Annotated in this window: 51 protein-coding genes, 18 tRNA genes and 2 rRNA genes (1 of these 71 running past the window's edge); 12 read left to right on the top strand and 59 right to left on the bottom strand. The window is 42.4% G+C overall.

Annotated features, from left to right (window positions below):
* Positions 1–583, top strand: partial view of a sigma-70 family RNA polymerase sigma factor gene (locus tag ACP8HI_RS00355; RefSeq protein WP_438349187.1) — the 3' portion only. 107 nt of this gene lie to the left of the window's left edge; only the last 583 of its 690 coding nucleotides appear in the window; its start codon lies beyond the left edge, outside the window; its stop codon occupies positions 581–583.
* Between the two features lie 94 nt (positions 584–677).
* Positions 678–1,262, top strand: a complete 585-nt coding sequence (gene clpP, locus ACP8HI_RS00350; RefSeq protein ID WP_438349186.1) for an ATP-dependent Clp endopeptidase proteolytic subunit ClpP — start codon at positions 678–680, stop codon at positions 1,260–1,262.
* Positions 1,263–1,745: 483 nt separating this feature from the next.
* Here the strand turns inward: clpP and bcp are convergent, their stop codons facing one another.
* Positions 1,746–2,213 carry a thioredoxin-dependent thiol peroxidase gene (gene bcp / locus ACP8HI_RS00345; protein WP_438349185.1) on the bottom strand — a complete coding sequence of 156 codons (468 nt, stop codon included), beginning with the start codon at positions 2,211–2,213 and terminating at the stop codon, positions 1,746–1,748.
* 141 nt (positions 2,214–2,354) lie between these two features.
* Between bcp and ACP8HI_RS00340 the strand changes: the two genes are divergently transcribed.
* Positions 2,355–3,365, top strand: coding sequence for an LCP family protein (locus ACP8HI_RS00340; RefSeq protein WP_438349184.1), 1,011 nt, complete (start codon positions 2,355–2,357; stop codon positions 3,363–3,365).
* 18 nt (positions 3,366–3,383) lie between these two features.
* Positions 3,384–4,688, top strand: coding sequence for a glutamate-1-semialdehyde 2,1-aminomutase (locus ACP8HI_RS00335; RefSeq protein ID WP_438351657.1), 1,305 nt, complete (start codon positions 3,384–3,386; stop codon positions 4,686–4,688).
* A 108-nt stretch (positions 4,689–4,796) separates the two neighbouring features.
* Here ACP8HI_RS00335 and ACP8HI_RS00330 read toward each other — a convergent pair whose 3' ends face one another.
* The 14 genes from ACP8HI_RS00330 to ACP8HI_RS00265 form a co-directional block, all read right to left on the bottom strand.
* Entirely contained in the window at positions 4,797–5,192 is a 396-nt protein-coding gene (locus tag ACP8HI_RS00330) for a sensory rhodopsin transducer (RefSeq protein WP_438349183.1), read from the bottom strand.
* A 15-nt stretch (positions 5,193–5,207) separates the two neighbouring features.
* The gene (locus ACP8HI_RS00325; protein ID WP_438349182.1) at positions 5,208–6,242 is read right to left on the bottom strand and encodes a glycoside hydrolase family 88/105 protein; all 1,035 of its coding nucleotides are present in this window, start codon (positions 6,240–6,242) and stop codon (positions 5,208–5,210) included.
* Between the two features lie 44 nt (positions 6,243–6,286).
* A complete protein-coding gene (locus tag ACP8HI_RS00320) occupies positions 6,287–7,423 on the bottom strand; it encodes a rhamnogalacturonan acetylesterase (RefSeq protein WP_438349181.1) in 1,137 nt (378 codons plus the stop codon).
* A gap of 21 nt (positions 7,424–7,444) precedes the next feature.
* On the bottom strand, positions 7,445–8,281 hold the full coding sequence (locus tag ACP8HI_RS00315; protein WP_438349180.1) for a carbohydrate ABC transporter permease: 837 nt from the start codon (positions 8,279–8,281) through the stop codon (positions 7,445–7,447).
* Between the two features lie 5 nt (positions 8,282–8,286).
* Complete coding sequence (locus tag ACP8HI_RS00310; protein ID WP_438349179.1) at positions 8,287–9,189, bottom strand: carbohydrate ABC transporter permease; 903 nt, start codon at positions 9,187–9,189, stop codon at positions 8,287–8,289.
* 141 nt (positions 9,190–9,330) lie between these two features.
* Positions 9,331–10,653, bottom strand: a complete 1,323-nt coding sequence (locus tag ACP8HI_RS00305; RefSeq protein ID WP_438351656.1) for an ABC transporter substrate-binding protein — start codon at positions 10,651–10,653, stop codon at positions 9,331–9,333.
* A gap of 166 nt (positions 10,654–10,819) precedes the next feature.
* Positions 10,820–12,379: a response regulator transcription factor gene (locus ACP8HI_RS00300; RefSeq protein WP_438349178.1), complete on the bottom strand. Its 1,560-nt coding sequence runs from the start codon at positions 12,377–12,379 to the stop codon at positions 10,820–10,822.
* Positions 12,372–14,138, bottom strand: coding sequence for a cache domain-containing sensor histidine kinase (locus ACP8HI_RS00295; RefSeq protein ID WP_438349177.1), 1,767 nt, complete (start codon positions 14,136–14,138; stop codon positions 12,372–12,374). Before ACP8HI_RS00295 ends, ACP8HI_RS00300 begins: the two co-directional genes overlap by 8 nt.
* A gap of 119 nt (positions 14,139–14,257) precedes the next feature.
* Complete coding sequence (locus tag ACP8HI_RS00290) at positions 14,258–15,520, bottom strand: stalk domain-containing protein (protein ID WP_438349176.1); 1,263 nt, start codon at positions 15,518–15,520, stop codon at positions 14,258–14,260.
* 167 nt (positions 15,521–15,687) lie between these two features.
* Positions 15,688–16,569: an inositol monophosphatase family protein gene (locus tag ACP8HI_RS00285; RefSeq protein WP_438349175.1), complete on the bottom strand. Its 882-nt coding sequence runs from the start codon at positions 16,567–16,569 to the stop codon at positions 15,688–15,690.
* 158 nt (positions 16,570–16,727) lie between these two features.
* On the bottom strand, positions 16,728–17,729 hold the full coding sequence (gene uvsE, locus ACP8HI_RS00280; protein WP_438349174.1) for a UV DNA damage repair endonuclease UvsE: 1,002 nt from the start codon (positions 17,727–17,729) through the stop codon (positions 16,728–16,730).
* Positions 17,726–18,046 carry a hypothetical protein gene (locus ACP8HI_RS00275; protein WP_438349173.1) on the bottom strand — a complete coding sequence of 107 codons (321 nt, stop codon included), beginning with the start codon at positions 18,044–18,046 and terminating at the stop codon, positions 17,726–17,728. Before ACP8HI_RS00275 ends, uvsE begins: the two co-directional genes overlap by 4 nt.
* Before the next feature lie 39 nt (positions 18,047–18,085).
* Positions 18,086–19,180, bottom strand: a complete 1,095-nt coding sequence (locus tag ACP8HI_RS00270; RefSeq protein WP_438349172.1) for a D-alanine--D-alanine ligase — start codon at positions 19,178–19,180, stop codon at positions 18,086–18,088.
* 87 nt (positions 19,181–19,267) lie between these two features.
* Positions 19,268–20,272 carry an amidase domain-containing protein gene (locus ACP8HI_RS00265; RefSeq protein ID WP_438349171.1) on the bottom strand — a complete coding sequence of 335 codons (1,005 nt, stop codon included), beginning with the start codon at positions 20,270–20,272 and terminating at the stop codon, positions 19,268–19,270.
* Between the two features lie 260 nt (positions 20,273–20,532).
* On the opposite strand from ACP8HI_RS00265, the gene acnA reads away from it, so the two are divergent.
* On the top strand, positions 20,533–23,247 hold the full coding sequence (gene acnA / locus ACP8HI_RS00260) for an aconitate hydratase AcnA (protein ID WP_438349170.1): 2,715 nt from the start codon (positions 20,533–20,535) through the stop codon (positions 23,245–23,247).
* Positions 23,248–23,396: 149 nt separating this feature from the next.
* Here the strand turns inward: acnA and ACP8HI_RS00255 are convergent, their stop codons facing one another.
* Together ACP8HI_RS00255 and ACP8HI_RS00250 are read right to left on the bottom strand one after the other, a co-directional pair.
* Positions 23,397–23,804: an O-methyltransferase gene (locus tag ACP8HI_RS00255; RefSeq protein WP_438349169.1), complete on the bottom strand. Its 408-nt coding sequence runs from the start codon at positions 23,802–23,804 to the stop codon at positions 23,397–23,399.
* A 254-nt stretch (positions 23,805–24,058) separates the two neighbouring features.
* Positions 24,059–25,858: a M3 family oligoendopeptidase gene (locus tag ACP8HI_RS00250; RefSeq protein WP_438349168.1), complete on the bottom strand. Its 1,800-nt coding sequence runs from the start codon at positions 25,856–25,858 to the stop codon at positions 24,059–24,061.
* 120 nt (positions 25,859–25,978) lie between these two features.
* Between ACP8HI_RS00250 and ACP8HI_RS00245 the strand changes: the two genes are divergently transcribed.
* Positions 25,979–26,146 carry a YycC family protein gene (locus ACP8HI_RS00245; RefSeq protein WP_438349167.1) on the top strand — a complete coding sequence of 56 codons (168 nt, stop codon included), beginning with the start codon at positions 25,979–25,981 and terminating at the stop codon, positions 26,144–26,146.
* On the top strand, positions 26,143–26,373 hold the full coding sequence (locus tag ACP8HI_RS00240; protein WP_438349166.1) for a hypothetical protein: 231 nt from the start codon (positions 26,143–26,145) through the stop codon (positions 26,371–26,373). Before ACP8HI_RS00245 ends, ACP8HI_RS00240 begins: the two co-directional genes overlap by 4 nt.
* Positions 26,374–26,460: 87 nt before the next feature.
* Here the strand turns inward: ACP8HI_RS00240 and ACP8HI_RS00235 are convergent, their stop codons facing one another.
* Positions 26,461–27,168 carry a DUF2225 domain-containing protein gene (locus tag ACP8HI_RS00235; protein ID WP_438349165.1) on the bottom strand — a complete coding sequence of 236 codons (708 nt, stop codon included), beginning with the start codon at positions 27,166–27,168 and terminating at the stop codon, positions 26,461–26,463.
* 46 nt (positions 27,169–27,214) lie between these two features.
* Entirely contained in the window at positions 27,215–27,595 is a 381-nt protein-coding gene (locus tag ACP8HI_RS00230; RefSeq protein ID WP_438349164.1) for a globin, read from the bottom strand.
* A 404-nt stretch (positions 27,596–27,999) separates the two neighbouring features.
* Here ACP8HI_RS00230 and ylbJ point away from each other — a divergent pair, with 404 nt between their 5' ends.
* Positions 28,000–29,262, top strand: coding sequence for a sporulation integral membrane protein YlbJ (gene ylbJ, locus ACP8HI_RS00225; RefSeq protein ID WP_438349163.1), 1,263 nt, complete (start codon positions 28,000–28,002; stop codon positions 29,260–29,262).
* Between the two features lie 67 nt (positions 29,263–29,329).
* Complete coding sequence (locus ACP8HI_RS00220; RefSeq protein ID WP_438349162.1) at positions 29,330–30,133, top strand: NAD kinase; 804 nt, start codon at positions 29,330–29,332, stop codon at positions 30,131–30,133.
* A gap of 37 nt (positions 30,134–30,170) precedes the next feature.
* On the opposite strand, the gene ACP8HI_RS00215 is transcribed toward ACP8HI_RS00220, so the two are convergent.
* Positions 30,171–30,473 carry a YutD family protein gene (locus tag ACP8HI_RS00215; protein WP_438349161.1) on the bottom strand — a complete coding sequence of 101 codons (303 nt, stop codon included), beginning with the start codon at positions 30,471–30,473 and terminating at the stop codon, positions 30,171–30,173.
* Between the two features lie 38 nt (positions 30,474–30,511).
* A complete protein-coding gene (gene lipA, locus ACP8HI_RS00210) occupies positions 30,512–31,393 on the bottom strand; it encodes a lipoyl synthase (protein WP_438349160.1) in 882 nt (293 codons plus the stop codon).
* Positions 31,394–31,595: 202 nt separating this feature from the next.
* Here lipA and ACP8HI_RS00205 point away from each other — a divergent pair, with 202 nt between their 5' ends.
* Complete coding sequence (locus ACP8HI_RS00205; protein WP_438349159.1) at positions 31,596–32,684, top strand: M23 family metallopeptidase; 1,089 nt, start codon at positions 31,596–31,598, stop codon at positions 32,682–32,684.
* A gap of 210 nt (positions 32,685–32,894) precedes the next feature.
* On the opposite strand, the gene yunB is transcribed toward ACP8HI_RS00205, so the two are convergent.
* The 5 genes from yunB to ACP8HI_RS00180 all read right to left on the bottom strand — a co-directional run bounded on the left by yunB (position 32,895) and on the right by ACP8HI_RS00180 (position 37,682).
* Positions 32,895–33,689 (bottom strand): sporulation protein YunB, encoded by a 795-nt coding sequence (gene yunB / locus ACP8HI_RS00200; RefSeq protein WP_438349158.1) that lies wholly within the window; start codon positions 33,687–33,689, stop codon positions 32,895–32,897.
* 339 nt (positions 33,690–34,028) lie between these two features.
* Positions 34,029–34,652, bottom strand: a complete 624-nt coding sequence (locus ACP8HI_RS00195; RefSeq protein WP_438349157.1) for a sugar O-acetyltransferase — start codon at positions 34,650–34,652, stop codon at positions 34,029–34,031.
* Between the two features lie 106 nt (positions 34,653–34,758).
* Complete coding sequence (locus ACP8HI_RS00190) at positions 34,759–35,526, bottom strand: sugar phosphate isomerase/epimerase family protein (protein ID WP_438349156.1); 768 nt, start codon at positions 35,524–35,526, stop codon at positions 34,759–34,761.
* A gap of 33 nt (positions 35,527–35,559) precedes the next feature.
* Complete coding sequence (locus ACP8HI_RS00185; RefSeq protein WP_438349155.1) at positions 35,560–36,189, bottom strand: sugar O-acetyltransferase; 630 nt, start codon at positions 36,187–36,189, stop codon at positions 35,560–35,562.
* Positions 36,190–36,287: 98 nt separating this feature from the next.
* Positions 36,288–37,682 carry an MATE family efflux transporter gene (locus ACP8HI_RS00180; protein ID WP_438349154.1) on the bottom strand — a complete coding sequence of 465 codons (1,395 nt, stop codon included), beginning with the start codon at positions 37,680–37,682 and terminating at the stop codon, positions 36,288–36,290.
* Positions 37,683–37,812: 130 nt separating this feature from the next.
* On the opposite strand from ACP8HI_RS00180, the gene ACP8HI_RS00175 reads away from it, so the two are divergent.
* On the top strand, positions 37,813–38,703 hold the full coding sequence (locus tag ACP8HI_RS00175; protein WP_438349153.1) for an AraC family transcriptional regulator: 891 nt from the start codon (positions 37,813–37,815) through the stop codon (positions 38,701–38,703).
* Between the two features lie 527 nt (positions 38,704–39,230).
* On the opposite strand, the gene ACP8HI_RS00170 is transcribed toward ACP8HI_RS00175, so the two are convergent.
* From ACP8HI_RS00170 to ACP8HI_RS00160, 3 genes are all read right to left on the bottom strand, one after another.
* Positions 39,231–39,422, bottom strand: coding sequence for a hypothetical protein (locus tag ACP8HI_RS00170; RefSeq protein ID WP_438349152.1), 192 nt, complete (start codon positions 39,420–39,422; stop codon positions 39,231–39,233).
* 130 nt (positions 39,423–39,552) lie between these two features.
* Positions 39,553–40,341 (bottom strand): TrmH family RNA methyltransferase, encoded by a 789-nt coding sequence (locus tag ACP8HI_RS00165; RefSeq protein ID WP_438349151.1) that lies wholly within the window; start codon positions 40,339–40,341, stop codon positions 39,553–39,555.
* A gap of 30 nt (positions 40,342–40,371) precedes the next feature.
* Positions 40,372–41,034 carry a potassium channel family protein gene (locus ACP8HI_RS00160; RefSeq protein WP_438349150.1) on the bottom strand — a complete coding sequence of 221 codons (663 nt, stop codon included), beginning with the start codon at positions 41,032–41,034 and terminating at the stop codon, positions 40,372–40,374.
* 123 nt (positions 41,035–41,157) lie between these two features.
* Between ACP8HI_RS00160 and ACP8HI_RS00155 the strand changes: the two genes are divergently transcribed.
* Positions 41,158–41,391 (top strand): small acid-soluble spore protein SspI, encoded by a 234-nt coding sequence (locus ACP8HI_RS00155; RefSeq protein ID WP_438349149.1) that lies wholly within the window; start codon positions 41,158–41,160, stop codon positions 41,389–41,391.
* A 91-nt stretch (positions 41,392–41,482) separates the two neighbouring features.
* Here ACP8HI_RS00155 and ACP8HI_RS00150 read toward each other — a convergent pair whose 3' ends face one another.
* From ACP8HI_RS00150 to ACP8HI_RS00005, 30 genes are all read right to left on the bottom strand, one after another.
* The gene (locus ACP8HI_RS00150) at positions 41,483–43,066 is read right to left on the bottom strand and encodes a peptide chain release factor 3 (RefSeq protein WP_438349148.1); all 1,584 of its coding nucleotides are present in this window, start codon (positions 43,064–43,066) and stop codon (positions 41,483–41,485) included.
* 106 nt (positions 43,067–43,172) lie between these two features.
* Positions 43,173–44,723 carry a glucose-6-phosphate dehydrogenase gene (zwf, locus tag ACP8HI_RS00145; protein WP_438349147.1) on the bottom strand — a complete coding sequence of 517 codons (1,551 nt, stop codon included), beginning with the start codon at positions 44,721–44,723 and terminating at the stop codon, positions 43,173–43,175.
* Positions 44,724–44,894: 171 nt separating this feature from the next.
* Positions 44,895–45,653 (bottom strand): YwmB family TATA-box binding protein, encoded by a 759-nt coding sequence (locus ACP8HI_RS00140; protein WP_438349146.1) that lies wholly within the window; start codon positions 45,651–45,653, stop codon positions 44,895–44,897.
* Between the two features lie 153 nt (positions 45,654–45,806).
* Entirely contained in the window at positions 45,807–46,454 is a 648-nt protein-coding gene (locus tag ACP8HI_RS00135) for a response regulator (RefSeq protein WP_438349145.1), read from the bottom strand.
* Complete coding sequence (locus ACP8HI_RS00130) at positions 46,432–47,508, bottom strand: histidine kinase (RefSeq protein WP_438349144.1); 1,077 nt, start codon at positions 47,506–47,508, stop codon at positions 46,432–46,434. The genes ACP8HI_RS00135 and ACP8HI_RS00130 overlap by 23 nt, the downstream gene beginning before the upstream one ends.
* Before the next feature lie 20 nt (positions 47,509–47,528).
* Entirely contained in the window at positions 47,529–48,176 is a 648-nt protein-coding gene (gene liaF / locus ACP8HI_RS00125) for a cell wall-active antibiotics response protein LiaF (protein ID WP_438349143.1), read from the bottom strand.
* Between the two features lie 130 nt (positions 48,177–48,306).
* Positions 48,307–49,005, bottom strand: coding sequence for a PspA/IM30 family protein (locus tag ACP8HI_RS00120; RefSeq protein ID WP_438349142.1), 699 nt, complete (start codon positions 49,003–49,005; stop codon positions 48,307–48,309).
* A 3-nt stretch (positions 49,006–49,008) separates the two neighbouring features.
* Positions 49,009–49,470 (bottom strand): PspC domain-containing protein, encoded by a 462-nt coding sequence (locus ACP8HI_RS00115; RefSeq protein WP_438349141.1) that lies wholly within the window; start codon positions 49,468–49,470, stop codon positions 49,009–49,011.
* A 4-nt stretch (positions 49,471–49,474) separates the two neighbouring features.
* Positions 49,475–50,149, bottom strand: coding sequence for a PspA/IM30 family protein (locus ACP8HI_RS00110; protein WP_438349140.1), 675 nt, complete (start codon positions 50,147–50,149; stop codon positions 49,475–49,477).
* Positions 50,150–50,195: 46 nt separating this feature from the next.
* The gene (locus ACP8HI_RS00105; protein ID WP_438349139.1) at positions 50,196–50,495 is read right to left on the bottom strand and encodes a LiaF transmembrane domain-containing protein; all 300 of its coding nucleotides are present in this window, start codon (positions 50,493–50,495) and stop codon (positions 50,196–50,198) included.
* A 244-nt stretch (positions 50,496–50,739) separates the two neighbouring features.
* Positions 50,740–50,821 (bottom strand) — tRNA-Leu (locus ACP8HI_RS00100).
* Between the two features lie 20 nt (positions 50,822–50,841).
* A tRNA-Arg gene (locus ACP8HI_RS00095) sits at positions 50,842–50,918 on the bottom strand.
* A gap of 18 nt (positions 50,919–50,936) precedes the next feature.
* Positions 50,937–51,025, bottom strand: a tRNA-Leu gene (locus ACP8HI_RS00090).
* 8 nt (positions 51,026–51,033) lie between these two features.
* Positions 51,034–51,107 (bottom strand) — tRNA-Cys (locus tag ACP8HI_RS00085).
* A gap of 11 nt (positions 51,108–51,118) precedes the next feature.
* A tRNA-Gly gene (locus ACP8HI_RS00080) sits at positions 51,119–51,193 on the bottom strand.
* Positions 51,194–51,200: 7 nt separating this feature from the next.
* Positions 51,201–51,275, bottom strand: a tRNA-Gln gene (locus tag ACP8HI_RS00075).
* A gap of 22 nt (positions 51,276–51,297) precedes the next feature.
* A tRNA-His gene (locus tag ACP8HI_RS00070) sits at positions 51,298–51,370 on the bottom strand.
* Positions 51,371–51,423: 53 nt separating this feature from the next.
* A tRNA-His gene (locus tag ACP8HI_RS00065) sits at positions 51,424–51,499 on the bottom strand.
* Positions 51,500–51,524: 25 nt separating this feature from the next.
* Positions 51,525–51,598, bottom strand: a tRNA-Trp gene (locus ACP8HI_RS00060).
* A gap of 11 nt (positions 51,599–51,609) precedes the next feature.
* A tRNA-Tyr gene (locus ACP8HI_RS00055) sits at positions 51,610–51,694 on the bottom strand.
* 4 nt (positions 51,695–51,698) lie between these two features.
* A tRNA-Thr gene (locus tag ACP8HI_RS00050) sits at positions 51,699–51,774 on the bottom strand.
* 31 nt (positions 51,775–51,805) lie between these two features.
* Positions 51,806–51,881 (bottom strand) — tRNA-Phe (locus ACP8HI_RS00045).
* A 15-nt stretch (positions 51,882–51,896) separates the two neighbouring features.
* Positions 51,897–51,974 (bottom strand) — tRNA-Asp (locus tag ACP8HI_RS00040).
* Between the two features lie 13 nt (positions 51,975–51,987).
* A tRNA-Met gene (locus ACP8HI_RS00035) sits at positions 51,988–52,064 on the bottom strand.
* Between the two features lie 19 nt (positions 52,065–52,083).
* Positions 52,084–52,159, bottom strand: a tRNA-Val gene (locus ACP8HI_RS00030).
* A gap of 73 nt (positions 52,160–52,232) precedes the next feature.
* Positions 52,233–52,307, bottom strand: a tRNA-Glu gene (locus ACP8HI_RS00025).
* An 11-nt stretch (positions 52,308–52,318) separates the two neighbouring features.
* Positions 52,319–52,410, bottom strand: a tRNA-Ser gene (locus ACP8HI_RS00020).
* Between the two features lie 4 nt (positions 52,411–52,414).
* Positions 52,415–52,490, bottom strand: a tRNA-Asn gene (locus tag ACP8HI_RS00015).
* Between the two features lie 98 nt (positions 52,491–52,588).
* Positions 52,589–55,519, bottom strand: a 23S ribosomal RNA gene (locus ACP8HI_RS00010).
* 401 nt (positions 55,520–55,920) lie between these two features.
* Positions 55,921–57,478 (bottom strand): 16S ribosomal RNA (locus tag ACP8HI_RS00005).
* The 16S and 23S rRNA genes sit together here with 18 tRNA genes alongside, the layout of an rRNA operon.
* Between the last annotated feature and the right edge of the window lie 193 nt (positions 57,479–57,671).

Genomic DNA, 57,671 nt, shown 5'->3' with positions numbered 1-57,671 from the left:
GGACGCTGACGATTTAACACAAGAGACCCTCGCTAAGACATTATCCTTCTATGCGTCTAAATGCGAACCCAATATCACCATGCCCCTACTGCGTACCATTGCGCGAAATTCATGGATTGACGAGTTGCGCAAAAAGTCTAAGTTACAGCTAGGGCCAATAGATGAATGTGGCCATGAAGATCAGAGCTCAGAAGATCTTCAAGAAGGGTTGGAACAGCTAATGGAGAGGTTAACTCCCAAGCAACTGTTAGCGTTCGTTATGAAGGAAGGCTTCATGTATTCATTGTCTGAGATCGCAAATAGACTACAGATCAAGGAAACAGCAGTCAAAGCACTCCTGTATCGGGCTCGCCAGAAATCCCAAGACCATCCCGGAGACTTTAGTCACCACTGGCTCAACATTTCTCGAGATTGGTTTAAAAACCGGCTGCTCCAAGCTGTTAAATATGAGAGTCCTACCGTTCTAGAAGAACTGATTATTGCCATTAGTGAACCAACCATACAGAAACGTGTAAACAAAGAATCCCGTTCACCGGTCTGCATAAAGTTTCAATCATTATCGCCAATCCAAATGGCAGCCTAAACTTTTGCTTACGATGTTAGTTTTTCTTCAAAAAACTTTAACACCCATGCTTTCGAAGTATTTTTGCTACGCAAAAATTTTAGGAGGGTCCAAAATGAGTATTATACCTTATGTTGTTGAGCAGACCTCTCACGGAGAGAGATCTTATGATATTTATTCTCGTCTACTGAAAGATCGCATTGTATTTCTAGGATCGGAGATTAACGACACTACGGCTAACAACATTGTTGCACAGCTTCTTTTTCTAGCAGCAGATGATCCTTACAAAGATATTTCTCTGTACATTAACAGTCCTGGTGGTTCCGTTACAGCTGCTTTCGCAGTATATGACACGATGCAATTTATCAAACCTGAAGTCAGAACTATATGCACAGGACTTGCTGCTTCCGCTGCATCATTACTGCTCTTAGCTGGACATAAAGGTAAACGACTTGCATTACAGCACAGCGAAATTATGATTCATCAACCTTTGGGCGGAGCACAAGGTCAAGCAACAGACATTGAAATAACCGCACGACGTATTCTAAAAATAAAGGATCAACTGAATTATTTATATGCTGAAAAGACTGGTCAATCCCTAGAGAAGATAAGAATGGATATGGAACGAGACTATTACTTATCTGCTGAAGAAGCTAAATCCTATGGGATTGTGGATGAAGTGGTGTGTTCCCCCTTGTAACATAAAAGATCAAAAAGCCAGCATCTTAAATCCCTAAGATGCTGGCTTTTTTTTAAATAAAAAGACCGAAAGATAAACACCTTATTTTCTTCAAAGTGTAAATCTCTCGGATTGCCCGTTCATCTATTACTCCCAGCTACTCTAGTCTCAATTAATGGAAATGCTTAAGCACACCCTTCATTTGTTTCACTTCATCCTGTGATATTTCTAATGCGGGTTTCGTTTTTTTGATGAAGAATGCTAAGAATAGAGCAACTACTGCTAACCCCGTGGCAATCATAAATGCTTCATTTTATATTCTCTAAATGTGAATTGTGACTATCACTCATGATTTACCTTTTTTATCCATGTAAATATAATCATATGGAAAAAAATTCATACGGCATTTCAAGGAAATTTCATAAGCAGATACACAAATTAGCTGAGCAGTGCTGCCATATAGGCATGTCAGCTGATCTGCTATCATACATTTGATATTAGTTATTACTCGGATTGTAGTGCTGCTAATACTTCTTCTGTATGTCCAGCTACTTTAACCTTACGCCATTCTCTCACAAGGATTCCTTTTTCATTAATAAGAAAAGTAGAGCGTACTATACCCATATACTCTTTCCCAAACAATTTCTTGAGCTGCCACACACCATAACTTTCGCTTACAGCGTGTTCCGTATCCGACAATAAAAGAAATGAGAGTTGATTACGTTCTACAAACTTCTGATGCGACTTTAATTCATCTGGGCTGATTCCAAGAATGACCGCACCCAAGTCTTCAATTGCTGAATTCGCATCTCGAAAGTTACAAGCCTCCTGCGTACAAGTGGGCGTCATATTCTTCGGATAAAAGTATAGCACAACCCTACGTCCGCGAAAGTCGCTAAGCGACACTGTTTCCCCATTTGAAGCCACAAGTGTAAATTCTGGCGCAACGCAGCCTAATTCCAATGATTCCATTTATAATCTTCCCCTTCATATGTCATTATTCTACACATTAAATTGATTGTATCAGCTAAAAAAATTATAATATAATAGATTGATTCCTTTGATGTCGAAAATTGTACTTATTACTTGAAGTTATTGAAAGGAAGAAGCTTCGTGACTAAGAAAACGAAAAGAACCATTTGGTGGGTTCTTGCTATTCTCATACTTGCAGCGATCAGTTACCCTGTATATTATTTCACATCTATTTACAATGGTCTAGAAGGATTGCAAAAGGAGGGAGATGTTTCTCCATTTAATCAATTGCAACAGGTTGAGGCCGCGGCACCAGAACCTCCCAAATGGGAAGGGACGGAACTCGTCAGTATTCTGATCATGGGTGTGGATGGTCGAGGCGTTTCGGATGGTGAGGTCCCCCGCTCAGACAGTATGATGGTCGCAACATTAGACCCTGTGCAGAAAAGCATCCATCTCTTTTCCATTTTGAGAGATACTTATGTCGAGATCCCTGATCACCAAAGTGACCGAATTAATTCAGCTATCACGCATGGTCCTAATACAGCTATGAAAGCCGTTAGCAATCTTCTGGGTATTCCCGTGCAGTATTATGTTTATACCGATTTTCAGGGATTTATTAAACTGGTCGATTCCATAGGCGGTGTTGATTTCTATGTGGAAAAGAATATGAAATATAGCAGTAAAGCTGATAAACACGAATATGATATCGACCTCAAAGAGGGTCAACAGCATCTCGATGGAGATATGGCGTTACAGTATGTCCGTTTCCGTCACGATGCCTTATCTGACTTCACTCGCACAGGGCGACAACGTGATTTCCTGAAGGCAGTCGCTGATAAAATGAAAAGTACAACTTCGATAATGAAGCTTCCATCCATTCTAGAACAGGTTAGTCCATTTGTTGACACTAACCTGGATATCAGTGATATGTGGAAACTAGCGAACATCGGATATCAGAGCAAGATGTCGGGCAGCGAACAAATTCCTCCAATGAATATGCTCGGTGAAGAAACCATTGGTGGTGCGTCTGTTATTACCGTGAAAAATTTAGAGAAGTTACAGCAATATGTACAAGACATTGTAAATCCGCCTGTTGTAGAAGTAGAGACTGTAACTGATAAAGAACAAGTTGGATCGATTACTGATTGAAAGGAAGTTTAGCAGATGATGAAACGTACACAATCCGAACAATTATATAACGAGGCTTTGAAGCATATTGTGGGTGGCGTTAATAGCCCATCCCGCTCTTTCAAAGCTGTCGGAGGAGGAGCGCCTGTCTTTATGAAACGGGCTAAGGGAGCTCATTTCTGGGATGCTGATGACAATAAATATATTGATTACCTTGCAGCATACGGACCGATTATTACTGGACATGCTCATCCCCATATTACCGCTGCGATAACTAAAGCAGCAGAGAATGGTGTACTGTATGGAGCTCCTACAGAATGGGAAATTCAACTCGCAATCATGTTGAAGGACGCTATCCCTTCTATGGATAAGGTTCGGTTCGTGAATTCTGGCACGGAAGCGGTTATGACAACCATTCGTGTTGCACGAGCTTACACGAAACGTAACAAAATCATTAAATTTGCTGGCTGTTACCACGGCCATTCAGACCTAGTCCTTGTAGCCGCAGGATCGGGGCCTTCCACATTAGGCATTCCAGACAGTGCTGGTATTCCACCAAGTATCGCTCAAGAAGTCATAACAGTGCCTTTTAACGACTTAGACGGACTTAAATCTGCCCTCGAACGTTGGGGCGATGATGTTGCAGCTGTTATGGTCGAGCCGATTGTAGGTAACTTTGGAATGGTTATGCCTCACGATGGCTTTCTAGAGGGGCTCTGCAAGATGACACATGATAATGGATCTCTCGTCATCTATGACGAAGTCATCACGGCTTTCCGCTTCCACTATGGATCAGCTCAGACCTTCGCAGATTTACACAATCATGATGCCATCGCACCCGATCTTACAGCTTTAGGTAAAATCATTGGTGGTGGTTTACCGATTGGTGCATACGGCGGTAGGAAGCATGTTATGGAACAAGTTGCTCCACTTGGACCTGCATATCAAGCCGGAACGATGGCAGGCAACCCTGCTTCAATTCTTTCAGGTATTGCTTGCTTGGAAGTTCTACATGCTGAGGGCGTATACGAAGAGATGAATCGTCTTGCAGTGAAGCTAACTAATGGTCTGCAGGCTTCGGCAGATCGTCATGGTATTCCACTCACTATTAACCAAATTCGTGGTTCCTTCTCTACCCATTTCTGTAATCATCCGATTACGAATTATGAAGAGGCTCAGAATACAGATGGAGAAATCTTCGCTTCATTCTTCCGCCATATGCTGAATCATGGCATCAATTTAGCTCCGTCTAAATACGAAGCATGGTTCCTTACCATAGCTCATACAGATGAAGATATCGAGCTGACCATAGATGCAGCGGAGAAGTCTTTCCGACTCATGTAACTGGCTCACGCTACTTGAACATTTGATACTCTAATGAAGCTGTTACTTTCATATATTTAAATAAGGCACTCCAAGTTTGTATTCTTGGAGTGCCTTTAACTTTTGATTTCACGATATAGGATGTGCCATCACACTCATCAGTGCTAACTCTGCTTGCGTTGAATCTAGCCGACTGTACTGCACGATAATCGGAATAGAACTCTTCACAAGAATGGCATAGGGCACACCTACAGGAATATGCTCTCCTACACTCTGTAATGAAGCTGTCCGAATATGCTTAGTACGGCGCGCTTCAACGATCTCAGTAATATTCTCAAGCGGTTCCCGATCTTCAAAATAAATCGTAATCTGGAGTTCCGCTGCCTCGTTCCCGGAATTCAGTACACAAATGCTCTCATGACTCTGTAATATCCCTTGACTTACCTCCGGAATGTACCCATCAGGTATGACCCAATGCTTACTTCCATGTCCTTCAGTATGTAACCCGCTTAATCGATTCATCATAAACACTCCTTGTTCTCAGCCGTATAAATTGTCCTTCGTCCGTAATAGTTCAGCAAGAAAAGATAACATTAATCCTTGACCCCAGCCCTGAATACGATTATATGGCACCTCACGATAACCTTGAATATCGTTCATGACTGCCGTACCTGCGGATACCTCGGTGACCGTTCCATCTTCCCTAATCCGTGCTAATAAACCATCGATCGCCTTCTGCGTGTATTTGTTATACAAGCGCCCTCTCATTAGAATGGCTGTTGCAATCCCTGCTGATCCTGACACTTCAAGATAAGAAGAGTCATCATCAAGAACGGTATGCCATAATCCTTCAGGAGACTGTAATCTAACAAGTGCACTCAATTGATCCCGAAGTGAGCCATCAATCATCATATAGGAAGGATGCGTTACTTCAACTAACTTCAAGGCCTTGGACATGGTCAGTGCTGCCCATGAATTCCCTCTTGCCCAGTACATGCCTGACATATGATTCTGGTCAAGATGATCCCATCCATGATAATACAGGTTCGTACCTGGGTCCTGAAGATATTTCTCATGTCCATGGTACTGCTTCAATCCATCTTCTATATAAGCCCTATTTCCTGTTAAATATCCGATGCGAAGCAGGTAATAGCCTGCCATGAACATCGTATCCACCCAAGCCTGCTCAGGGAATACATCATGGACTGAATTAACTGTATGTTGAAAGATCCCTTCGCCGAATCGTTCCGCTGTATGCATCAGAAACTCAGCCATTTCAATAGCGATATCTAGATATTTCTGCTCTTGAGTCGCTTCATACAGAGTTAGCATGGAATGTCCCACGGATACCCCGTTGACTGATAACTTCGGTAATCCATCTTCAATATTCTCATCCGCCCAACTCTTTAGACGTTCTAGGTATTCTACCTTGCCTGTTGCCTGATAGGCTTCACATATACCGTAGAATGCCACCCCTCCAGGCCAGTCCCAGTGGAAATCCATATTAAATGTTCGATCCACTACACGATCTATCACCTTAGCAATTTCCTGTTCATCAAATACTAATGCAGCCATGTTCTTTCCCCTCTTTCTCACCTTTTGAACTTCCTCTTACCTATTTAGCGTAAATACATCCGTAGGGGTTGCAAATCTAACTTACGGATCTGATCTATCACCTGTTCCGCTAGACGTAACGCTCCCCATTCTTGGAAGTGTGTGTTATCCTCTACACCCCCGGGATGATTCAAATATTCACCGGGATATGTCCACATGAAGTATTGTTTACTTCCCTCTATTCCCGCTTCCTCAAATATAATCTTACTATCTGCCGCCAAATCGATCAGCGGTACACCCTCTTCAACTGCCAGTTCCTTCATCGCTGTTATATACTCACCATGCGTGTCCGTAAGTACCCCGTCATTATTAAAATAACGCCTATGGACAGGAGTAATTAATACGGGACGAGCTTGCTTCTCCTTAGCAGCATCTATGTACACTTTCAGATGTTGCTTATACGTCGTAAAAGCTTCTGTTCCTCGATCGGGGTCACTTTTCTCATCATTATGGCCGAATTGAATGAAGAGGAAATCCCCTGCCCTCATTTTCTCCACAATAACGTCCAGTCTCCCCTCTTCAATAAAGCTACGCGAGCTACGCCCAGATTTCGCGTGGTTATCCACGAGCACATCATGCTTGAATAGTGCCGGAAGCATTTGTCCCCAACCTGCATATGGATAGCCCGTTGCCGGTTGATCCGTCACTGTCGAATCCCCAGCTAGAAATAATGTTAGCGTTTCTTCTGTTGGAGATATGGTCACAACATTGATACGTGGAGCTGCACCTGAGAATCTAAGTACTAACCTTCCATCATGAACAGCGACGGTGAACAACGCCACCTTGAACTGCCCTCGAATAGTCGAGATATATGGCAGTACCGATTTACTTTCACCTGCCTTAATGATGGTCAACGTATCTGCAAGCGCATCTCCAATCTCTACTGTAACGCGATATATTCCATCAGGAACCTTTACCACAAAGTTCATCCCCATAGGAATACAGAAGCTCTGTCGCAGATGTTCCCACCCTGAAGATTCCTCCTGTTGATCCATTCGATTTCGACCAAATACTTGACCATTGCCTTCGAATCCATATCCAGTTTCATCATCATATCGAGTATCAGGTGATACACCAATATAGGCTTCTGTTGGCATCCCAGGTCCGAAATCAAACGCCCATTCTTGATTGAGCCTACTCATTTGTTACGTACATCTCCCTTCTTATCCCTTCAGACCACTACTAGTCATACCCTCAACAATCTGTTTCTGAAAAACAAAGAATACAGCGATAACTGGAATTAAACTAACAACAGACATCGCAAACATCGCACCCCAATTCGATGCAGACTCACTATCAAGGAACATTTTAAGCGCCATCGATACGGTATATTTCTCCGGGGAGTTGAGATAAAGTACGGGACCGAGCAAATCCTCCCACCGCCAATAGAATGAGAATATAGCCGCTGTAGCCAGTGATGATTTAAGTAGTGGCATAATGATTTGCAAATACAATCGAAACTTCCCACATCCGTCAATAGCTGCCGCATCATCCAATTCGCCAGGAATTGTTCTTATAAACTGGACCATTAGAAATATAAAGAAGGGCATCCCGAAAAACGAAGGAACGACAAGTGGTAGAATCGTATTCAGCCAACCTAACTTCGTAAAAATAATGTACTGTGGAACAAGTACTACATCACTTGGTAGCATCAAAGTTACCATCATAAGTGCAAACCAAAACTTCTGTCCTACAAATTTAAGACGTGCAAATCCAAATGCAATCAGCGAAGACGAGATAACTGCGCCAATCGTCGCTATAACAACGATCACCGAGGTGTTCATCATATATTTACTGAAAGGATATAAAGTTCCTTTCCACCCTACAGAATAATTACTCCAAATCCATTTGTCAGGAAACAGTGTATCTGCTGTTAGAAATATGATCCGACTCTCTTTAAACGAACTGAATAACATCCATAGAACGGGATAGAGCATAACAATTGCGAGTGCTGCTACTATAATATGATATACAGGCCATTTGAATCTTCTCCATGCCATATCGCTCAACGGCCTCCTTCCGATTCGTAAAAGACCCAAAACTTAGAAGTCATAAACAGGAGTCCTGTCATGATTCCGATAAGAATGAGCATAATCCAAGCCATTGCTGAAGCGTACCCCATATTGTTAAACATAAAGGCTTGACGGAACAAGTATAGAGAATACAGCATCGTCCCCCCCATTGGACCACCCTCACCCTTAGAAATAACGTATGCAGGTACAAATGTCATGAATGCACTAATCGTTTGCATAATCATATTAAATAACACAATGGGGCTTAACAAAGGGAGTGTAATGTTGAAAAATTTACGGATCGGTTTTGCTCCATCTACTCCTGCCGCTTCGTACATTTCAGGTGAAATATTTTTAAGCCCTGCGAGAAATATGAGCATAGAAGATCCAAATTGCCATACAGATAGGGAGATCAGCATAACCAAGGATGCGTTAGGATTTCCGAACCACTGTACTGAGCCTATTCCGAACCAACCTATGACACTATTCACAATTCCATGATCACTAAAAATATTACGCCACATGATGGATACCGCTACACTTCCGCCAATAATGGAAGGTAGATAATACATCGTACGATACGCTCCAACCATACGAGACTTTGTATTTAGAATCATGGCAATAAACAAAGCAAATATAAGTCGGAGAGGGACTCCTAGAAACACGTAGATTAATGTGACTTTTACGGAATTCCAATAGTTCGGATCATTAGAGAACATCTTTTCATAATTATCAAAACCAACCCATTTAGGCGAAGCGAATAAATTATAATTCGTAAAGGATAAATACAATGAAATAAACATCGGTATAAGTGTAAAGGCTAGAAAGCCTATAATAAACGGACTAATGAAAGCATATCCGGTCAAATTCGATTTCAGCACACCATTCCGCCGCACAATACCAGGCCTCCCTATTGATCTGATGCACCCACAACCCATACATTATCTATTGAATTCGGAGATGGATAACCCCCACCTCCGATCTCAATAGGCATCGTTCGGGCAAGTAGACATCATATTCAATTCTACTTGTTGCTTCTACTTGTTATTGGCTAGGATGGCATTCGCAGCTTCTCTAAATTTAGGTGCAACTTCTGCTGCTGTTTTCTGTCCAAAGTTGATCTCTTCTGCGTAATCCGTCAACATAGCAATGATTTCCGGTGATCCTACAGGAGGAGGTGAACTCATTGGCGAAGCCTTTGGTTCCATAGCTGCTACGAATTCAAATACTTGTTTCGTCTGATCACTCAGATCTGATGCCAATGACTCTTTGATTTTGCTAGAAATTGGAACTCCACGATCTCCCTTGATCAATTGATTGGCTTCCTCATCATTAATCCAAAAATCAATAAATTTCGCAGCTTCTTCTTTCGCTTTCGAGTTAGAAGTTACCGCCCAGTACATACTTGGCTGCATATACAGACCTTTATCCATATCTGGACCTACCATTGGGGCGAAATCCATTGGACGATTTACAACCGTCTGTAATCCAGTAAATTGGTTAGACCATTGCCAAATTCCTACACCCTTTTCTTTTACAATATCCGATTCTTCTACAATTCCCTTTGATTGATTGACCACACCTGGATCAGGTGCAGAACCTGATTTCACCATACGAGCAAGTCGATCGAAATAATCTACAAACAAAGCATCATCTTCATAGCCAAGCGCTGTACCTTCAGGATTATACAGAGTCAAGCCTTTCGTACGAAGATAGTAGTTAAAGAATATGTCCGGTGCCATACCGTTATCAATGTAAAGTTTATTCGAAGCCGCCGTTAGTCCTAACTCTTCATATTTATCCCAGTCCCAGTCCGCTGGAATAGAATCAATACCGGCCTTCTTCAGGAGCGCTGGATCATATTGGTATCCAAGCACATTGACACCTGTAGGAATACCATATTGCTTCCCTTCTATGATTCCTGTGCTCAGAACATTCTCACTAACATCTGCTAATTGAATCTGATTATTCAAGTAAGGACTGAGATCCTCTAATCGTCCATTCTTGGCATATTGGCTAATATAAGAGACATCCATCTGAACAATATCTGGCAGCTGATTAGCTGCTGCTTGAGGGGCTAATTTTTTCCAATAATCATCGAAGGAAGCATACTCGAAGTCGATTTTGACATGCGGATTTTTAGCTTTGTACATATCAATGACTTTCTGAGTATACTCATGACGTGTGTCTGATCCCCACCAAGCAATCCGTAAAGTTACGTTCTTCTTAGCGGTTTCAGTACTCTTGCTGTCTCCTCCAGTAGTGGCAGCTTGCGTTTCTTTCGTGTTCGCTGCGTTTCCACATGCCGTTACAAACAGAAGCATCAATACCGTCAACAACATTGTCGCTCTTTTCTTCAATTCTTCTCGCCCCTTTTCAAGTATGATCATTTGTACTCTTATCATGTTGACAACGCTTTCATGCTTGTGGGTTTATTCTCCCAAATTGGGGCTATGAATTGAATACACAAATCAGAGCTCTTGGTTAAAAAAACAGAGTTTCCATTTCATATGCTATATGAGCAACCTATTCGCATGACTTTTTAAATTCAGTTGGAGTCATGCCCACACATTTCTTAAATACTTGGCTGAAATACTGCGAATTTCCTGAGAATCCAAATCGGTCTGCCAGCTCAAACACCCGCACATCTTCACCACAACGAATATATTCGCAAGCCCTTTGAATACGATATTGATTCACATAAAGAGAGAAATTACTCCCTGTGACCTTTTTAAATATCTTCCCTAAATAATCAGGATTCATATATAAAATTTGATTGGCTACGCCATTTAAGGATAATTCATCATCCCCATAGTTATTCTCGATAATAGAGATCATCTTATCTACCGTTGAAGACTGACGATTCATATTGTTGTTAAAGTATCCTGCAGTTAATTGATTTGCTGCTTCAAATACATATGACTTCAATCCAGACAATGTCTCCATTTCAGTAAGCACGGTCATACCTTTGGTGAAGGAGTTTGTTTCTTCTGGCGGACAAATACGTATCATAGCTGCATAGAGTTGCAGAACATATGAACGAGTCACGGCAATTTCTAATCTCATTTCATCTAAGTTGCTAAATAGTCGTTCAACTTCTTGAGATACCTCTTGCAAGTTTCCCGATTTGACGAGCAAGCAGAACTTCTCTTCGTCTACGATATAATTGAGGTCAAGCGCAACGTCTCGATCCTGAAGTGCTAAATCGTGCATCATAATCAAACTTCCTTCACCAATATAGAATCGGTGATTCATGCATTGAAGCATTTCACGATATAATTTACGAGAATTCACCATTCGATCTGCCTCACTAAGAGCAATTGTGATGTCTAACTTATAAAATTTATAAAATGTTGTTCGCACCATTTCAATATCCTGAATGAGTGTCTCGACGCATTCAGCTTCTGGAAGCAGAATCAATAGATGGCCCTCGATCGTCGTGCTAAGCAGGACACTTTGAAGGATATCCTCTGCTATATTTTTCAAAGCAAATATATGCTCATATTCATGAGTATCATCCAGTTGAAATAGAATCATTCTCACCGATTGACTGTTTAATGGTAGTTCGAATAAGTCTTGATAATACTCCACATCGGTAGTGCCATATGTTTTATTCGTAATAAACTCCTTCAGGAACTGCTCTTTAACATGAGGTAGCACCTTCTTGAGACCCTGCTTCATACGGTTCACGAAGTCATCCCGTTCATTCTGCTCTTCCCGTTCTTTGAGCAACTCACGGATAGCTTCAATGATTTGAATCTCATTACAAGGCTTAAGTAAATAATGCTTCACTCCGTACTGCATAGCACGTCTTGCATAATCGAAATCCTTGTATCCAGACAGCATAATAAATTGTATTCTTGGGAAGTTCAACCACGTCTTCTCCACTAGACCAAGTCCATCAAGCCCCGGCATACAAATGTCGCTAATCACAATATCCGGCTGATTCAATCTAATCTTCTCATAAGCTTCAATACCGTTCCTAGCCGTGTCTATAAGCTCAGTGCCAGAACTTCTCCAATCTACCACTTGTGATATTCCATCAAGAATCATACGCTCATCATCCACTAGCATCACTTTATACATCTAGATCATCTCCTCTTACATAGGGAATTGTTATTTGTACGGAAGTCTGTATGTTAGGCTCACTTTGGATATCGATCCCCCACTCATTCCCAAAGGTCAATTTAATGCGCTCCTCAATATTGGACAAGCCGATCCCTTTACCAGATGTCTGAACTTTACCTTCTAATAGTTTCTTAATAAATTTCGAATCCATACCTGGTCCATTATCCTGCACAGAAATGGTTACGACTCCATTCTTCTCTATCACCATAATCCGAATACGGCACGGTTCAATATTAGGCTCTAAAGCATAATGGATGGCATTCTCGACAAGCGGCTGAAGCGTCAGCTTCGGAATAAGAGCATTCTCAAGATGCGATTCTATCTCCACAATGAAATCAAGACGCTCTTCAAATCGTACCTTTTGAATGGTCACATAACTCATGACAATATCTAATTCACTTCTGAGAGGAATCAATTGCTCACTAAAGTTTATTGAATTCCGCAGTAAAAACCCCAGAGATTCTACCATCTTAGAAATCTGATCTTGTTTGTTCACTTTGGCTAACCAATTGATAGATTCAAGAGTATTGTATAGAAAATGTGGGTTAATCTGTGCCTGAAGCGCCTTTAGCTCAGTCTCACGAATCAGTAGTTGCTTTGTATAATTTTCGTTAATCAATTCACGGATACGTTGAATCATCATTTTGAAGGTGCGATGGAGTAGCCCTACCTCAGATTGTGGCGATGAAGGTACTGCTCCTAATGCTAGTTCTTCCAAACTATCGAGATCACCCTTCTCGATGTCTCTCATTTTTTTGATAAGTCGATCAATAGGTCTCGTAATACTAAGTGCTAGCTTCGTACCGAATAGAATTGCTACCACAAAGATCAATATAAAGATAACGGTTACAAAATTCTTGATGAACGTAATCCGCTCAAACATGCGATGAAAGGGAGTAATATGGAAATAGGTCCAATCCGTATAAGATGAACGAAACTTCGCTGTAAAATATCTACCATGTTCGTAAGATTCTATACTGTATGGTTTGTCATTATTCATCTCAACCATTATTTCTGATTCTGTTAATAATGGTTCCTCTGGATAGAGGATATCCTTCCCATCCGTAATGATTAATTGTCCTTCATTACCTGCATCCTGAACTTGGTCGTCAACAATGCGATCGATTCGCACCCGAAAGACAAGTGTACCGAGGTTCTCTAATGTGAATGTCGCATTCGTGAATGATTTAATCTCTCGAACTCCAAGTAATGAGAACCCTCTCCCCCCCATCATCCAGGCGTTCGATCCATCGTATTCTTCAGCTAGCGAGACAAGCTCATTCTGAAGCGATTCTGGAATGCCCTCACGATTACCAGCCACCATGACGTTCCTCTCTTTATCTATAACCATCATGGAATATACGTATTTCTCTGATCCCGCGAAGGCAATAATCCGATCCGTAATCTTTTTATGTAATACTAGTTTCTCATAGGCAGAACTATTACTCTTAAGCTTCGTTAGATAGCTTTGGATTTGTTCATCCGATACTACTTTAAATGAAAGCTCCTCCATTTCCTTAAGCTGACTCTCAATTCCAACGGAGGACATCGTCAAGACTTGTGATGACTTCTCATAAATTTGTTCATCGTATATACTGAATACACTTTTCAGAACCGTTATGTAGACTGCAAAACTTACTAACATTAACAATGATATAAGACCTATCATCTTGTAATGAATCCCCATATTATTGAAAGCGCTCTTATACTTTCGCATTAGAATGGTTCCCTCCGCCCTTCTATATACAGTCCTGTTAGCTTTATCCTTATCAATTCTACAACACCATATAACAAAAAGTCGCCCCTTTTTATAGGAGCGACTTTTCAAACTACCTCTTAAAGATTAATAAAGGCTGTTCTTAACGAGGAGATATACTGCACATCAAACCCTAGGCCCGTTGCCAATACGGCTAAAGGAACGTAAGTCTTGCTCTCGTTCCCAACCTTGTTAAGAAATGCTGGTGAATCTACAGCGATGGATTCTCCATTCACAATAACACTGGATGAACCTATCGTAATAACAACAGTTCGATCTCCATATGTAATTGTGGCACTTGAAGAAGCGCTATCCCATACCGAGGTTGCACCGACAGCATCGACGATATCCTTGATCGCGACGAAGTTCTGGTTACTGCGTAGAACTGGCTGATAAGGAGTCTTCAGTTCCTGTCCTTTCACAACGATCGTCATAGGTAAATTTTTATCGACTATCGTTGGCTTACGATGCTCTCCCCAGATTTCTCCTGCGAACACTTGAGCCATAGCAGCATATCCTGGTTGATTAGGGTGAATATCCCGATCCTTCATGATATGAGTCATCGTCCCCTCACGACCCTCAAATTCTTTGGCTATATGAGCAACCTTCACATTGATACCTTGACTCTGTGAATCCGCTGCAAGTTTCTCCACGACACCTGTGAATAAATTTGATGCTTCAATCAATTTAGGATACATTGCCCGATTCGCAACTGCAGGAACAGGCTGATATTGATCAGCTATTACGATAAGTGCATCCTTGTTCAATTCATGCAAATCAGCAATCACTGTCGTCATCGTCGACTTATAAGAAGTTAATAATTGCTCTATTTTTAAAGTAAGCTCATTGCTTCCCAAGGTTGATGCTTCCGTAATAATGATCGCTAGATCATTCCCACCAATGGTAATGGTGATGAGATCCGCTGATTCAAGATCAGATTTCAATTGAACCGCAGAAGCGCCCAGCTGCTCAGCTCTTGGATCAACAAGTCCAGGTTGAATCGCATCTGACGTAATCGCTTTACCCAACTTTGCTGCTTCTACGTAATGCTCTAACCCTATTCCTTTTAATCCCAATATGCCATGGTTTAACGTCTCCGTCCTACCATGGAACAGTCCCTGTTCCTGTAGCCTATCTACGAAACCATAAGGTATACTGTTCAGGTCCATACCAGGCTGATATCCGACGGTCAGGGAATCACCAAGTGCAACAATGCGATAAGTTTCCTGTTCAACCTTCTGCGCCTGTACTAACGTTGACATACTAACATTGCTCATTAGTATTATAGACAGCATCAACGTAATACTTACAGCTGAAATCCTCTTTCTCCATACATGTAGCAAATCTTCAACTCCTCTTTTATCACTCGTTACCCGATTATGATTATTCAGGGCTCGGTATGTTTATATTACCATTACATGTATAGATAACAAAAGAGAAAATCCCCTTATTTTTGAAGGGAATTTGCTCTTTCAATCGTTCTAACCCATGTTGCTTAGTCTCGCATGTGTTAACCTTTTTCAATTGATAGTCCTGTCGCTTTCGCCTGTTTCAATGATTCAACCAGTTCATTATGAATGTGACCGTTACTAGCCACGACATGTCTAACTCCTAAATCGTAAGGACGTCCCAACGTATCGGTGACTTCCCCACCTGATTCCTTCACCAACAAAACTCCAGCAGCTAAATCCCATGAATTCAGCCCGATTTCCCAGAACCCGCTAAGTCTTCCTGCCGCAACATACGCCATATGCAAGGCTGCTGAACCCCCTGCCCGGATACTACGAGCTTGAGGTGCTATATGCTGTAAACCTGCCATATTTATTGGAAAGGCGAAATTCTGATCTGGCGGAAACCCTGTTGCAAGAAGGCTTGTTCCTAGCGACATTTCCTGAGAGACCTTGGTAGGGCTTCCATGAACATACGCACCTTTACCCTTTTCGGCAACAAATAATTCATCTCTGGAGGGATCATAAATAACACCCACTATGACCTCTCCTTTATAAGCAAGAGCTATAGATACAGCAAAGAATGGAAAACCATGCACATAATTCGTAGTACCATCCACAGGGTCAATAATCCATAAATAATCCGAGTTCGCATCTAAAGAGCCCTGTAATGCTTGTGTCGACGCTTCTGGACCAGGCTCTACACCCTCTTCGCCGAGAATCTCATGATCCGGAAAATGAGTCAGAATAAGTTTGCGGATCATTTGCTCTGCACCTTTATCTACTTCCGTCACTAGATCTTGAGATGAATACTTGGTATTCAATTCTTTCACCGTACCGAGTTTACTCCTAATCCATTCTCCAGCTTTTGCTGCTGCATTAATAGCAACAGCCGTATGACCCTTGCTTGTCACAACATAAGGAACTTTATCCTTTTGATTCAAAGCACTCAACTACTTTCTATTTAAAGATTCGGACGAATAACGCTATCATCTAATATGATTCGTCTTTTTCCGAGTCTCATTGTATTCATATTTAAAAGTACCTTATTTTACCTCATGTTTCAAGGGCTACTATCACTGCACCTCAACTTTCATGATGTTTACGGAAGAATTTCGATACTTGCTCCATCCAGAATAGTTATCCCTTCAGTTGTGAACTGCTCCAAGTCCTGCATAAGTTCAAATAGCGCAACATCTTTACTTTTAGCTTCAATCATAACATCGAGATACGGCGTATCCCTAGCAATGTTCCTCAGAAATTCTAATAACGCGGATACTTCCACACCATCTGCGTGACTTCTAATATTCGTCGCACTCCGAGGACTGGACACATGAATCTTGGGTGCCAGTGGTTTATCTACTTGTACGTCGGTTTGCGCCAGTTCACTCTGCCATGTCTTAAGAATGTCTGGCCATAAATCCCAAGGTTTCTCTCCTTCATTGTTCACCCATTGATGATGAATATCCATAACCATCGGTAGCCCTAAGTTCAAGCATACATCCAAAGTCTCCACAGCATTAAATGTCTTATCGTCGTTCTCAAGCGTTAACCTCTCTTGAATTTCCCGACTCAGTTGTAAGAAGTGATCTTCAAACCGACCCGCCGCAGAAAGCTTGTCCCCATATGCTCCGCCTATATGAATGTTGTTCTTAGCTGTAGCATTAAGTCCCATTGCATTCAGCATGATCACATGATGATGCAGATCATGTACAGAGTTAATTAACACCTCTTTACGTGGTGTGCTTAATACAGTGAAATGGTCTGGATGAAACGACACTCTCATCTCATGACTCTTTACATACTCTCCTACTTCAGCAAATGAATCTCGCAGCGCTGGCATGGGGTCCCAATCTTCAAGATCTGTATGTGTTGCTAATGGAATTAACTTGGATGAAAAGCGATACACCTTAATGTCATGAGCGACACTATGTTTCAAAAGCCGAAGTGTATTATGCAAATTAATCTGTGCAATTTGTTCTAGCTTCTGAAGAGCCGCTTCTCGATCTGCTAGCTTATTAAAGTTCGTCATCGTCATCGTCTTGGAAGGAGATGCATTGTGCAAGACCTTAGACATTGCTACATATCCTAAACGGACAATCATTCCTGCTGTTCGCGGAAGAACATCTCGTATGCTAGATCGGTCTGAATACGAGATTCTTCATCGTTCAGCTTACGAATAAATTCCATCTCCACTTCAGTGACTTCTTCTCCCTGAAAGTTAATCTCAGCGATGTATCCAACAATCTTAACGATGGCAATCGCTAGATTATCGGGCGTATACGCAATGACCTTTTGCCCTGTTGGAAAGACGCGAAAGCCTTTCTTCACCATTTTACCACGGCCATACTCCATTAATTCATAGAGTTCCTGTTCATTCTTGAATTTACATACTGAATTGAATTCTGTCTGAAATCCCATAAGTGATTCCCCTTTTCTATTCAAGTTAGGGCGACATGATTACAGATCGTTATTATAATCTAGTGCCTGTTTACTCGCGTACCGTTCTAGTGCCAATTCAATCATACGGTCGAGTAGCCCAGCATAACTTAGTCCTGTCTCCCGCCATAATAAAGGGTACATGCTGTATGGTGTGAATCCAGGCATCGTGTTCACTTCATTAATAAGAATAGCCTGATCAGATTTACGTACGAAGAAATCTGCACGGCTGATACCATTCCCTTCAATCGCCTGAAATGCGACAATAGCCGCTTCAGTAATTCGATCTGCTAATTCAGAATCCAGAGGTGCTGGAATCAGCATTTGTGATTGACCATCGGTGTATTTCGCAGCATAGTCATAATACTCACTTGAGGATACAATCTCACCAGGAACTGACGCCATAGGTTCATCATTCCCAAGCACACTCACCTCAATCTCTCTTGCATCTACAAATTCCTCAACAATAACTTTAATATCATAACGAAAAGCGAATTCTATCGCCTGTTTAAGCTCTTCCCGGTCTTTCGCTTTAGATATCCCAACGCTAGAACCTAAATTTGCTGGCTTAACAAAGCATGGATATCCCAAGTCATCTTCTACACCTACAATCAGTTCAAAGCTATCGTGCTTCCATTGACTCCGTGTGAAATAACGGTAACCACATTGCGGTAAACCTGCCTCAGCGAATAGCTTTTTCATAATCACCTTATCCATCCCTGCTGCTGATGGTAAAACTCCAGCGCCGACATAAGGCATGTTGGCCATTTCGAATAACCCTTGAATTGTACCGTCTTCACCAAAGGTTCCATGAAGAAGTGGAAACATAAGATCCACTTTCACGGCAGACTCGCCACCCGTTAATCGGCTAAACAATACATTTAACGCAGCCTGTGTTCCTTCTGAATTTATCGCAAGCTTAAGATCTTCAATTCCTGTAAAAGGGGATTGTCGTATCTCCCCTTTTCGCCATTCGCCTTGCTTCGTGATGTAGAAAGGAATAATGTCATATTTATTGTAATCAAAGGCATTCATCACCGCAAAAGCTGTTTGTAATGATACCTCATGTTCTCCCGATTTACCGCCGTATACAAGACCTACTGTATATTTACTCATGCCTAACCTCTTTCTGTCCTAATATAATGTTAGTTCATTTCTTTCGTTCGTCATGACGATTATGAATTTCGTATTCATACTTCCACGTTAAAATACATCCGGAATATGCAAGAACCTATATTTAGTATTCTCCTGCCATGCATAGGAATTCTTATAATCCCAATAGCGGTGTTGACTGCTTACTGTATGTGCGTTAACCAGCGGCATTCCACCTGCGTCAAAGGCCGTTACAATGGTGCTATGTTGGTAGGTTCCATCACCATCCCAATCATAAATGATTACATCACCAAGCATTAATTGTTCCGCCCGATCGACAACTTCAGCTCTCAACCCCGAAGCACTGGTACTTAACAAATACTCTAAACTGTTAGCTACTGCCCAACTATAACTCCACCACTCTTTACCACTAGCATATCCTTTGTACCACCATCCTGAAGCTCTGTTACCAGTATAATGGATTGGAGCCCCCCCTGCAAAGAGACACTGTGAGATATAATTCGTACAGTTCACGTTAAACGTTATGAATTCAGGATTCTCCGAATCCCACCAGCGATCTGCATAAGCCACGGCTTCTTCTCGCATATACTTCGTAGGACGACGCCCAGCTCCGCTTCCCCAAACATTTGAATTCAAGTAAGGTCCAGATCCCCCACTATCCTTTGTTTCCTCTCCATTAGACAATATTGTCTTTGGTGAAACTGGGTGCCGTTCAGCAATGAGCCGCTCTATCGATACAATGACCCATTGCTCTCCATCACGGATCATGGTTAGACGCTCTCTTTGTATTGTATCTTCACGATGATTCATTCCTCCCTTCGTATAAAAGAGCTGCGTATGAAGTTGTATATCAACGATCACCTCTTGCCCTGTTTCCCGTATCATTCGTAGTAGCTTTGCTCGTGTTTCACTTCGCAATGGTTGGGATTCTCGACTCACATACCAATCCATCAGCCTCTTCATTCGCTCGGATCTCTCCATTAAATAGGAAATATCCGTTACCACTTGTTGTCTCGTCTCCGCTCTACAATCAATCTGACTTTGATTATATTGATTAACATAAGTGTATAGTACCTGCTTCCATGCCAGTTCCATAAGATCATTTCTCCCCTTATTCCGAATGATTTACGCCCTATTGATAACAATATATGAACGTGGACCTCACACTATCCATTTATTCTTACTTAAGGAACTAGATCAAGCCCAATTTACCCATTGAAGCCGAGATTTGGTCCATAAATCCCTTTACTCCCTTCAATGTAAACGGTATACTTAAGTAAACATTCAAATTTTGAAATTATGTTTCATCTAGTGAAACAACAAAATGAGATTTACACAACTAAGGAGGAATACGTATGCCAGCAAAGGATCATTTCTCTACTGCTCGTAATTTAGAAGTTGGTGGCAAGAACTATCGCTACTACAGCCTACAATCTCTTGAAGAGCAGGGAATAGGAAACATCTCTACACTTCCTTATTCCATTAAAGTACTACTAGAAGCTGCTATCCGCCAATTCGACGGACGAGCAATTACCGAAGATCATATTAAATTACTTGCAGATTGGAATAAGGGAAGTAACGAGAACAAAGAAATCCCATTTATTCCAGCACGAATTGTACTTCAAGATTTCACAGGTGTGCCTGTCGTAGTAGATCTTGCTGCAATGAGAGACACCGTGAAGAAAGCTGGCGGTGACCCTAAGCAGATCAATCCACTTGTACCTGTGGATCTCGTAATCGATCATTCTGTTATGGTAGATGCATTCGGGACAGCAGATGCGTTGGAATATAACATGGAAGTTGAATTTGAACGCAATGAGGAACGTTACCGCTTCTTACGTTGGGCTCAAACGGCATTTAACAATTTCCGAGCTGTTCCACCAGCAACAGGAATCGTGCATCAAGTCAATCTTGAGTACCTTGCCTCTGTAGCAGCAACCAAGGTCATTGATGGTGAAACGGTTGTTTATCCTGATTCCCTAGTAGGTACGGATTCACATACAACAATGATCAACGGCCTCGGCATTGTAGGATGGGGTGTAGGCGGGATTGAAGCGGAAGCAGGTATGCTTGGACAACCACTATACTTCATCATGCCTGAAGTTATTGGATTCAAGCTCACAGGTAGTCTGAATGAAGGAGCAACGGCGACTGATTTAGCTCTCACTGTGACCCAAATTTTGCGGAAAAGTGGCGTTGTCGGTAAGTTCGTTGAATTTTTCGGACCTGGATTACTCAATCTTAGTCTTGCTGACCGCGCGACGATTGCTAATATGGCTCCAGAATATGGGGCAACGATTGGCTACTTCCCTGTAGATAAAGAAACGCTGTCTTATCTGAGAAATACAGGTCGTTCTGATGAACAGGTTGAGCTCGTGGAGGCTTATTATAAAGCACAACAGATGTTCCGTACCGAAGATACTGTTGATCCAGTGTTTACAGATGTCATTGAATTAGATTTAGCTTCTGTTGTTCCTAGCTTAGCTGGACCGAAACGTCCACAGGATCGTATTGAATTGACCAATATGAAGGAAGCTTTCAACGAAATTATACGGACCCCTGTCGATAAAGGTGGCTATGGTCTTAGTGAGAGCAAAATTGATCAAACCGTAAGCGTTCAACACACCGATGGTTCTGTTAGTCAACTTGGAACGGGAGCAGTCGTTATTGCTGCAATTACAAGCTGTACGAACACTTCCAATCCAAGTGTGATGTTAGGTGCTGGTCTACTAGCGAAGAAAGCAGTAGAACGTGGTCTCAAGAAACCGGGTTATGTGAAGAGTAGCTTAACACCAGGTTCACTTGTCGTTACTGAATATTTGATGAAAGCTGGACTTTTGGAATCTTTAGAAGCTCTTGGCTTCTACCTCGCTGGATACGGATGTGCTACATGTATCGGTAATTCAGGTCCGCTTCCAGATGAAGTAAGCCAAGCTATTACAGATAATGACTTAACTGTCGCTGCGGTTCTCTCGGGTAACCGTAACTTTGAAGGTCGTGTTCACGCACAAGTAAAAGCTAACTATTTAGCATCTCCTCCATTGGTTGTTGCTTACGCCATTGCAGGAACAGTCAATATTGATCTGAACAATGATCCATTGGGTTATGATCAGAACAACCAACCTGTATATCTAAAAGATATTTGGCCAACATCAGCAGAAATTAAAGAAGCTATCGAAATGTCTCTTACTCCCGAGATGTTCCGTCGGAAATATGCGAATGTATTTACAGCGAATGAACGCTGGAATGCCATTGCTGTACCGGAAGGTGAGCTGTATGAATGGGACGATAAGTCCACTTACATTCAGAACCCTCCTTTCTTCGAGAATCTAGAACCTGAACTTACAGACATTAAAGATATTCGTTCTGCTCGTGTGCTTGCTCTTCTAGGTGATTCAGTCACAACAGATCATATCTCTCCAGCAGGTAATATTTCACCGTCTAGCCCGGCTGGACTTTACTTGAATGAGCATGGTGTGGAACGTAAAGACTTTAACTCCTACGGTTCTCGCCGCGGTAACCATGAAGTTATGATGAGAGGAACGTTCGCTAATATTCGTATTCGTAACCAAGTTGCTCCCGGAACAGAAGGCGGTGTAACGACGAATCTATTGACTGATGAAGTCATGTCCATCTACGACGCTTCCATGGACTACCAAGATCACAATCAGAATCTCATCGTCATTGCTGGAAAAGAATATGGAACAGGTAGTTCACGTGACTGGGCGGCTAAGGGAACCACTCTGCTTGGCGTCAAAGCCGTTATTGCCGAAAGTTACGAGCGTATTCACCGTAGTAACCTTGTAGGTATGGGTGTTCTACCTCTGCAATTTCAAGATGGTTCCAGCTGGACTACTCTTGGATTAAATGGCCGTGAAACCTTCGATATCGTTGGTGTAAGCAATGATATTAAACCTAGCCAAGAGCTCACCGTCACTGCGACTCGTGAAGATGGTACAGCGTTCAATTTCACGGTAATTGCCAGGTTAGATAGTATGGTAGATGTTGATTACTACCACAACGGCGGGATTCTGCAAACCGTATTACGCCAAATGATTAAGGATCAATAATTAATATTGACGGATCGATAAAGCCTGACAATCTGTCATAGTCATATCATAAAAAAAGAACAGAGTTCCCTTAGTTACAATCGTAACTAGGGGACTCTGTTCTTTTTTGACCAATTTGTATTATTTAATAAATGAAATAGTCCGATAAGTTATAATAAGTCCGATGAAGCTTCTCGATATGTATGACGCGAATACCGGATCATGAGATTCGCCATGTTGTAATTGGATTCAAGTAGGGCATCTATCATAATAATCCCCTGCCTTACCATGAAGTCATAACTAATCTCCCCATGTGTCCAGTGATGTTTGTACTTCAGACTTTCTATTGCCATGTTCCTAAAGGATAGTTGTTGTGCTGCATTAAGTCCCTCATTAGATAATGAGAACCCACCATTGCGTCCTGCGATTGGATTGTGACGAATTCCAAATTTACCAACTACATTATTGCGTATTTGCATAAACAAAGTGCCAGCAGTTAATCCAGCTAATTCCTGTTCCAATTCTTTGAATACAATGTCCATTTGCCGCGCTAACGATAATTGATCAATCTTGATCATTTAATCCCTCTCCCCTTTGCGCGCCCGTGATATAGGGCTTATGACTCATTATAGATGGTCATCAAAAAATCATCAACATAATCAAACAAAATTGGGTATTTATCCCTACAAATTGCAACTATTAGGTTCTATCTTCTGATATATTCAGCCAAAAAGTATTCTATTACGACATTATTCTTAATTTATTTCTTAACAAAAAAAGATCCCCTCATCGGGAATCTTCATCCTTTTTCTACGTTATATTCAATACCTACTCACACCAAATGTTCTGTCATTTCCATAAACTCGTTCACATCAGCGACACATAGATCAATAGCGCTTTGCCAGAATTCAGGACCCGTCAAATCTACGGCCAGATGCTTAGAAGCTAATTCTTCCACAGTCATCACACCGGTATCCTGCAACAAAAGATCATATTTCTCGGCAAATGATGCACCTTCCTGTTGTGCGCGGACATAAAGCCCGGTACTAAACATGTATCCAAATGTATAGGGAAAGTTATAGAATGGAACATCCGTGATATAGAAATGAAGCTTTGCCGCCCAGAAATGAGGGTGATACGACGATAATGCTCCACAGAAAGCTTCTTCTTGTGCCTCTTCCATAAGCTTACTTAACTCATGTGCACTGACAAGTCCATTCTTACGAAGATCATAGAAGCGAGTTTCGAATAAGAATCGGGAATGAATATTCATAAAGAAAGCAATACTATTCTGAATTTTCTCTTCAAGTAAAGCAAGTTTCTCCTGTGGATCTATCGCTGCCTTGACCAGTGCATCAGCTACAATCATCTCAGCAAAAGTAGATGCCGTCTCTGCGACATTCATAGCATAGTCTTGATTCAACACATGTAATTCATTCATAAGATGCTGATGATACCCGTGGCCAAGCTCATGTGCAAGCGTTGAAACGTTAGAAGCCGTACCCGCATAAGTCATGAATATTCGTGTTTCTTTACTTACAGAAAGCGATGTACAGAACCCACCTGGGCGTTTGCCAGGACGATCTTCTGCTTCAATCCACTCATTATCAAAAGCCATCTCTGTGAATTCAGCCAATTTCGGGCTGAATGTACGGAACTGCTTAACGATTTCTTCTGCGGCTTCCTGATAAGTAATTTTACCTGACACTGTGCCAATGGGTGCTTCCACATCTGCCCAACTTAATTTTTCCACACCAAGAATTTGTGCTTTGCGCTCCAAATACTTTACAAACACGGGCTTGTTATCAATAATGACGTTCCACATCGCATCTAGTGTTTGTTGGGACATTCGGTTAATCGTTAGCGGTTCTTTCAGTATTCCATCCCAGCCACGACGATCATACAATTTAAGACGGAAACCTGCCAAGTGATTCAGTGTGTCTGCACAGTAGTCCTCTGCCTTAGTCCACGTTTCCTCCCACTTGTCGAACATAGCCTCTCTTGTAGCTCGACTCGGATCATGAAGTTTGTTCGCTGCTTGTCCTGCGGACAACATCACAGTTGCACCGTTGTCATCGAATGGGATTTGCACATGGCTGACAATCGTATCGTAGAATTCACCCCAACCATGATATCCATCCACAGCCAAATCAAGCGCAAGACTTTCAAGTTCAGGACTTAACTTCTCCCGAGCATGTTCACGACTCTCACTTAGAACAAATGAGAGTTCACGCACTTCCTCACGTTCCATCCATTGCTTCCAGACCCCATCATCTGTACTACGAAGCAAATGTTCGAACTCAGCACTAACACTCTTAATCTGTGCTTGTAAATTCGTCACTTTACCTGATAATTGAACTGCCTTCTTGTCCTGTTGATCTTGGGCTCCCAAACAAGAGACGAAAGAACTAGCTTCAGAAGCCCGCTCCACACAACTTGCATATGCTGCAATAAATCCGTCGAACGCTTTGGTTCCTTCAATATCAGAAGGAGCCGCAGTCCCCATAATATACGTCCGGATCTGCTTTACATCTTCTTCTAATTTTCCTAAAAAGTCGTTCAGATCTTTAGATGATGATCCACCTGGAAAAACAGACTCTAAATTCCATGTTAATGATAACTTGGATTTCATTACGTAAATCCCCTTTCAAACCCCACTATATTAATATTTCATTTGAATTGAACTACAGGAAACGGTATAACTATACTATGCGATCGTACTAAGACATATTTACATTGGAGGAATATTAACATGAGACCATTACAAATATCAGCCGAAACCGCCATCACTCTATCGAAAAAATTAGGTGTCCCGATTGAGCACCTTATGCATATGCCACAACATATTCTTATGCAAAAAATTGCTGAGCTTAGCACAGAAGAGGCTTCCAAGCCTTCCATTGAAGAGGATCCATCGTGATTCCATTCCAAAACACTTGGCCTTATGACATAATAATGGGTGATATTTATGTACAGACCTGTCCCTTTTGCGCAAAGAATAATATTCTCATTCCTATGAAACCGGAGGAACTTCAAGTGATCCATGAGGGAAAGAAAAAGCTTCTTGTCTTCCCCTGCTGCAATAATAAGATCAACATCATCGACGTTGATACCGATTACTTATTATCTGATCAACCCATTCGCTAATCCGATGATGCTAAATGAAAGCACGCTTAGAGTTTAACGGATAGGCATAATCATATGCGACATCTGTTATTCTCTAAGCGCATATGATTATTCCGAATCCTTCATCTGATCAGGCAAATCCATTTTTTTCGCCATCATTTGCTCTCTTAAGACAGTCCATTGTTCTCTTGATGCACGAATCATCGCAGCATCCATGATATTTTTATCATTAATAACACGTGAGAACCACTGCACAGCTTCATTAAAATTGCCTACTCTACGATTGATTTCCCCAATCAAATATAATAAACGAGCATTGTTCGCTCCTATACCTTCATTCTCATACACATGTATGTACGAATCTAAGCAGAACTTCAAAAATCGTTGTTCCTGTTCATGCTCTCCCTTATAACGATATAACCACGCAATATGTTGAAGAAGACTTGCAATAATAGTCTGTGAATCGCCAATAGTCTGGGCTGACAGTAATGCTAGCTTATATGTCTCGAGTGCTGTATCCCAATCTCGCTTTCCACCGAAGTCTCGTTCAATCCAGCGCACATTTATCTGCGTCTTGATAAGCTTTTTCTGATTCTCCGTAATTCTCGTAGCCGAATTCTCAGTAGAAGTAAATCCACATTTAGGACATACCCGCACTACATAGTAATCAGGATTCTCATTCTTGTAATATGCGCAGAAATCAGCATCCGTTCGCACTGCTTTCTTAAAGCTTGGTCGAACTCGTGAGGTCTTAAATTCATGATCGCAATTCAAGCAAGTAACTTTAATAGTATAAAGAGGTTCCAACGTGCTCAATATTTCGACTTCCTTTCTTGTGCATTCAATGTCAATATCATTACCTTTATGAAGGGCTATTTACGAAATGACGAGCAGGACCAGAAAGTCTATTTAACACAAAACCTCGTAGAGGCTCTTCTGCACCAATATCAGTAAGGGCTTCTCCCATACATCTCAGCCAAGCTTCACCGTGCTTTTCTGTAATTGGAAAAGGTAAGTGTCTTGCTCTCATCATGGGATGTCCATATTCCTCAGAATACAGAGAAGGTCCGCCGAAGAATTGACTTAAGAACATATACTGTTTCTCCATCACTGGATTAATATCCTCTGGAAATAGAGGGCCCAATAACGGGTCATTCTGTACCTTGGGATAAAAAGATTCAACTAGCGCACGCAAGGCCACTTCCCCGCCAAGATTATCATAAATACTTTGATTAGGATCCAATTAGAAGTCACCATCTTTCAATTCAATTATATATAGAACTGAATTATAGTATACCTTAAAACAGAAAAAGGCGCTAAACACGTTTGTGTTTAACACCCTTACGTTAAGTTAGTAGCTTCTCCAGTCCTCTTCACCAGAATGAATTAATGAGGCACGAATGACATACACGAAAGCACAGACGATAATACCAGCAATAACACCCACGATCCCATCACTCCATCCTTATCATATATATCATTAGAAGATAAGCGTCAATATGTTTATTTTATCATAGTTTTTCTAAAAAGACACCCGAAATGTAACCGCTTACTAACTTATTATAGTACTGTTTGTCCTACAAGTGTCATAAAACTAGGTATAACAGAAGGTGTTTATTCAAGGTTACACTAGGTCGGGGGGCGCATATGATGAGTATAAAATCCTTGAGAGTCCAGATTCTTATCACCATTCTAATGGGGCTTTGTCTGCTCATGTTTGTGTATCCCGCTGCATACCTAGAAGCAGCCATACGCGGATTGGCTATTTGGTGGGATGTGTTATTCCCTTCACTCTTCCCATTCTTTATCATATCTGAAGTTCTTTTAGGAATTGGTATCGTTCATTTGATAGGTACGCTACTCGATCCCTTTATGAAGCCAATCTTTCGCATCCCTGGAAGTGGGGGGTTCGTTGCTGCCATGGGTTATGTATCTGGTTATCCAATAGGTGCCAAATTGACAGCACAATTATGGGAGCAGAAAATGATAAACAGAGATGAAGGAGAACGTTTAGTTGCTTTTACTACATCCTCTGACCCCATCTTCCTAATTGGTGCGGTTTCTATAGGCTTTTTTCACAACCAACTGATTGTTCCCATATTAGCCATTGCTCACTACGGTGGAGGATTTCTTGTAGGCATTCTTATGCGTTATCATGGTGCAAGATCATCACAAGAAACGAAACCTGTATCCAGTGTACATACTAAGTCACACAATAGCCGTCTGCGAGATGCACTACGGGCTATGCACAAAGCAAGAAGGCAGGATGGCAGAAACGTATCCGAGCTCCTTCAGCAAGCTATACAATCCTCATTACACCTTATTATTGTCGTTGGGGGTCTTGTTGTCTTCTTCTCTGTGTTTCTAGAACTACTTACACAAGTAGGTGTTATGAAGTGGCTTTATCTCGTTATTGAGCAAGTACTATCATTCATCGGGATGCCTCCTGATCTATCCAAATCATTAGTTGGGGGGATCTTTGAGGTTACCTTGGGTGCGCGTTATGCTGGCGAGCCCACGTCCATCATACCTCTTTCCTTTAAAGTTACTGCAGCAGCTTTTATTCTCTCATGGGGGGGACTATCCGTTCATGCACAAATTGCAAGTATTCTCCATTCTACAAATTTAAGGTACTGGCCTTTTCTCGTTGCACGTTTGGTACATGGAATTATCGCTGCTTGTATTGTGCAAATACTTTGGGTGCCGCTAGCGGGAGGAATAGAGTCGCAGAGTACCCTTAGCCCTGTTGGCTTGTCTACTCAAGCTTTACCCTTCATTCATTCACCTCAAGGATATATGTATATCCTTTGTATTTTCGTGTTGATTCTCTTTGCAATAGTCATACTATCCGTTATTTGTACCTACATGAAATCGTTGTGGATGCATCTAATACACACTATCGGTAAATGAACAGTTGTGTTCTTCCCCGATATTGATTATGATCGATGTAAACCCATGATAAAGGAGCTTATCACCCTTGAGATACTATGTTCTGGACCGCGGAGATCAATTATCTGTTGACTTGGCAGAACAATTCCACAAACTTGCGGCACAGCGTAATTTTGAAATGGATGCAGAAACGCCCGAAATTGTAATTTCTATTGGCGGAGATGGCACAATGTTGCACGCCTTTCATACGTTTGCTGACCATATTCCTAACATTGCATTTGTTGGAGTACATACGGGCCACTTAGGGTTTTACTCGGATTGGAAATCAGACGAACTGGCCGAATTAGTTGATCTTATGAGTACTAATCTCCTATCTGCGGACAACTCAGCACGTATCGTGAAATACCCGCTCCTAGAGCTTACCATTCATAAGAAATCAGGAACCAGCTCTCACATAGCTCTGAATGAATTTACACTCAAAGGCGTTTATAGCACCCTTGTAGCTCAAATCGATATTAACGATACTACCTTCGAAATGTTTAGAGGGGATGGCATTTGTGTCTCAACGCCTTCAGGAAGCACGGCCTATAACAAAAGTCTCGGAGGAGCGATGGTTCATCCATCTATTGAAGCCATACAAATTGCCGAAATCGCCTCCATTAATAATCGTATTTATCGTACTATGGGAGCGCCTCTCTTGCTTCCCAAACACCACCACTGTGATATTTACCCAAGTAAAGATCAGCGTTTATTAATTACCATTGACCATATTGCCATACCCGTCGATGATTTAATATCCATTAGTTGCAAAGTAGCCGAACATAAAATTAGCTTCGCAAGATATCGACCTTATCCTTTCTGGAATCGAGTTAGATCCGCTTTTCTACGCTAATCATTCAATATCTACACAAAAAAGAGCAACCCTTTACTCAAGGGTTGCTCTTTTCCTTTGGTTGCGATTCACGGCTCTTCTGAAGAACAAAATAAGCACATCCAAAATTACAGTATTCGTTAATATAATCCACCATACTAGAGAAAGAAGATTCCTTCGTAGCCTTTGGATGGTTATCTCGGTAAAAGCCCTTCAAACGCAGTTGACTATATCCCCAGTCACCAATAATATAATCGTATCTTTCCAACACGTCGCTATACCGATCATGGAAGGCCTCTGGGTTCCAGCCATCTTTATGATCTTTCAATATTTCATAGTTTTTTCCGTCTTCAACAATCAAGCAACATTCCCCTGCCTTTCCTCATGAGTGAATCCGTCCTACATATGCAGAGCAGCTGACTTCACCTGTTCATGTGCACGATATGAACTTCGAACAAGTGGACCCGATTCTACGTGGCTAAATCCTCTTTTCAATCCTTCTTCTTTCAATAAAGCGAAGTCCGCAGGTGGTATATATTTCACCACATCCAGATGCTTCGGTGAAGGTTGTAAATACTGACCTAGCGTCAGTATATTGCAATCAACCGCTCGCAAGTCATCCATAGCCTGTAAAATTTCATCCCATTCTTCTCCAAGCCCAAGCATAATACTCGACTTCGTTGGAATCGTGGGCTTTAACACCTTAGCATTGCGTAATAGTTCTAATGATCGACTATATTTAGCCTTAGCACGTACACGATCAGATAGACGTTCTACCGTCTCAATATTGTGATTCAGAATATCAGGCTTAGCCTCCATTACAATCCGTAATGCATCCGGATTCCCTAGGAAATCCGGAATTAATACTTCCACACTGCAAAGGGGTAGACGTTTGCGAACAGCATGTATTGTAGCTACGAATATAGAAGCCCCACCATCCTGTAAATCATCGCGAGCAACACTCGTAATGACACAGTGTTGCAAGTTCATACTCTGCGCAGCTTCAGCTACACGTTCAGGTTCTTCCAAATCCAGTTCTGTTGGCATGCCCGTATTGACTGCACAGAAACGACAAGCTCGTGTACATATATCACCCAAAATCATAAATGTTGCGGTACGGTTGGCCCAGCATTCATAAATGTTCGGACATCGCGCTTCTTCACACACAGTATGAAGAGTCTTCGCTCGCATCATACTCTTTATTTCCTGATAATTATCTCCGGTAGTTAATTTAATCTTTATCCAATCTGGCTTAGGTTCTTTCGTGGTACTTCTCGACAATTAAATATACCACCTTTCATACATTTTATATCGCTTCAATTTTCTAAGTATATCACGAAAGCTAGCCAATTACCTTATTTTCACACCTTAATAAACTGTTTGGATAAAATCAACCTTATTGATTCACCCTAAGGAAAGACACTATCGGGTGATTCCAATTCAATGGTACGAAATCATCTTCAAACAATAAGGAGGTTGACGGATGTTTCCCCTTCGAAAAACTAAGAATAAACATTTATGCAGATGGATTAGTATCTCAATTGCTACTATCCTAACGCTAAACTACAGCACACCTTTGGAAGCTACTGAAGCCCCTCCGGTATCGAAAGGAAGCGATACACTTCAGAATAACGACGTCTACTCATCACGAAGAACACTCTATGATAAAATCAGCACAGTAACCCAAATCCCTTGGTATCGACTTGCAGCCATTGATCAATATGAACGAACTCTAACTAAGGCTAATCCAAAAAACCGATCGCATCTTCCTCGTCTTAGTGGCGTATATATGTCTTCACCCGCCTGGTCTGGAGCGCTTAATCCTGATCCGATTGATAGCAATCCATTATCTATAGCCATATTTGGTGGCATAGGTCGAGATGGTTCAGGCGACCAGCTAGCAGATGCCAATAACGATATGGATATCCTCTATAGTATGGCTACTTACCTACTTCAATACGGACAATCTCAGAATGATTTCAGTATTGCTCTTTGGGAATATTACCACAATAGTCGTGCCGTACAACGTATCCAACAATTCTCTAAGTTATACGAAAAATTCAGTGCACTAGAATTAACACGTCACGCCTTCCCTCTTCCCCTGAAGAGCCAATATTCTTACCAAAGCACCTGGGGCACTGGACGTAACTGGGGAGGATTTCGTATTCATGAAGGAACCGATCTCTTCGCAGGCTATGGTGTTCCTGTTCATAGTACGAGCTATGGCATCATTGAAATGAAAGGCTGGAATTCATTCGGAGGATGGCGAATCGGTATTCGGGATATTAACAACCATTATCATTACTTCGCACATCTAATGGGGTACGAAAAAGGATTGGAAACAGGAGATATCGTTACAGCTGGGCAGGTCATTGGCTATGTAGGTAGTTCGGGATATGGTAAACCGGGTACACAAGGTAAATTCCCTCCACATCTTCATTATGGCATTTATCGCGATAGCGGGTTGACCGAATGGTCATTTGATCCTTACCCGCTTCTTCATCGCTGGGAGCAAGAAGAACGAAAATCCCATAAACAAGACAAAAAAAATATTGGAAGACCGCTACGATAACGGATTGTCCTTACTATCGCTGTTGCCCTCCGATTTCTTGATTGTATTCCGCTTTAGCGGTTGAAATCAGAGGGCAAAGCATATGCCTCCGAAGTAGCTTTCCGTAGGAAAGCTTGTAGGCGAACGCTTACGCTTCTACAGGACAATTCCGTTACCTTCGCTACTTCGAACATTAGGCCTTTTTTCTATAAGTACTGATTTTTGTTTATTTTACGGATGATCTAATTCAGACTGTTTAGGGGTAGCGGTTACTGGATTCTTGTCACTACTGTTTTCCGAGTTACTAGCTACACCTAACGGTATTGAAATGTTCGGAGCATTTTCTCCATTTCCTCCAACAGGCTGACCCTTCGAATTGTAATAATACATAGGTACATCCCCCACCACAAGCAAATATGAAATTGGGATTTCCGTATCTACAATTTCCTGTTCCATATCGAAAGGAATAACTACAGCGACATCTACACTAACATGAATATAGACTTCTACCAGAATCATATTGATGCCAGCATCGTGCTGTCTTGTGGACAGCTCTACCTTAGCCGCTCCTTGAGGTTCAATTCGCACCGGAATCCCAGGACCAAATGAAGCCAACATAGGACTCCCTAGTGCCATTCCCACAGGAATATGTTCCGACAATTGATGAACATTATCTAAGGTAGCTTGAACGACATTAAACGTATTGGCTGTAATTTTCATATGTTCCGCATAATTCAACATAAACCCAGCTACTTTTCCTGATGTATCCATTTTCCAATTCACCAGTTGATCGAAATCTTGTCCTTGCGTAACCTGTGCGCTAATAGCCTGATTGATCGCTTCCGTTGCTAGTTGCTTCACTCTGATCTTCGCTAAATGCATAATGGGAGGTTTCAGATTACGATCTATGTAAGCAAATCCCTGAATTAGAATGATTAAAAAGACAAGGATTCCTACGAGCCACAACCTCCGTCTACTACCAGGTTTACTGCTTCGTTGGCTATGCCACTTCGCCCTTCTTCTCATCGTTAACCTCCAATGCCGACAACATGTCTCTATACAAGCATATGATGAGATTTAGTGAAAAAGAAGACAAAGAACATTCCATCAAGCCATTCGCTCAATGAATGTTCTTCGCCTTATTGTTTTCATTTAATGACTTCTATTAATCGAGAATTATTCATTTTCCTTCTGCAACTGCTTTTGCCGCATGTTCTCCGCTCAAGCGGCCGCTAGTTAGCGCATATTGAACAGCGCTACCTGACATATAGACTTGGTTGTAAAGATCGCTCTCTGGTATATTTAAGGAAGAACACATCAAAAAAATCGCTGGCCTTTCGGGATTCTTTTTATATCGGTAAGATTTTAGGAGTGTAATTTTAAATCTTCAGTAACGATCTTACGATCTTTGAAATAGTATATTTTATCATTTTCGTTGATTTCACGCAGTACTCTGCACGGAGTGCCTACAGCAACTACATTTGCTGGAATATCCTTGGTAACAACGCTTCCTGCCCCGATTACGGTATTATCACCAATGGTAATGCCGGGAGTAATAATGACTCCTGCTCCTAACCAACAATTTCTTCCAATATGAATGGGAGCATTAAATTGGCTTACTTGCTCTCGAAGCTCAGGTAAAATCGGATGTCCTGCTGTTGCCACGGTCACATTCGGGCCGAACATTGTGTAGTCGCCAACATAGATATGGGTATCGTCTACCAGTGTCAAATTGAAGTTAGCATAAATATTCCTGCCGAAGTGGACATGCTTCCCGCCCCAATTTGCATGAAACGGCGGTTCAATATAACATTCCTCACCAATTTCAGCAAACATTTCTTTAAGCATGGCTGTCCGTTTTTCAATTTCCGAAGGGCGTGTTATGTTAAAGTCATATAGTCGCTCAAGACAAAGTGTCTGCTCCTTCATCAGCTGCTCATCACTTAGCAAGTACAACTCCCCATTGTGCATTTTCTCTCTAACGTCCATTTACTTAGCTCCTTTACCTCAAATAATGAATTCTTGCGTTGCTCCTGATAATCGGCATAAGGTATTTTAGCATCTAATTTTATCACTGAAAAGATCGAATCTATTATTATTGTAGAGTAATTCCATATTTAGAAATATAGTCGAAGCTCTCCTTGGCACAGACAAATGCATCTTTCTGCCAGTTTTCCTGCTCTGTCAACCCCCACTTCACTCCTGTACGGTGACAAGCTTCGAAAATCGGGGGCCAATCTATTTTTCCCTGCCCAACAGGTACCAGGTATTCATTACCATCCGGAAAAACCACAAAGTCTTTGAAATGGCAAATTTCTACCCGTCCCCTATATTTCTCTAACAAAGCTATGGGATCATTTCCCGCCCGTACAGCTTGCATAACACATAGTGTTAAGCCTATCTCGTGGGGGAATAGTGCCATGATCATATCTACTGCGCTTATTCCACTAACCGATTCGAAATTAAACCACAGGGGATGGAACGTGAGACTGATCCCCTGTTCCCCCAGCACCTGTGAAATCCTTAACATCTCAGCAGCGAAAGCTTTTAGGCCTTCTCTTGTCATCTGCTCCTTAGGGATAGTGCTGATGCAGAGGGACTTACTGCTCCACAGCTGGTTCATTTTCACATAGTAATCAAGATTGTCTCGAACCTGTACAAAGTCATCTTGAGTAGCAATGCAGGTAAGCCCCGTCTCTTGGAGTGCCTCTGCCGTAAATTCCAACGGAATAGAGGGATCGATCCATTGAAGCTGCAGGTGGCGGTAACCTATGTCCCGTAGTTTGTGAAAAGTGGCTAACAGATCATTTGGAGTAGTGAGATAGGGCTTAAGACTAGAAGCTTGGAATCCCAGTAAAGTCATATCTATCTTCCTTTCTCTAAAACATCAATTTATTTACCATTGAACTTGATCTGCTCGCATGTTTTTGTAATAGTACATCCTGTCATTCTCCGTAATTTCACGAAGCACCTTGCATGGGTTTCCGACAGCAATCACATTAGCTGGGATATCCTTGGTAACCACACTTCCAGCACCAATGACACAACCTTTTCCAAGGGTGACACCCGGTACAATAATGGCACCACTGCCGATCCATACATCATCCTCAATTACTACTGGTAAAGCAAACATTCCACCTTCTCTACGTAAGTCAGGATGTACAGGATGACTCGTAACTGCAATAGTAACATTGGGACCAAACATCACATTGTTTCCAATTGTAACTTTATAATCATCCACAACAGTAAGATTGAAGTTTATATACACATTACTTCCCACCGTGGTGTTGGAGCCATATGCCATGCGAATCGGGGGCTCCATCCATACATTCTCTCCAATACTTCCAAACAGTTCTTTCATCAATGCAGATCGCTTCTCTGTATCGTCAGGGTGCAAGCGATTGATTTCATAACATAGAGCTTTACCCCGCTGACGGGCATGAGCAAGTTCAGCCGCCTCCTCGGGATAATTAGCGTCATGGTCAGTGAATAATTGGATACTTGCCATTCTTTCTCGAATATTCATTTCTCATTCTCCTTTTTCGCGATATTTATACTCTCTTTTAACATAAAGCAAACAATGAACCTTTCAAAGTTCTACTGAGGCTGGAAAAAAGGTCCACCTTATCTTGTTTCAGAAAAATTTTTTGTAATATTATTTAGCCATTTGAATTGTCGATACCTTATTAAAGCGACTGGCAGCTTAATGATTTCATCCAAACTTAACACCGCATATAAAGTAATTGGCGGCAGTTTCCACACAAAAGCACAGAGATATCCCAATGGTAGTATGATGCCCCACATAACCACAGTATCGCACCAGAAGCCAAATTTAGAATCTCCTCCAGCGCTGAATATACCAGCAATTATTGTCGTATTCATCGACTTTGCAATACAGTAATAAGCGCATATATAAAGCATTCCATGAAGATAATTTTGTGCAGTATTATTCAAATCCACCATAAACACCAACGGTTTAATTAGCAAAATAGCCACACCTGCAAGGATACCAAACAAGAACGCATACAAGTTCATCCTATTACCGGCTTTTTTGGCCATCTCGATCTCACCGTTACCTAAATATTTCCCTATAAGCACCGAGCCACCTGTGGCAATACCTCCGCATAATACAACGGCCAAATTCTTTACTACCGACGCAACAGAATTAGCTGCGACCATATCAGCGTTTACATGTCCAAATATTGCTGTCATTGCAGTCAAAGCGCATCCCCAAACGATGTAATTGCCCTGTACAGGCATAGTGTATCTCAAGTAATCCTTAAGTAATTTCCGCTGAATGGCATCTCGTGCAGGTAACTGGAATCGGATATTTCCCCGTGTATTGGAATACAATAGGCACCATCCAAGTTCAAGGAAACGAGTAAAAACTGTCGTAAGCGCAACAGCCATTATCGCTTTTTCAGGCACACCTGGAAAAAAGACAAATATACACAATGCGTTTAATAGGATGTTCAAGAGCAATCCAATAGAGCTAATCAGAGCACTTAGACGTGCTTTTTCCATACTTCTTATCATGCCGAGAAAAATCTGAGTAATACCCATTGCGAGATAGGAAAAAGAATTGGAACGCAAAAAAATTGCACCATATCTAACCAGTTCCTCATCATTCGTAAAAAAACGCATCAAAGTATCTGAAAAAAATAAGGAAATTATGAAAAAAAGAAAAGATACACAAATTGAAAACACACAGGCGATACTAAAAATCCGCTGTATGGTCTGCAGATCCTTTTTCCCCCAGTATTGAGCAGTCAGAATACCTGCCCCTGTCGACATTCCCATATAGAACAATGTCAATACAAAAGTTATTTGTCCTGCTAAAGATACGGCTGACATCGCAGATTGCCCAACAACACCCAGCATTACAATATCCGCTGAAACAGCTGTTGCTGAAATCAGGTTCTGTAATGCAATTGGAATCACTAAGGTTATCAACGCACGATTAAACTTACGATTAAAATCGACTTCCATCGTGCTTATCATTTTTGCACGTTTTTGCACCTCAACCCCCTACTTTCATAAAATAACTTAAATCCAGCCTGTCAAAATTGTACTTCATTACGTTTGTCTTTTCCCCCAAAATTGGTTATTATAATATCAAAATCGTATAAATTTAAGTATGAGGGTAACTATGAACAAACCACTTGAAGTGTTTTCAGATTTATCGGAACGATTAAATTATAATCTTCCTGATTTCCCGTTATATGTGCGAAAAGGATCGCTACATCAATTTGACAGATTCGCTGCCGCTTATCATTGGCATCCGGATCTCGAGTTTATTTTAGTAATCGATGGATCAATGGAGTATTTTGTGAATGGTCAGACTATACATCTTGATACGGGCAATGGAATCTTCGTCAACAGTAAGCGCCTCCACTACGGATTTTCCGCAGATAAGACCGATTGCTCTTACATTGTGGTCGTTATCCATCCTACGCTGCTTGGTGAAGGCACACTTGCGGGCAAAGTGTATTTGGAAGAAAAATTCGGTTCGAATACTGACGATTATATATTATTGACATCTCAAATACCTTGGCAACTCGAAGCTTTGCTTTCACTTACTCAGTTGTACGATGAAATGCACAGCAATGCAGACAATTTACTTCGATTATTGTCGCAGGCAACGTCTCTATGTGCCCGCGTAGGCGATCATATACAACAAGTTTCCAGAAATAATGACGATGAATATGCATGGATGACAATTCGCAAGATGACTGGACATATCCATCAGAGTTATGACCTTAAGATAACAATTAATGAGATTGCAACCGCCGGTTCTGTATGCAGGAGCAGATGCTGTGAACTATTCAAAAAGTATGTAGGCCAGACACCAAACAATTATCTAATTAAGTACCGTATTCAAAAAAGCTGTGAGATGCTGCTGGAAACCAATAGACCTGTCAGTGAGATAGCGATTGCATGCGGTTTTCAAACTGCAAGCTATTTTTCTTATGTTTTTCGTAATCTAATAGGTTTGGTACCACAAGATTTTCGCAAGCAAACAACAGTTTCCTTTCAGTAGTAATTGAACCTTCCCAATAACCGCAGAAGACTTCCATGTCTTCAGTTATACATTTTTTACTACCAGGGCATTTTATGAACTTTTATTCGACAAAATCGATACCCATGCTAAGTATACAAAACAAAAGAACAGGAGTAGTCATTTACTCCTGCTTTTTTGTAGGGATTCAGAAAAATTAGTACCATGGTTAGACGCTTCTGGCTTTTTAAGTCCACCATACCTGTGTCCCCGACCTATCCAGCTGGTTTGCGAAAAAACGTATGATTCTGAAGCTCGTCAATAGAAATACAAGTTAACTGGCTTAATAGCTATTTTTATAACTGGATTGATATCAATATGATAGTATCTTCTTCCACTTATTTCAGAGTTCTTCTTTGTGCTTATTTGTTTTAAAATGTTGAGAAAATTCGTGCCATTTGCCTCAGCTAACCTAAAGAGGTAGCTGCTTAAAGCCTCTTGCTCCCTAATATTCGGTCTGATCTTATATCGCTCCGACATCAGTTCATTCCTCATATGTACGAATTTCGTCATTTTAATTGACTCTTCTTTAATTTATAGCTCGCATACTCAATAATGTCCTCTTGATAATCATTTGGTAGATTGCGATACATAGACAGAAGTTTTAACTCTCTTGAGATGAAAGTAGAAGTTACTTCGCTTTCCTTTTCAATTTCGAGCAGCCAGTTCAGATCGACTCCCAAATTCTTTCTTAACTCCATGAGTGTCTCTGATGAGGGTCATCATCTCACAACCTATCAGCTTTTTAAAAATAACTAAAAACCCTTGATACATCAAGGATTTTCAATTCATCTACTGTCTCAAAAGATATCCTAACCCACAACTGGATAGCTATTTTGAATGATGCCTCTGCCTCATCACCTCAAACATCAATATTGAAGAGGCCATACCCACGTTCAGAGACTCTGCTTGTCCACGCATAGGGATAATTAATGTATCATCAACTAACTGCTGTACGCGCTCAGATACACCTTGTGCTTCGTTGCCAACAAGCAACCATGTGGAGGCAGAGAAGTTGTATTCGTAACATGTACACGTTGCCTGGAGGCTGGTGCTGATCAATCGAGCTCCGCTCTGCTTAGCTTGTGGCAATATATCAAGCAAATTCCCCTCTACGACAGGCAGATGAAAGAATGATCCCATCGTTGATCTAATCGTCTTGGGATTGTAGACATCTGCACACCCATGACCCACAATAACACCATCTGCCCCCGCTGCATCCGCACTGCGTATGATCGTACCTACATTCCCAGGATCTTGCACACCATCTAAGACCATCACTAGACTATTCTTGATGGAAAGTAACTGATCTAGATTAACTGGGCTTTTGCGAATAACCGCAAATATCGGTTGAGGCGTAACAGTATCCGTACATTTACCGATCACCGCTGCCGATACAGCGATCCATTCTGCATCATTTGAACTTATATACTTTAATTCCGCAGGAACTCCCTTGGCCATATCATAAACTATACACTCTATATCCGCTTCAGACTGCAAGGCTTCCTTAACTAGATGAACGCCCTCCACAACAAATTTATTACTTCGATCCCGATGCTTCTTCTCCAACAACTGCGCCCATTCTTTCACTCGCGCATTGTTTAGGGATGTAATCTCCATCTTAATCCCATCCTTATCCTATACCATTGGTTATTTGGCAAATGCCTGTTCTAGCTTATTCAAATCATCTTTCTGTCCCAAAATAACGAGAACATCTTCTTCATCCAATAGTTCGTTCGCATTCGGAGAGATATTCATCTTCGTTCCAGTCTTAATCGCCATTACGTTGCATCCAAACCGTGCTCTTAATTCTAGTTCCTTGAGATTTTTACCAATCATTTGACTCGATGTTTTCATTTCCACAATACTATAATCATCAGACAGCTCAATATAATCTAGAATATTAGGGGACGTCAAATGATGGGCAACACGAAGTCCCATATCCCGCTCAGGGAATATGACTTTATCTGCACCAATCTTTTCCAACACTTTTCCATGAAGTTCATTCTGAGCTTTCACAATAAGAGTGGGTATACCCATATCCTTCAATATTAATGTGGTTAGAATACTGGATTGTATATCTTGCCCAATAGCGACAACAACGACTTCGAAATTTCGAATACCGAGTGCACGCAATGCATCTTCATCCGTTGAATTAGCAGAGACCGCATGAGTTACAATATTGGATATATCTTGAATTCGTTGTTCGTTGGAATCAATCGCCAATACGTCGTACCCCATATCTGTAAGCGCAGTTGCGACACTTGAACCAAATCTCCCCATCCCAATGATGGCATACTGTCTTTTCGCCATTGCTTAACCTCCGATTGTTCAAATATATTCAATAATTATAACACACTGGTATCTAAACTTGAATTTCAGCGAGACAAGAAGGGAATATTAAATGATGATTACAATGAGGTAGGAGGGAATAACATGCCAATAGCACTCGACTTGCGTCAAGCAATTATACACAAGGTCCATAACAAGAACGACGCTGAGTTACGCGAGATGATTGAAGGTTCAGTTGATGGTCCCGAAGCGGCATTACCTGGGCTTGGGGCTATATTCGAGATGATATGGAAGAACATTGAACCCGCACAACAGGATGAACTGATTCAAGTCGCTCAAAAACACCTTCAAACGGTTACACCTGCACCACTGCTCTAAGCGAGCTCACACTTGAATCTGACTATTCTAAAACAGGCTGATTCACAAAATCCCTCTACCCATACAGGGTAGAGGGATTTTAATTCATAGCTTATGGTGCCATTTCCAGAAACTTAGCATTTGGATTTTTCTCCATTGCCGTTCTCATCGCATATTCGTTCTCAAATAGTACAACGTAGTTTCCTTTCTTATCGCGTACAAGCGTCGAGTTAATTCGAAATTTACTTGAATCAATATTATCGTCAATAAGCCATCTTGCGAATTGATATTGCATCCGTTGAAGTTGCACATCCACGCCATACTCGCCCTTCATCCGGTATTCAAATACTTCGAATTGAAGCTGACCAACAACCCCAAGAATGGTATCGTCAAAGCTCACGGTTTTGAACACTTGAATAGTGCCCTCTTCCGTTAGCTGGTCGATTCCCTTCTGGTATTGCTTATGTTTGAGTGCATTCTTGACTGTTACCTTCGCAAATATTTCAGGAGAGAATGTCGGAAGCTCTTCAAATACCATATCACTTTCCTGACTTAAAGAGTCACCAATCCGAAATATCCCCGGATCAAATAGCCCGATAATATCTCCTGGGTATGCTTCCTCTACAATATCCCGATCTTGAGCAAGAAATTGTTGCGGCTGAGATAGTTTAATGTCTTTTCCTACACGAATATGTTTCACACTCATTCCACGATGGAATGTGCCTGAGACGATACGAATGAAAGCAATTCTATCTCGATGCGCAGGATTCATATTCGCCTGAATTTTGAAAACATAACCAGAGAATTTCTCATTTGTCGGTTGTACAAGCCCACCAACACTTTGACGAGGTTCTGGCTTAGGTGCAAGCTCTAAGAAGTTCTCTAGAAATGTCTGTACTCCGAAGTTATTAATCGCACTCCCGAAAAATAATGGTGTCAATTCCCCGCTATTCACCTTCTCAAGATCAAAGGGATCTCCTGCCACATCAAGCAGCTCCAAGTCCTGACAAAGTTGATCATGCAGGTACTCTCCCGCCATCTCACGAATGATCGGATCTCGATAACCCGTCACCTTCTGAACTTTAATAATGGAATGGTCATTTCCTTGAAATAACTCTACTTGATTCTTCATTCGATCATACACACCGCATAAATCACGACCTGTACCAATAGGCCAGTTCATAGGAATCGAACGAATTCCAAGCACTTGTTCCAGCTCTTCCATAAGGTCGAATGGGCTGCGCCCTTCACGATCCAACTTATTTATGAATGTAAAGATCGGGATGCCCCTTTGCGCACATACTTGAAACAGTTTGACAGTCTGTTTCTCTACCCCTTTAGCTACGTCAATCAACATCACAGCGCTATCTGCAGCTGTTAAGGTTCGATAAGTATCCTCACTGAAATCTTGGTGACCAGGTGTATCCAGAATATTAATCCGATGTCCGTTATAATCAAATTGCATCACAGAAGAAGTTACGGAGATTCCCCGTTGCTTCTCAATTTCCATCCAGTCACTTGTAGCATGTTTGTTCGATTTACGGGACTTCACAGTACCCGCTAGGCGAATAGCACCACCGAATAGGAGTAATTTCTCAGTTAAAGTTGTTTTCCCAGCATCTGGGTGGGAAATAATCGCAAAGGTTCTACGCTTATCCACTTCCTTCTGCAAAGTTGAGTTTGTTGCTTCGCTCATTTCACATTTCCCTTCATTTCTAAAGTCATGTCTATTATTGTACCACATTCTGCACGCAAATCATCCTCATGCAACCCTGCATGAGGACGATTATTTTCAAGAATCATTAATTATACTTTTGCCAAACGACGTTATCTTCCTCTTGACCGTTAACAGGCCACCAATGAAATCCGTCTCTTGCCAGAAGCTCATCTGCTTCTTGAGGTCCCCAAGAACCCGCTGGATAGGTCGTAAGTTTATTTGGTTCTTCCGCCCAAGCTTCAGCAATTCGGTCAATAAATGACCAAGCGGATGCTACTTCATCCCAACGAGTGAAATATGTCGATTCACCACGTGCTGCATCATGTAGAAGACGTTCATAAGCCTCTGGAGAATTGATGCCAATCATACAGCTTTGGCAGAAATCCATCGCTACCGGTTGAATATCCGTCTCAGATCCAGGCTTCTTCGCATTGATCTTGACATAGATCCCTTCCATTGGATTGACTCGAATAACCAATAAGTTCGGCTCAAGCTTATGCTTCTGACCTAAATATACATTCGTTGGCATACTACGGAATTCAACAACAATTTCAGTTGTCTTCACCGGAAGTCTTTTCCCAGTACGAATATAGAATGGAACACCTGCCCAGCGGAAATTATCCACGAACAAACGGGTAGCGAAATAGGTCTCTGTATTGGAGTTTGGATCTACCTTCTCTTCATCGCGGTAAGCAGGTAGTTCTTGTCCTCCAGCACTTCCTTGTATATATTGTCCGCGTACTACGTTCTGTTCTACTTCTTCAACACTGAGATAAGGTCGAAGCGAACGCAGTACTTTCACTTTCTCATCCCGGATATCTTCTGCTAACAGGCGGCTTGGTGGCTCCATAGCAATCATAGCTAACGTCTGGAGCATATGGTTCTGTCCCATATCCTTCATCGCTCCTGCGTTGTCATAATAGCCTCCACGCTCTTCAACTCCAACCGTTTCACTTAAAGTGATTTGGATGTTAGCGATATGCATATTATTCCATAGCGGTTCAAAGAGAGCATTTGAAAACCGGATAACCTCAATATTTTGTACCATTTCCTTACCCAAATAATGATCTATCCGATAAATTTCTTCTTCCTTAAACACTTGACGAATTTGTTCATTAAGCTTCTCTGCTGACTTCAAGTCATAGCCGAAAGGCTTCTCTATAACAAGACGATGCCAGCCTGGACCCGCAAGCATGCCACCCTTTTCTAAATTAGATGATACACTTCCGAACAACTCTGGTGCCAAGGCTAAATAAAACATGCGATTACCAGGAATATGATAACGCTCTTCAATTTTCTCTGTCTGTTCCTTTAATTCACGGAATCCATTAACATCATTGATATCAAGGGATTTATATTCAAAATGCTGAGCGAATTTATGCCATTCTTCATTATCTTCCGTCTTATAACGACAGAATTCTTGAATGGAATTATAAACGTCTTCCCTGAATTCTTCCTGTGTACGTGGACGACGTGCCACACCGATCACAGCGAAGTCTTCTGCTAATTTACCTTCACGATACAAACTATATATAGCAGGAAATAGCTTTCTTCTTGCTAAATCTCCAGTTGCTCCAAAGAGAAAAAATACTGCATTAGGGTTCTGTAATTCTTCAAGCTTTATATTTTCAGCCATGGCTCCTCATTCTTTCTATCTAATATAGTGTATTTTTATGCATCATATCAATTATACCTTTATGTGAAAAGGTTAAACGATGTGATATTATTTTACCATATTGTTTGTTAGGATGCTATCTTATTCCTGACAAAATTACTCAGGTTAATTTTCCTCATGTATATTATTCATTCAAAACTCAACTGTGATGATAGGAAATCCTATCGTAATACGATTCTCACCTAATATTTCATCATGGTGGACTGCAGTCTGTAAATCCATATAGTGATCTCCACTGACTAGATTAAAGTTAAGCATCGGAGCTCGATAAGAATGACTTAGCGTCATTTCATCTTGATAACTTTCGACCTGACTAAATTCCAAATGAGATTGTAGTTTTGTTTCTACGTCCGCCATCGTGTTAGCAATAGATTGCCCTTCTATAACATTGCCCTGTACAGAAGCATTCCATTCAGCTTTCATATTCATCAGATTGATCTGTGTTTGAATTCTATTTTGTAAATGTAATAGCGATGATTGTTGTGAAGCTTCATGTGACTCTAATGTCACTATCATATAGCTCTTCTCTTCAGAAAGAACTTGCCAATGAAAAATGACGGTAATACCGTTCACCGAGGTGATTGATCTATAGGTTACATGATCTGTATTGGATACGACTTGTGGGAGCGATAATTCCATATTGATTGCTAACTGCTGAGCTACTTCTAATGTGCTTTTCTTTCCTTCATTACTCCATTCTCCTTGCCATTTTACGACGACTTTAAGTGGAGTATCTACCAACTCTTTTCCCCATTCAATCAAACTCTCTAGTCTTTTGTCCCCTTTATTGCTCTCCTGAGCTTCGGATGTATTTAACCCTAATCCTATGAGGATGACACCTATACTAAATACCAACAATAAGACTTTTATAATTTCTCGTTTAATATACAATAAGAACCCCTACCTTTCGACTCGAAATCTATGAATCTACTAAATAGAATGACCCCATTACTATTCTTTTATACCTAATGGATTAATAAAAACCCGTGAACCTTATTCTAATAGGCTTCACGGGTTCTCAATTATTAATATGTTGTACATATTCTACTCTGCTAGTCCATTCTTATAGGCGTAAATCGCAGCCTGTGTTCGATCGTCAACACTTAACTTAGCCAGAATATTCGTAACATGGAATTTCACCGTTTTGATTCCTATAATGAGATCATCTGCAATTTCTTGATTCGACTTACCCTTTGCCATCAAGCGCAGTACATCCATCTCACGCTCTGTTAATTCTTTATGAGCAGCTTCACTCAGAGGGTGGCGCAGCCGATTCATCATTTTGGATGCTACTTGGGATTCTAGAACTGACTGACCTCGTGCCGCCGCACGGATCGCTTCTGCGATCTCATTTGCCCGTGATGTCTTAAGTAAATAACTAAATGCTCCAGCCTCAATTACCGGGTACATCTTCTCATCATCTAAGTAACTCGTTAATACAATCACTTTACATTCTGGATAAAGTCTCATTATTTCGCGAGTCGTCTCGATGCCGTCCATACCTTCCATGACGAGATCCATCAGTACCACATCAGGATTATACTCTCTAGCCAGTCTAATTCCTTCTTCTCCGCTACCTGCTTCTCCTACCACTTCTATTCCCTCTTCAGTGCCTAATACAGCGGCAAGACCTATCCGCACCATCTCATGATCGTCCACTAATAACACTTTAATCTGCGTCTCGTTCTCCATGTGTCTCCTCCCCCATCTCTTCATGTACAATCGGAATTGTAATTTCAATTCGAGTCCCTTTATTTAACGCCGTAATAAATTGAATCGAGCCACCAATCTCCATTACGCGCTCCTCCATATTAGACAGACCATATGATGTCTGTTTTTTATCATCCAATTCAAAGCCGACTCCATCATCACGAATCACAAGTCGAACTGTGTCCTGTCTCAGATGAATACGAATCTCCATCTTATTCGCTTTTGAATGACGAAGCGCATTGGACAACGCTTCTTGAATAATTCGAAACAAATGATTCTCAATACCCTTCATTAAATGAATACCCTTATCCATTTCAAATACAATCTCCATGGGAACCTTAACCTTAAATTCATTAACAAGCTCTATTAAACCTTGTTCTAGAGGCTTCCCTTCCAAGTATACAGGACGTAGATGAAGTAATAACGCCCGCATTTCCGATTGAGCAACAGCAGCCATTTCCTCGATTAAGGACACCTGCCGCTTCGCTTTGTCGAAATCTTTATCTAATGTTCTCGCAACAGCTGTTGCCGTCATTGAGATAGCAAACAGCTGTTGTGATACTGCATCATGCAATTCACGTGCTAATCGTTGTCGCTCCTCCATGATAGCAGATACCCTTGCCTGTTCTGCTAGCTCTGCATTATGTGTAGAGAGCCGCTGAAGTGTCGTTACCTGGTCCTCCCACTTCTTACTGATGCGTCCAAGTTGCTCGCCCAGACGCCCTACTTCATCTTTTCCCAGCGCAGGCATAGAGCGAGCCACACTCCCCTTTTCCCAGGAGAGTAATGTTATACGTAAGATATCCAATTTACGCTTCGTACGATAACTTTGATAAAACCCACTTATCACACCCAGTCCAATAGGAACTAGAATTAGCGTAGCAACGGTCTTAATTCCTATTCTCCAAGTATCAAAAGGAGCCAAATATCCATATGTATACAGCAAATAAATAATACTGAGAAGCAGGACAAAAGAAATAAGGGCTCCTTCTCCCATGCTTCTCGACAACATGTTGACAGGCTTTCTGGGTTTCACTAGAGGAACCGCTCCTATCCTTAGGTTAATCGTATATCTAAATCTCCAACGATATAGGACACAATAAATTTCACTTTATAATCACTATCTATATAGTTCGTTGATTTCCATGAGAATCGATTCATCATGCCGCTATCCTTTTTCCCATCAAAATTAATCGATCCGAATACAACAAATGCCTCAATCTCTACTCCATAATAATCAGGTATATCCAGATCAATGTCACCCATTACACCCTGAAACATGATCACTGTTTCTTTTTCTTCCGGCATTGCGAGGGATATATCCAAATCGCTCTCACCGAGCACATGCCATACACTCATACTTCTCATGACCCATGGTGATTGATCCAAATCAAAGTTAGACATAAAACTCGTTTTTTGTAAAAAGTTCTCTTTCGTTTGTATTTTCTTTGACTTACCATAGAATAATCCTAAAGAGATTAAACAAATCGCAACGATGAGTATCAAGTGATCTAGAAGAATCAGGCCCGCACCGATCCCTAGAAAAATATATCCTTTTTTTATATCACCATTATGAATTCTGTATACCCCTAATAGTAGTAACAAAAGGGCTACGATGGTTAAGAAGCTCATCCATTTGCCAAATAGCATCATTAAACCAATGCCTATTAGTCCAATAGCGATGATGCGGTTCCTTTTGCCCATATGGTTGCCCTCCTTCTATTAGTAAATTTTATAAGTTGTGGAGTTAGAAAAGCCATAGCAGTGCGGAATTACACACTGTATGGCTTCGCCCTACTTAGCATATCATAATATTCTTTATGATGAATACTTATTATTTACTTTCATCCTTTGTTACCGCAGATCCATTTAACTTTCCTTTTAAAGCCTTTAATTGTTCTTCAACCTTTAGCTTTTTCTCAGCATCTATTGAACTTGTGAATTCTGAGTGTACTGAACGGTAAGGTACCTGCATCACATCAGCTTCAGCTTCTAGTTGCATAATCTTCTCTTCCATGCGATGGAATCCAAGTGATGCACTTCCACTTTCGATGGTGTGAAGACTACTCACCTGAGACATTTGCTTCTTAGCCTTAGCCATTTGTGCACGTGATACTAATTCATTACGTTTATTGCGCATCTTGTAAAATTCATCTTTCATTTCATGCAGCTGTTGTACTAATTCCTTCGCTTGGCTCTCGGATTGAAGATGTAGCCCTTCATATTCTGAATGCTTTTGGTCAAAATAAATTTTTTCCTCCAGCAACTTACGTGCAACTTCCTCCTGTCCATTCCGCAGAGCTAGTTCCGCTTGTGCTTCACGTTGCCCACCCATCTTCACAGCTTCTTCTACACGTTGCTTCATACGACGTTCATTCGCCATTTGTTTAGCTACGGTAACCTCAGCCTCGTGAATTTCTGCCTCCATATCGCGCAAATACTGGTTCAACATCACAATCGGATCTTCTACCTTATCCAATACCTCATTTACCGACGCCTTTGTCATATCTTTAATTCTTTTGAATACTCCCATGTGTTACACTTCTCCCTTCTCGTACTTAGATAATTTTATTTTTAATTCTTCCACTTCTTTTTTCAATGCCTTCTTCTCGATATCTTTCATCATGTCATCCAAATCGGAAGCATGAGAGGAAAATCCACCTGGATTGGAGTTCTTATATTCCGAACCAGAACCATTATTGTTGTAACTGCCACCGTTATTGTTGTAAGGCCCACCATTATTGTGTCCACCTGCACCATATCCATGATTTCCATGACCTGGGTTTCCGTTCCCAAACTGATTAAATGGGGGAACATATTCCTTCGGAATGACTAATGATGCGATAAAGTATATGAATAGTATCGTACCTGCACTAAAGAAAATACCGATCAGTACAAGGATTCTCAGTAATGTAGCATCAATACCCAACACATCGGATAGTCCACCACATAGACCTGTGACCATTTTATTTCGTGATGAACGATATAATTTACTCATGAAGTTACTCCTTTCCGCTATTTTTCAGCTTCTGCTTCAACTTAGCCATTTCTTGTTCCAGAATGGTAGATACAGATACGCTTGCTTGATCAAGAAATTGTTGACCAGCCTGACGCAGTTCACGTAAACTTCGTGCTTCTAATTCCCAATCCGTTAGATTATCTTCTAATCGATTAAACATCTTCGGAACGTCTTTTCCTCCAAATTCACCCATACGTTGATTCATTCGCTGTTGTATCCGTAAATTTTCCATTCGTGCAGTATAATACTGACGTTTACTATATACGGATTGGTATTCCAACTTAAGATCATTCATCTGGTTTTCTAGTTCGCGAAGTGATATTCTACTATCTTCGAACAGCTCTCCATATTGTTCAATCTTTTCTTCATAAATAATTTTCTCTTGAAGTGCCAGCTTAGCTAGATCATCTTCTCCTGCTCTTAGGGCCATGAGTGCTTGATCCTCACGCTTATCCCTCATCGTAGTTGCTTGATCTACTTGCTGCTTCAATTGCTTCGTATGCGAGGCAACCTGTTGAAATAACTTCTCAACTTCTGTAATATCATCCCGCGTAGCCATGAGGAACTGATCAATCAACTTAACGGGGTCCTGACTTTGCTCCAAACGTTCATTCAATGTTGCTACTGTTATATCCCTCATTCGGCGAAAAACACTCATATCCTTTAACTCCCTCCTTAAGCCATCTACACTACTCATTTAATCATTAGTAAGTTCTTCTCTTATTTCTGAGAAGTGATATTCCAAATACCAGCACAACAATACCTAGAATGGGTCCGATTAACCAGGATAACTTAGCAATCAGTGACAGAATACCAATCGCTAGTATAATCCAGCCTATTAGTACTTTCCCACTACGAACACCATAATAACCAAGTGCAATCAAAATGATGGGGAATACTAATCCTAACAACCTTCCTAGCAATGGTCCGAATACTCCTAAAAGCATTAATGCTCCAATAATAATAAGTACAGCCGCTAAACCATTACGTCTTTTTAAATCCATCCATTGTCACCGCCTTTCATCTCTTTTCCTTATGTACTTATTGTAGGTCAACTTCAACCTTTTCAAAACAGACCGTAGACGGTTCTTTATCCTAGACCTAAGGCGGGGCTAGTCCTAAACTGAAGTCGGAGAACGTAAAAAGAAAGCATCGGATATATAATCCAATACTTTCTTAAGGAGAAACAAAAAAAGGGTTTATAAGATTTCTTCATAGAAGCAATCTTATAAACCCTTTTTCACTGTATACCGATGGCCGGACTCGAACCGGCAAGCCCTGCGGCACCGCATTTTGAGTGCGGCGTGTCTGCCAATTCCACCACATCGGCTTATTGAAGACTAATAAAAATGGTGCGCCCTAAGAGATTCGAACTCCTGGCCTTTTGATTCGTAGTCAAACGCTCTATCCAGCTGAGCTAAGGGCGCAAATGTAATTAATCAAAATGGTGCGGAAGACCAGACTTGAACTGGTATGATAGTAACCTATCGCAGGATTTTAAGTCCTGTGCGTCTGCCGATTCCGCCACTCCCGCGAAAATAATGGAGGCGCCACCCAGATTTGAACTGGGGATAAAGCTTTTGCAGAGCTGTGCCTTACCACTTGGCTATGGCGCCAAAATAAAAAATGGAGCGGACGACGGGAATCGAACCCGCGACCCTCGCCTTGGCAAGGCGATGCTCTACCGCTGAGCCACGTCCGCAATATAATGGCTGGGGATATAGGATTTGAACCTATGCGTGACGGAGTCAAAGTCCGTTGCCTTACCGCTTGGCTAATCCCCAACAATAATAATTTAGTTAAATGGGCGACCGATGGGTCTCGAACCCACGAATGCCGGAACCACAATCCGGTGCGTTAACCACTTCGCCACGATCGCCATGTTAATAATTTGATACTGTAGAACAATAATACGAATGATTAGATTGAATATGGGGCGACCGATGGGTCTCGAACCCACGAATGCCGGAACCACAATCCGGTGCGTTAACCACTTCGCCACGACCGCCATACAATAATTTAAATGTTTCTTTTGGCAGGGGCAGCAGGAATTGAACCCACACCAACGGTTTTGGAGACCGTTGTTCTACCCTTAAACTATGCCCCTATAAAAAGAAATGGTGGAGGATGATGGATTCGAACCACCGAACTCGTAGAGAGCAGATTTACAGTCTGCCGTGTTTAGCCACTTCACTAATCCTCCATGATGGTGCCGTCGAGAGGACTTGAACCCCCAACCTACTGATTACAAGTCAGTTGCTCTACCAGTTGAGCTACAACGGCGCACCTATAATACATATTCAAACAATAAAAATGGTGGCTCGGAACGGAATCGAACCGCCGACACAAGGATTTTCAGTCCTTTGCTCTACCGACTGAGCTACCGAGCCAAATTCAGGTAATAATGGCGGAACCGACGGGATTCGAACCCGCGATCTCCTGCGTGACAGGCAGGCATGTTAGACCAACTACACCACGGTTCCATTTAGATATAATTGGTTGCGGGGGCAGGATTTGAACCTGCGGCCTTCGGGTTATGAGCCCGACGAGCTACCGGGCTGCTCCACCCCGCGTCATCTTAAAAAGTTACTATGGTGGAGGCTGAGGGGATCGAACCCCCGACCCTCTGCTTGTAAGGCAGATGCTCTCCCAGCTGAGCTAAGCCTCCATAAGAAAGACAATAACTATCATAACAGATATATCTAAGTTAAATCAAGCCCTACTTAAATATATTATAAATATGGTGACCCGTAGGGGACTCGAACCCCTGATACCTCCGTGAAAGGGAGGTGTCTTAACCACTTGACCAACGGGCCTAATTAAAATATGGCGGAGAGAGAGGGATTCGAACCCTCGAGACGCTTTTGGCGCCTACACGATTTCCAATCGTGCTCCTTCGGCCAGCTCGGACACCTCTCCATAATGGCTCCCCGAACAGGACTCGAACCTGTGACAACTCGATTAACAGTCGAGTGCTCTACCAACTGAGCTATCAGGGAATACTAATGTTTCAGATGTTTGATCACCTGAAAACTAGATACGAACGAATTTGTGTTAGAAAGTATGAAGTATACACTTCTACCGTTTAAACATTTGTTAGGATAAGCCCTCGACCGATTAGTATTGGTCAGCTCCGCACATTGCTGCGCTTCCACCTCCAACCTATCTACCTCGTAGTCTTCAAGGGGTCTTACTAATTGGGAAATCTCATCTTGAGGGGGGCTTCACGCTTAGATGCTTTCAGCGCTTATCCCGTCCGCACGTAGCTACCCAGCTATGCTCCTGGCGGAACAACTGGTACACCAGAGGTGCGTCCATCCCGGTCCTCTCGTACTAAGGACAGCTCCTCTCAAATTTCCTGCGCCCACGACAGATAGGGACCGAACTGTCTCACGACGTTCTGAACCCAGCTCGCGTACCGCTTTAATGGGCGAACAGCCCAACCCTTGGGACCTACTTCAGCCCCAGGATGCGATGAGCCGACATCGAGGTGCCAAACCTCCCCGTCGATGTGGACTCTTGGGGGAGATAAGCCTGTTATCCCCAGGGTAGCTTTTATCCGTTGAGCGATGGCCCTTCCATGCGGTACCACCGGATCACTAAGCCCGACTTTCGTCCCTGCTCGACTTGTAGGTCTCGCAGTCAAGCTCCCTTCTGCCTTTGCACTCTTCGAATGATTTCCAACCATTCTGAGGGAACCTTGGGGCGCCTCCGTTACTCTTTAGGAGGCGACCGCCCCAGTCAAACTGCCCACCAGACACTGTCCCCGAACCGGTTTACGGTCCTAGGTTAGAACCTAGATACGATCAGGGTGGTATCCCAACGATGCCTCCATAGAAGCTTGCGCTCCTATTTCTCAGGCTCCCACCTATCCTGTACAGATCGTACCCAAATCCAATATCAAGCTGCAGTAAAGCTCCATGGGGTCTTTCCGTCTTGTCGCGGGTAACCTGCATCTTCACAGGTATTAAAATTTCACCGGATCTCTCGTTGAGACAGCGCCCAAATCGTTACGCCATTCGTGCGGGTCAGAATTTACCTGACAAGGAATTTCGCTACCTTAGGACCGTTATAGTTACGGCCGCCGTTTACTGGGGCTTCGGTTCATAGCTTCGGGTTACCCCTAACCACTCCCCTTAACCTTCCAGCACCGGGCAGGCGTCAGCCCGTATACTTCGCCTTACGGCTTCGCACAGACCTGTGTTTTTGCTAAACAGTCGCTTGGGCCTTTTCACTGCGGCCCCCTCGTGCTATTCACACTACCGGGGCACCCCTTCTCCCGAAGTTACGGGGTCATTTTGCCGAGTTCCTTAACGAGAGTTCTTCCGCGCGCCTTAGAATACTCTTCTCGCCTACCTGTGTCGGTTTGCGGTACGGGCACCTTCTCCTGGTTAGAGGCTTTTCTTGGCAGTGTGAGATCATGACCTTCGCTACTATAATTTTCGCTCCCCATCACAGCCCAGCCTTATAGTGTGCGGATTTGCCTACACACAAGCCTCACTGCTTAGACGGACTATTCCATCAGTCCGCGTCACTACCCTACTGCGTCACCCCATTACTCATAACGGATTACGGTGGTACAGGAATTTCAACCTGTTGTCCATCCACTACGCCTTTCGGCCTCGCGTTAGGTCCCGACTTACCCTGAGAGGACGAGCCTTCCTCAGGAAACCTTGGGCTTTCGGCGGATCAGATTCTCACTGATCTTTTCGTTACTTATACCGGCATTCTCACTTGTATAGTGTCCAGCGCTCCTCACGGTACACCTTCAACCTCTATACAACGCTCCCCTACCCCTGATACTAATGTATCAAGCCATAGCTTCGGTGGTGTGTTTAGCCCCGTTACATTTTCGGCGCAGAGTCACTCGACCAGTGAGCTATTACGCACTCTTTCAATGATGGCTGCTTCTAAGCCAACATCCTGGTTGTCTGTGCAACTCCACATCCTTTTCCACTCAACACACACTTGGGGACCTTAGCTGATGGTCTGGGCTGTTTCCCTTTCGACAATGGATCTTAGCACTCACTGTCTGACTCCCGGATATAAGTACATGGCATTCGGAGTTTGACTGAGCTTGGTAACCCTTGCGGGCCCCGCACCCAATCAGTGCTCTACCTCCACGACTCTTCATTCCGAGGCTAGCCCTAAAGCTATTTCGGGGAGAACCAGCTATCTCCGAGTTCGATTGGAATTTCTCCGCTACCCCCACCTCATCCCCGCATTTTTCAACATGCGTGGGTTCGGGCCTCCAGTGCGTGTTACCGCACCTTCACCCTGGACAGGGGTAGATCACTCGGTTTCGGGTCTACGTCCACGTACTCAAATTCGCCCTATTCAGACTCGCTTTCGCTGCGGCTCCGCCTTCTCAGCTTAACCTTGCACGGGAACGTAACTCGCCGGTTCATTCTACAAAAGGCACGCCATCACCCATAGAACGGGCTCTGACTTTTTGTAAGCACACGGTTTCAGGTTCTATTTCACTCCCCTTCCGGGGTGCTTTTCACCTTTCCCTCACGGTACTGTTTCACTATCGGTCACTAGGGAGTATTTAGCCTTAGCAGATGGTCCTGCTGGATTCATACGGGGTTTCACGTGCCCCGCACTACTCGGGATACGTCTCGGAGAGAATATACTTTCAGCTACAGGGCTTTTACCTTCTATGCCGGGCCTTTCCAGACCTCTTCGCTTAATATATTCCTTTGTAACTCCGTGTGAGACGTCCCACAACCCCAAGGAGCAAGCTCCTTGGTTTGGGCTAATCCGCGTTCGCTCGCCGCTACTGACGGAATCACTATTGTTTTCTCTTCCTCAGGGTACTTAGATGTTTCAGTTCCCCTGGTCTGTCTCTACCTACCCTATGTATTCAGGTAAGAGTGACTGCGTATTAACACAGCCGGGTTTCCCCATTCGGACACCCCCGGATCAAAGCTTGCTTACAGCTCCCCGAGGCAGTTTCGTTGTTCGCCACGTCCTTCATCGACTCCTAGTGCCTAGGCATCCTCCGTGTGCTCTTAGTAGCTTAACCACGTTGCTCCTGTTTTGACTCTGGTGCTCTGTTGTCCGCTTATTTCCCCCGTAAACGGTTGAAACAAGCTCCCAAAGGATCCCCAGCCTCAATACACTCGCACGTACATTTTTAGTCCGTATTCAGTAAACTGAATACTCGCTAGCTACTTTTACACTTTGTTTCGTTAACAAGTTAACAAAACGTAGATAAAAAGAATGTTCATTCTAACTTACAAATTCGTTCGTTATCTAGTTTTCAAGGATCAAAGTTCACACCCTTTATTAGCGGTAGAACGTATTTGAAAGATTGCTCTTTCAAAACTGACAACGAGTGAGTGTGCGACTTTACAATGTAAAGCCTTACGGTGACCGTAGCCACCGTGTTCGAATGTTTCCGTTACAGGAAACGATTCTCCATAGAAAGGAGGTGATCCAGCCGCACCTTCCGATACGGCTACCTTGTTACGACTTCACCCCAATCATCTACCCCACCTTCGGCGGCTGGCTCCCTTGCGGGTTACCCCACCGACTTCGGGTGTTGTAAACTCTCGTGGTGTGACGGGCGGTGTGTACAAGACCCGGGAACGTATTCACCGCGGCATGCTGATCCGCGATTACTAGCAATTCCGACTTCATGCAGGCGGGTTGCAGCCTGCAATCCGAACTGAGACCGGCTTTGTTGGGATTGGCTCCATCTCGCGATTTCGCAGCCCGTTGTACCGGCCATTGTAGTACGTGTGTAGCCCAGGTCATAAGGGGCATGATGATTTGACGTCATCCCCACCTTCCTCCGGTTTGTCACCGGCAGTCTATCTAGAGTGCCCACCATAATGTGCTGGCAACTAAATATAAGGGTTGCGCTCGTTGCGGGACTTAACCCAACATCTCACGACACGAGCTGACGACAACCATGCACCACCTGTCTCCTCTGTCCCGAAGGCCGCTACTATCTCTAGTAGATTCAGAGGGATGTCAAGACCTGGTAAGGTTCTTCGCGTTGCTTCGAATTAAACCACATACTCCACTGCTTGTGCGGGTCCCCGTCAATTCCTTTGAGTTTCAGTCTTGCGACCGTACTCCCCAGGCGGAGTGCTTAATGTGTTAACTTCGGCACCAAGGGTATCGAAACCCCTAACACCTAGCACTCATCGTTTACGGCGTGGACTACCAGGGTATCTAATCCTGTTTGCTACCCACGCTTTCGCGCCTCAGCGTCAGTTACAGCCCAGAGAGTCGCCTTCGCCACTGGTGTTCCTCCACATATCTACGCATTTCACCGCTACACGTGGAATTCCACTCTCCTCTTCTGTACTCAAGTCACCCAGTTTTCAGTGCGACCCAGGGTTGAGCCCTGGAATTAAACACCAAACTTAAATGACCGCCTGCGCGCGCTTTACGCCCAATAATTCCGGACAACGCTTGCCCCCTACGTATTACCGCGGCTGCTGGCACGTAGTTAGCCGGGGCTTTCTTCTCAGGTACCGTCACCTTGAGAGCAGTTACTCTCCCAAGTGTTCTTCCCTGGCAACAGAGCTTTACGATCCGAAAACCTTCATCACTCACGCGGCGTTGCTCCGTCAGACTTTCGTCCATTGCGGAAGATTCCCTACTGCTGCCTCCCGTAGGAGTCTGGGCCGTGTCTCAGTCCCAGTGTGGCCGTTCACCCTCTCAGGTCGGCTACGCATCGTCGCCTTGGTGAGCCATTACCTCACCAACTAGCTAATGCGCCGCAGGTCCATCTATAAGTGGCAGATTACTCCGCCTTTCAGTATCTCTTCATGTGAAGAAATAAGTTATCCGGTATTAGCTACCGTTTCCGATAGTTATCCCAGTCTTACAGGCAGGTTACCTACGTGTTACTCACCCGTCCGCCGCTGAAATCTCAGAAGTGCAAGCACTCCTGAAATCTCCGCTCGACTTGCATGTATTAGGCACGCCGCCAGCGTTCGTCCTGAGCCAGGATCAAACTCTCCAATAGAGATTGATTTCAAATCAGCTTTGCAGTGATTTGGAGCCAATCATGAAAAGAGCGATTATGCTCATTTTGAAACATACTGACGAGAATTATTCATTCTCAATCCAAATGATTTCTCATTTGTTTTGTTCTCACTTTCGTGAAAACCACTCACTCGTTGTTCAGTTTTCAAAGATCAATTTCTCTTTCGTTAATC

The organism is Paenibacillus sp. FA6 (assembly GCF_051550225.1).
Lineage (GTDB): Bacteria > Bacillota > Bacilli > Paenibacillales > Paenibacillaceae > Paenibacillus_AQ.
This window is presented reverse-complemented; position numbering and strand designations above follow the sequence as displayed.

Coding starts and splice junctions, on each gene's coding strand:
- zwf (WP_438349147.1), bottom strand. CDS start 44,723: ATGGCTGAAAATATAAAGCTTGAAGAATTACAGAACCCTAATGCAGTA.
- ACP8HI_RS00325 (WP_438349182.1), bottom strand. CDS start 6,242: ATGGCTGCATTAGTATTTGATGAACAGGAAATTGCTAAGGTGATAGAT.
- ACP8HI_RS00195 (WP_438349157.1), bottom strand. CDS start 34,652: ATGGACGTTAGAGAGAAAATGCACAATGGGGAGTTGTACTTGCTAAGT.
- ACP8HI_RS00320 (WP_438349181.1), bottom strand. CDS start 7,423: ATGAGTAGGCTCAATCAAGAATGGGCGTTTGATTTCGGACCTGGGATG.
- ACP8HI_RS00255 (WP_438349169.1), bottom strand. CDS start 23,804: ATGATCAAGATTGATCAATTATCGTTAGCGCGGCAAATGGACATTGTA.
- ACP8HI_RS00205 (WP_438349159.1), top strand. CDS start 31,596: ATGTTTCCCCTTCGAAAAACTAAGAATAAACATTTATGCAGATGGATT.
- ACP8HI_RS00150 (WP_438349148.1), bottom strand. CDS start 43,066: ATGAGCGAAGCAACAAACTCAACTTTGCAGAAGGAAGTGGATAAGCGT.
- liaF (WP_438349143.1), bottom strand. CDS start 48,176: ATGGGCAAAAGGAACCGCATCATCGCTATTGGACTAATAGGCATTGGT.
- ACP8HI_RS00275 (WP_438349173.1), bottom strand. CDS start 18,046: ATGGGATTTCAGACAGAATTCAATTCAGTATGTAAATTCAAGAATGAA.
- ACP8HI_RS00135 (WP_438349145.1), bottom strand. CDS start 46,454: ATGGAGAACGAGACGCAGATTAAAGTGTTATTAGTGGACGATCATGAG.
- yunB (WP_438349158.1), bottom strand. CDS start 33,689: ATGAGAAGAAGGGCGAAGTGGCATAGCCAACGAAGCAGTAAACCTGGT.
- ACP8HI_RS00115 (WP_438349141.1), bottom strand. CDS start 49,470: ATGAGTAAATTATATCGTTCATCACGAAATAAAATGGTCACAGGTCTA.
- ACP8HI_RS00175 (WP_438349153.1), top strand. CDS start 37,813: ATGAACAAACCACTTGAAGTGTTTTCAGATTTATCGGAACGATTAAAT.
- ACP8HI_RS00160 (WP_438349150.1), bottom strand. CDS start 41,034: ATGGCGAAAAGACAGTATGCCATCATTGGGATGGGGAGATTTGGTTCA.
- acnA (WP_438349170.1), top strand. CDS start 20,533: ATGCCAGCAAAGGATCATTTCTCTACTGCTCGTAATTTAGAAGTTGGT.
- ACP8HI_RS00300 (WP_438349178.1), bottom strand. CDS start 12,379: ATGTATAAAGTGATGCTAGTGGATGATGAGCGTATGATTCTTGATGGA.
- ACP8HI_RS00185 (WP_438349155.1), bottom strand. CDS start 36,189: ATGAATATTCGAGAAAGAATGGCAAGTATCCAATTATTCACTGACCAT.
- ylbJ (WP_438349163.1), top strand. CDS start 28,000: ATGATGAGTATAAAATCCTTGAGAGTCCAGATTCTTATCACCATTCTA.
- bcp (WP_438349185.1), bottom strand. CDS start 2,213: ATGGAATCATTGGAATTAGGCTGCGTTGCGCCAGAATTTACACTTGTG.
- ACP8HI_RS00155 (WP_438349149.1), top strand. CDS start 41,158: ATGCCAATAGCACTCGACTTGCGTCAAGCAATTATACACAAGGTCCAT.
- clpP (WP_438349186.1), top strand. CDS start 678: ATGAGTATTATACCTTATGTTGTTGAGCAGACCTCTCACGGAGAGAGA.
- ACP8HI_RS00315 (WP_438349180.1), bottom strand. CDS start 8,281: ATGGCATGGAGAAGATTCAAATGGCCTGTATATCATATTATAGTAGCA.
- ACP8HI_RS00250 (WP_438349168.1), bottom strand. CDS start 25,858: ATGAAATCCAAGTTATCATTAACATGGAATTTAGAGTCTGTTTTTCCA.
- uvsE (WP_438349174.1), bottom strand. CDS start 17,729: ATGATTGTCCGTTTAGGATATGTAGCAATGTCTAAGGTCTTGCACAAT.
- ACP8HI_RS00170 (WP_438349152.1), bottom strand. CDS start 39,422: ATGGAGTTAAGAAAGAATTTGGGAGTCGATCTGAACTGGCTGCTCGAA.
- ACP8HI_RS00295 (WP_438349177.1), bottom strand. CDS start 14,138: ATGCGAAAGTATAAGAGCGCTTTCAATAATATGGGGATTCATTACAAG.
- ACP8HI_RS00265 (WP_438349171.1), bottom strand. CDS start 20,272: ATGGAACTGGCATGGAAGCAGGTACTATACACTTATGTTAATCAATAT.
- ACP8HI_RS00190 (WP_438349156.1), bottom strand. CDS start 35,526: ATGACTTTACTGGGATTCCAAGCTTCTAGTCTTAAGCCCTATCTCACT.
- ACP8HI_RS00110 (WP_438349140.1), bottom strand. CDS start 50,149: ATGAGTGTTTTTCGCCGAATGAGGGATATAACAGTAGCAACATTGAAT.
- ACP8HI_RS00105 (WP_438349139.1), bottom strand. CDS start 50,495: ATGGATTTAAAAAGACGTAATGGTTTAGCGGCTGTACTTATTATTATT.
- ACP8HI_RS00270 (WP_438349172.1), bottom strand. CDS start 19,180: ATGAGTAAATATACAGTAGGTCTTGTATACGGCGGTAAATCGGGAGAA.
- ACP8HI_RS00330 (WP_438349183.1), bottom strand. CDS start 5,192: ATGATGAATCGATTAAGCGGGTTACATACTGAAGGACATGGAAGTAAG.
- ACP8HI_RS00120 (WP_438349142.1), bottom strand. CDS start 49,005: ATGGGAGTATTCAAAAGAATTAAAGATATGACAAAGGCGTCGGTAAAT.
- ACP8HI_RS00245 (WP_438349167.1), top strand. CDS start 25,979: ATGAGACCATTACAAATATCAGCCGAAACCGCCATCACTCTATCGAAA.
- ACP8HI_RS00335 (WP_438351657.1), top strand. CDS start 3,384: ATGAAACGTACACAATCCGAACAATTATATAACGAGGCTTTGAAGCAT.
- ACP8HI_RS00165 (WP_438349151.1), bottom strand. CDS start 40,341: ATGGAGATTACATCCCTAAACAATGCGCGAGTGAAAGAATGGGCGCAG.